51 protein-coding genes, 1 tRNA gene and 6 pseudogenes (2 of these 58 cut by a window edge) are annotated in these 55,812 nt (G+C 69.6%); 25 read left to right on the forward strand and 33 right to left on the reverse strand.

What is annotated here, in order from left to right; genetic code table 11:
- A protein-coding gene (locus ABZS77_RS10925; protein ID WP_354820664.1) for an aldo/keto reductase crosses the window boundary here: on the reverse strand, positions 1 to 524 show its 5' portion. The gene continues 472 nt to the left of window position 1, outside the view; 524 of the gene's 996 nt are visible here — the first part of the coding sequence; the start codon lies at positions 522 to 524; the stop codon falls past the left edge of the window.
- Positions 525 to 626: 102 nt separating this feature from the next.
- Here ABZS77_RS10925 and ABZS77_RS10930 point away from each other — a divergent pair, with 102 nt between their 5' ends.
- Positions 627 to 1,466, forward strand: a complete 840-nt coding sequence (locus tag ABZS77_RS10930) for a helix-turn-helix transcriptional regulator (protein ID WP_354820667.1) — start codon at positions 627 to 629, stop codon at positions 1,464 to 1,466.
- 357 nt (positions 1,467 to 1,823) lie between these two features.
- Here ABZS77_RS10930 and ABZS77_RS10935 read toward each other — a convergent pair whose 3' ends face one another.
- Positions 1,824 to 2,417: a dihydrofolate reductase family protein gene (locus ABZS77_RS10935; RefSeq protein ID WP_354820670.1), complete on the reverse strand. Its 594-nt coding sequence runs from the start codon at positions 2,415 to 2,417 to the stop codon at positions 1,824 to 1,826.
- Between the two features lie 30 nt (positions 2,418 to 2,447).
- Entirely contained in the window at positions 2,448 to 3,428 is a 981-nt protein-coding gene (locus ABZS77_RS10940) for an RNA polymerase subunit sigma-70 (RefSeq protein WP_354820674.1), read from the reverse strand.
- Between the two features lie 98 nt (positions 3,429 to 3,526).
- Here ABZS77_RS10940 and ABZS77_RS10945 point away from each other — a divergent pair, with 98 nt between their 5' ends.
- Positions 3,527 to 4,534, forward strand: coding sequence for an RNA polymerase subunit sigma-70 (locus ABZS77_RS10945; RefSeq protein ID WP_354820677.1), 1,008 nt, complete (start codon positions 3,527 to 3,529; stop codon positions 4,532 to 4,534).
- Between the two features lie 229 nt (positions 4,535 to 4,763).
- On the opposite strand, the gene ABZS77_RS10950 is transcribed toward ABZS77_RS10945, so the two are convergent.
- The gene (locus ABZS77_RS10950; protein WP_354820680.1) at positions 4,764 to 5,351 is read right to left on the reverse strand and encodes a dihydrofolate reductase family protein; all 588 of its coding nucleotides are present in this window, start codon (positions 5,349 to 5,351) and stop codon (positions 4,764 to 4,766) included.
- Positions 5,352 to 5,620: 269 nt separating this feature from the next.
- Between ABZS77_RS10950 and ABZS77_RS10955 the strand changes: the two genes are divergently transcribed.
- Positions 5,621 to 6,910: an MFS transporter gene (locus ABZS77_RS10955; RefSeq protein ID WP_354820683.1), complete on the forward strand. Its 1,290-nt coding sequence runs from the start codon at positions 5,621 to 5,623 to the stop codon at positions 6,908 to 6,910.
- A 406-nt stretch (positions 6,911 to 7,316) separates the two neighbouring features.
- Here ABZS77_RS10955 and ABZS77_RS10960 read toward each other — a convergent pair whose 3' ends face one another.
- The 3 genes and pseudogenes from ABZS77_RS10960 to ABZS77_RS10970 form a co-directional block, all read right to left on the reverse strand.
- Positions 7,317 to 7,625, reverse strand: a complete 309-nt coding sequence (locus tag ABZS77_RS10960; protein ID WP_354820686.1) for a hypothetical protein — start codon at positions 7,623 to 7,625, stop codon at positions 7,317 to 7,319.
- Positions 7,622 to 7,960: pseudogene (locus ABZS77_RS10965) on the reverse strand (hypothetical protein). Before ABZS77_RS10965 ends, ABZS77_RS10960 begins: the two are co-directional and overlap by 4 nt.
- 181 nt (positions 7,961 to 8,141) lie before the next feature.
- A complete protein-coding gene (locus ABZS77_RS10970) occupies positions 8,142 to 9,353 on the reverse strand; it encodes a helix-turn-helix transcriptional regulator (protein ID WP_354820689.1) in 1,212 nt (403 codons plus the stop codon).
- A 1,225-nt stretch (positions 9,354 to 10,578) separates the two neighbouring features.
- Here ABZS77_RS10970 and ABZS77_RS10975 point away from each other — a divergent pair.
- The 5 genes from ABZS77_RS10975 to ABZS77_RS10995 are packed head-to-tail and all read left to right on the forward strand — an operon-like array spanning position 10,579 to position 12,944.
- Positions 10,579 to 10,971: a YbaB/EbfC family nucleoid-associated protein gene (locus ABZS77_RS10975; RefSeq protein ID WP_354820692.1), complete on the forward strand. Its 393-nt coding sequence runs from the start codon at positions 10,579 to 10,581 to the stop codon at positions 10,969 to 10,971.
- Positions 10,971 to 11,285, forward strand: coding sequence for a type VII secretion target (locus ABZS77_RS10980; RefSeq protein ID WP_354820695.1), 315 nt, complete (start codon positions 10,971 to 10,973; stop codon positions 11,283 to 11,285). Before ABZS77_RS10975 ends, ABZS77_RS10980 begins: the two co-directional genes overlap by 1 nt.
- Before the next feature lie 19 nt (positions 11,286 to 11,304).
- Positions 11,305 to 12,030, forward strand: coding sequence for a hypothetical protein (locus ABZS77_RS10985; RefSeq protein ID WP_354820698.1), 726 nt, complete (start codon positions 11,305 to 11,307; stop codon positions 12,028 to 12,030).
- 10 nt (positions 12,031 to 12,040) lie between these two features.
- A complete protein-coding gene (locus ABZS77_RS10990; RefSeq protein WP_354820701.1) occupies positions 12,041 to 12,664 on the forward strand; it encodes a hypothetical protein in 624 nt (207 codons plus the stop codon).
- A gap of 22 nt (positions 12,665 to 12,686) precedes the next feature.
- A complete protein-coding gene (locus tag ABZS77_RS10995) occupies positions 12,687 to 12,944 on the forward strand; it encodes a hypothetical protein (RefSeq protein ID WP_354820704.1) in 258 nt (85 codons plus the stop codon).
- A gap of 803 nt (positions 12,945 to 13,747) precedes the next feature.
- Here the strand turns inward: ABZS77_RS10995 and ABZS77_RS11000 are convergent.
- Complete coding sequence (locus ABZS77_RS11000; RefSeq protein WP_354820706.1) at positions 13,748 to 14,677, reverse strand: LysR substrate-binding domain-containing protein; 930 nt, start codon at positions 14,675 to 14,677, stop codon at positions 13,748 to 13,750.
- Positions 14,678 to 14,749: 72 nt separating this feature from the next.
- Here ABZS77_RS11000 and ABZS77_RS11005 point away from each other — a divergent pair, with 72 nt between their 5' ends.
- Both ABZS77_RS11005 and ABZS77_RS11010 read left to right on the forward strand, forming a co-directional pair.
- Positions 14,750 to 15,724: an EamA family transporter gene (locus tag ABZS77_RS11005; protein WP_354820708.1), complete on the forward strand. Its 975-nt coding sequence runs from the start codon at positions 14,750 to 14,752 to the stop codon at positions 15,722 to 15,724.
- A gap of 191 nt (positions 15,725 to 15,915) precedes the next feature.
- Positions 15,916 to 16,368 (forward strand): annotated as a pseudogene (locus ABZS77_RS11010) (XRE family transcriptional regulator); the annotation flags it as partial.
- Positions 16,369 to 16,371: 3 nt separating this feature from the next.
- Here the strand turns inward: ABZS77_RS11010 and ABZS77_RS11015 are convergent.
- The 4 genes and pseudogenes from ABZS77_RS11015 to ABZS77_RS11030 all read right to left on the reverse strand — a co-directional run bounded on the left by ABZS77_RS11015 (position 16,372) and on the right by ABZS77_RS11030 (position 20,332).
- Positions 16,372 to 16,987, reverse strand: a pseudogene (locus ABZS77_RS11015) (NUDIX hydrolase).
- Positions 16,988 to 17,070: 83 nt separating this feature from the next.
- Positions 17,071 to 17,469, reverse strand: a complete 399-nt coding sequence (locus tag ABZS77_RS11020) for a hypothetical protein (RefSeq protein ID WP_354820711.1) — start codon at positions 17,467 to 17,469, stop codon at positions 17,071 to 17,073.
- Positions 17,470 to 17,781: 312 nt separating this feature from the next.
- The gene (locus ABZS77_RS11025; RefSeq protein ID WP_354820714.1) at positions 17,782 to 18,732 is read right to left on the reverse strand and encodes an NADPH:quinone oxidoreductase family protein; all 951 of its coding nucleotides are present in this window, start codon (positions 18,730 to 18,732) and stop codon (positions 17,782 to 17,784) included.
- 1,099 nt (positions 18,733 to 19,831) lie between these two features.
- Positions 19,832 to 20,332 carry a helix-turn-helix domain-containing protein gene (locus ABZS77_RS11030; RefSeq protein WP_354820717.1) on the reverse strand — a complete coding sequence of 167 codons (501 nt, stop codon included), beginning with the start codon at positions 20,330 to 20,332 and terminating at the stop codon, positions 19,832 to 19,834.
- A gap of 144 nt (positions 20,333 to 20,476) precedes the next feature.
- On the opposite strand from ABZS77_RS11030, the gene ABZS77_RS11035 reads away from it, so the two are divergent.
- Positions 20,477 to 21,055, forward strand: coding sequence for an SRPBCC domain-containing protein (locus ABZS77_RS11035; protein ID WP_354820720.1), 579 nt, complete (start codon positions 20,477 to 20,479; stop codon positions 21,053 to 21,055).
- Complete coding sequence (locus ABZS77_RS11040; protein WP_354820723.1) at positions 21,052 to 21,615, forward strand: NAD(P)H-dependent oxidoreductase; 564 nt, start codon at positions 21,052 to 21,054, stop codon at positions 21,613 to 21,615. Before ABZS77_RS11035 ends, ABZS77_RS11040 begins: the two co-directional genes overlap by 4 nt.
- A gap of 289 nt (positions 21,616 to 21,904) precedes the next feature.
- Here ABZS77_RS11040 and ABZS77_RS11045 read toward each other — a convergent pair whose 3' ends face one another.
- Complete coding sequence (locus ABZS77_RS11045) at positions 21,905 to 22,099, reverse strand: flavodoxin domain-containing protein (protein ID WP_354820726.1); 195 nt, start codon at positions 22,097 to 22,099, stop codon at positions 21,905 to 21,907.
- 92 nt (positions 22,100 to 22,191) lie between these two features.
- On the opposite strand from ABZS77_RS11045, the gene ABZS77_RS11050 reads away from it, so the two are divergent.
- The gene (locus ABZS77_RS11050; protein ID WP_354820729.1) at positions 22,192 to 22,632 is read left to right on the forward strand and encodes a MarR family transcriptional regulator; all 441 of its coding nucleotides are present in this window, start codon (positions 22,192 to 22,194) and stop codon (positions 22,630 to 22,632) included.
- 128 nt (positions 22,633 to 22,760) lie between these two features.
- Here the strand turns inward: ABZS77_RS11050 and ABZS77_RS11055 are convergent, their stop codons facing one another.
- The 5 genes and pseudogenes from ABZS77_RS11055 to ABZS77_RS11075 form a co-directional block, all read right to left on the reverse strand.
- Entirely contained in the window at positions 22,761 to 22,955 is a 195-nt protein-coding gene (locus ABZS77_RS11055) for a hypothetical protein (protein ID WP_354820732.1), read from the reverse strand.
- Positions 22,956 to 23,049: 94 nt separating this feature from the next.
- Positions 23,050 to 23,232, reverse strand: a pseudogene (locus ABZS77_RS11060) (hemerythrin domain-containing protein); the annotation flags it as partial.
- Positions 23,225 to 23,611 (reverse strand): VOC family protein, encoded by a 387-nt coding sequence (locus tag ABZS77_RS11065; protein WP_354820735.1) that lies wholly within the window; start codon positions 23,609 to 23,611, stop codon positions 23,225 to 23,227. The gene ABZS77_RS11065 and the pseudogene ABZS77_RS11060, both read right to left, overlap by 8 nt.
- A gap of 645 nt (positions 23,612 to 24,256) precedes the next feature.
- Entirely contained in the window at positions 24,257 to 24,745 is a 489-nt protein-coding gene (locus ABZS77_RS11070; protein ID WP_354820738.1) for a leucine zipper domain-containing protein, read from the reverse strand.
- Positions 24,742 to 25,992 carry an MFS transporter gene (locus ABZS77_RS11075; RefSeq protein WP_354820741.1) on the reverse strand — a complete coding sequence of 417 codons (1,251 nt, stop codon included), beginning with the start codon at positions 25,990 to 25,992 and terminating at the stop codon, positions 24,742 to 24,744. The genes ABZS77_RS11070 and ABZS77_RS11075 overlap by 4 nt, the downstream gene beginning before the upstream one ends.
- A 70-nt stretch (positions 25,993 to 26,062) precedes the next feature.
- Between ABZS77_RS11075 and ABZS77_RS11080 the strand changes: the two genes are divergently transcribed.
- From ABZS77_RS11080 to ABZS77_RS11095, 4 genes and pseudogenes are all read left to right on the forward strand, one after another.
- Positions 26,063 to 26,488 (forward strand): MerR family transcriptional regulator, encoded by a 426-nt coding sequence (locus ABZS77_RS11080; protein ID WP_354820743.1) that lies wholly within the window; start codon positions 26,063 to 26,065, stop codon positions 26,486 to 26,488.
- A 75-nt stretch (positions 26,489 to 26,563) separates the two neighbouring features.
- Positions 26,564 to 27,616: pseudogene (locus ABZS77_RS11085) on the forward strand (replication initiator); the annotation flags it as partial.
- Positions 27,613 to 27,810, forward strand: a complete 198-nt coding sequence (locus ABZS77_RS11090) for a DNA-binding protein (RefSeq protein ID WP_354820746.1) — start codon at positions 27,613 to 27,615, stop codon at positions 27,808 to 27,810. The pseudogene ABZS77_RS11085 and the gene ABZS77_RS11090, both read left to right, overlap by 4 nt.
- Positions 27,810 to 29,020 (forward strand): annotated as a pseudogene (locus ABZS77_RS11095) (site-specific integrase). The gene ABZS77_RS11090 and the pseudogene ABZS77_RS11095 overlap by 1 nt, the downstream one beginning before the upstream one ends.
- Positions 29,021 to 29,097: 77 nt before the next feature.
- Here the strand turns inward: ABZS77_RS11095 and ABZS77_RS11100 are convergent.
- Both ABZS77_RS11100 and ABZS77_RS11105 read right to left on the reverse strand, forming a co-directional pair.
- Positions 29,098 to 29,169: transfer RNA gene (locus tag ABZS77_RS11100), tRNA-Val, on the reverse strand.
- A gap of 50 nt (positions 29,170 to 29,219) precedes the next feature.
- A complete protein-coding gene (locus tag ABZS77_RS11105) occupies positions 29,220 to 29,798 on the reverse strand; it encodes a TIGR02611 family protein (RefSeq protein ID WP_354820749.1) in 579 nt (192 codons plus the stop codon).
- Positions 29,799 to 30,071: 273 nt separating this feature from the next.
- Between ABZS77_RS11105 and ABZS77_RS11110 the strand changes: the two genes are divergently transcribed.
- Positions 30,072 to 30,503 (forward strand): SsgA family sporulation/cell division regulator, encoded by a 432-nt coding sequence (locus ABZS77_RS11110; RefSeq protein WP_007457244.1) that lies wholly within the window; start codon positions 30,072 to 30,074, stop codon positions 30,501 to 30,503.
- Between the two features lie 114 nt (positions 30,504 to 30,617).
- On the opposite strand, the gene ABZS77_RS11115 is transcribed toward ABZS77_RS11110, so the two are convergent.
- On the reverse strand, positions 30,618 to 31,394 hold the full coding sequence (locus ABZS77_RS11115) for a glucose 1-dehydrogenase (RefSeq protein ID WP_354820752.1): 777 nt from the start codon (positions 31,392 to 31,394) through the stop codon (positions 30,618 to 30,620).
- 200 nt (positions 31,395 to 31,594) lie between these two features.
- On the opposite strand from ABZS77_RS11115, the gene ABZS77_RS11120 reads away from it, so the two are divergent.
- Positions 31,595 to 32,587, forward strand: a complete 993-nt coding sequence (locus ABZS77_RS11120; protein ID WP_354820755.1) for an AraC family transcriptional regulator — start codon at positions 31,595 to 31,597, stop codon at positions 32,585 to 32,587.
- 7 nt (positions 32,588 to 32,594) lie between these two features.
- The gene (locus ABZS77_RS11125) at positions 32,595 to 33,050 is read left to right on the forward strand and encodes an Rrf2 family transcriptional regulator (protein ID WP_030333674.1); all 456 of its coding nucleotides are present in this window, start codon (positions 32,595 to 32,597) and stop codon (positions 33,048 to 33,050) included.
- A 15-nt stretch (positions 33,051 to 33,065) separates the two neighbouring features.
- On the opposite strand, the gene ABZS77_RS11130 is transcribed toward ABZS77_RS11125, so the two are convergent.
- From ABZS77_RS11130 to ABZS77_RS11165, 8 genes are all read right to left on the reverse strand, one after another.
- Complete coding sequence (locus ABZS77_RS11130) at positions 33,066 to 34,031, reverse strand: acetylxylan esterase (RefSeq protein ID WP_354820758.1); 966 nt, start codon at positions 34,029 to 34,031, stop codon at positions 33,066 to 33,068.
- 46 nt (positions 34,032 to 34,077) lie between these two features.
- Positions 34,078 to 34,758 (reverse strand): N-acetylmannosamine-6-phosphate 2-epimerase, encoded by a 681-nt coding sequence (locus ABZS77_RS11135; RefSeq protein WP_354820761.1) that lies wholly within the window; start codon positions 34,756 to 34,758, stop codon positions 34,078 to 34,080.
- Entirely contained in the window at positions 34,755 to 35,690 is a 936-nt protein-coding gene (locus ABZS77_RS11140) for an ROK family protein (protein WP_354820764.1), read from the reverse strand. The genes ABZS77_RS11135 and ABZS77_RS11140 overlap by 4 nt, the downstream gene beginning before the upstream one ends.
- Before the next feature lie 2 nt (positions 35,691 to 35,692).
- On the reverse strand, positions 35,693 to 36,631 hold the full coding sequence (locus ABZS77_RS11145; RefSeq protein WP_354820767.1) for a dihydrodipicolinate synthase family protein: 939 nt from the start codon (positions 36,629 to 36,631) through the stop codon (positions 35,693 to 35,695).
- On the reverse strand, positions 36,628 to 37,686 hold the full coding sequence (locus ABZS77_RS11150; protein ID WP_354820770.1) for an ABC transporter ATP-binding protein: 1,059 nt from the start codon (positions 37,684 to 37,686) through the stop codon (positions 36,628 to 36,630). Before ABZS77_RS11150 ends, ABZS77_RS11145 begins: the two co-directional genes overlap by 4 nt.
- Complete coding sequence (locus ABZS77_RS11155; RefSeq protein WP_354820773.1) at positions 37,683 to 39,641, reverse strand: dipeptide/oligopeptide/nickel ABC transporter permease/ATP-binding protein; 1,959 nt, start codon at positions 39,639 to 39,641, stop codon at positions 37,683 to 37,685. The genes ABZS77_RS11150 and ABZS77_RS11155 overlap by 4 nt, the downstream gene beginning before the upstream one ends.
- Positions 39,641 to 40,597 carry an ABC transporter permease gene (locus ABZS77_RS11160; RefSeq protein ID WP_354820776.1) on the reverse strand — a complete coding sequence of 319 codons (957 nt, stop codon included), beginning with the start codon at positions 40,595 to 40,597 and terminating at the stop codon, positions 39,641 to 39,643. The genes ABZS77_RS11155 and ABZS77_RS11160 overlap by 1 nt, the downstream gene beginning before the upstream one ends.
- A gap of 104 nt (positions 40,598 to 40,701) precedes the next feature.
- On the reverse strand, positions 40,702 to 42,330 hold the full coding sequence (locus ABZS77_RS11165) for an ABC transporter substrate-binding protein (protein ID WP_354820779.1): 1,629 nt from the start codon (positions 42,328 to 42,330) through the stop codon (positions 40,702 to 40,704).
- Positions 42,331 to 42,468: 138 nt separating this feature from the next.
- On the opposite strand from ABZS77_RS11165, the gene ABZS77_RS11170 reads away from it, so the two are divergent.
- Complete coding sequence (locus tag ABZS77_RS11170; protein ID WP_354820782.1) at positions 42,469 to 43,200, forward strand: FadR/GntR family transcriptional regulator; 732 nt, start codon at positions 42,469 to 42,471, stop codon at positions 43,198 to 43,200.
- 138 nt (positions 43,201 to 43,338) lie between these two features.
- Here ABZS77_RS11170 and ABZS77_RS11175 read toward each other — a convergent pair whose 3' ends face one another.
- Positions 43,339 to 44,010 carry a FadR/GntR family transcriptional regulator gene (locus ABZS77_RS11175; RefSeq protein WP_354820785.1) on the reverse strand — a complete coding sequence of 224 codons (672 nt, stop codon included), beginning with the start codon at positions 44,008 to 44,010 and terminating at the stop codon, positions 43,339 to 43,341.
- A gap of 314 nt (positions 44,011 to 44,324) precedes the next feature.
- Between ABZS77_RS11175 and ABZS77_RS11180 the strand changes: the two genes are divergently transcribed.
- The 4 genes from ABZS77_RS11180 to ABZS77_RS11195 all read left to right on the forward strand — a co-directional run bounded on the left by ABZS77_RS11180 (position 44,325) and on the right by ABZS77_RS11195 (position 54,990).
- Positions 44,325 to 47,117: a glycoside hydrolase N-terminal domain-containing protein gene (locus ABZS77_RS11180; protein ID WP_354820788.1), complete on the forward strand. Its 2,793-nt coding sequence runs from the start codon at positions 44,325 to 44,327 to the stop codon at positions 47,115 to 47,117.
- Between the two features lie 77 nt (positions 47,118 to 47,194).
- Complete coding sequence (locus ABZS77_RS11185; protein WP_354820791.1) at positions 47,195 to 49,981, forward strand: alpha-L-fucosidase; 2,787 nt, start codon at positions 47,195 to 47,197, stop codon at positions 49,979 to 49,981.
- Between the two features lie 29 nt (positions 49,982 to 50,010).
- Positions 50,011 to 52,281 carry a family 20 glycosylhydrolase gene (locus tag ABZS77_RS11190; protein ID WP_354820794.1) on the forward strand — a complete coding sequence of 757 codons (2,271 nt, stop codon included), beginning with the start codon at positions 50,011 to 50,013 and terminating at the stop codon, positions 52,279 to 52,281.
- 75 nt (positions 52,282 to 52,356) lie between these two features.
- The gene (locus tag ABZS77_RS11195) at positions 52,357 to 54,990 is read left to right on the forward strand and encodes a discoidin domain-containing protein (protein ID WP_354820797.1); all 2,634 of its coding nucleotides are present in this window, start codon (positions 52,357 to 52,359) and stop codon (positions 54,988 to 54,990) included.
- 62 nt (positions 54,991 to 55,052) lie between these two features.
- Here the strand turns inward: ABZS77_RS11195 and ABZS77_RS11200 are convergent, their stop codons facing one another.
- The 3 genes in view from ABZS77_RS11200 to ABZS77_RS11210 are tightly spaced (at most 15 nt apart) and all read right to left on the reverse strand, a layout consistent with a single transcriptional unit that may run on beyond the window.
- A complete protein-coding gene (locus tag ABZS77_RS11200; protein ID WP_354820800.1) occupies positions 55,053 to 55,376 on the reverse strand; it encodes a DUF202 domain-containing protein in 324 nt (107 codons plus the stop codon).
- A gap of 15 nt (positions 55,377 to 55,391) precedes the next feature.
- Positions 55,392 to 55,805 carry a DUF202 domain-containing protein gene (locus ABZS77_RS11205; protein WP_354820803.1) on the reverse strand — a complete coding sequence of 138 codons (414 nt, stop codon included), beginning with the start codon at positions 55,803 to 55,805 and terminating at the stop codon, positions 55,392 to 55,394.
- Positions 55,775 to 55,812 carry the final stretch of a sulfatase gene (locus tag ABZS77_RS11210; protein ID WP_354820806.1) on the reverse strand. 1,375 nt of this gene lie beyond the right edge of the window, so only the last 38 of its 1,413 coding nucleotides appear in the window; its start codon lies beyond the right edge, outside the window; the stop codon is at positions 55,775 to 55,777. The genes ABZS77_RS11205 and ABZS77_RS11210 overlap by 31 nt, the downstream gene beginning before the upstream one ends.

Consider the following 55,812-nt stretch of genomic DNA (forward strand, 5'->3'; position numbering starts at 1 on the left):
AGGTCGGCGACCGGGTGTACGGCGTACGCCCGGCGGATCGTCTCGGCGCCCACCTCGGAAAGACCCACGTGCCGCACGTACCCGCCCTCGATCATCTCCTTGATCGCGCCCACCGTGTCCTCGATCGGCACCTGCGGGTCGAGGCGCGCCGGCCGCAGGATGTCGACGTAGTCCACGCCCAGCCGGGTCATCGAGTGGATCAGGAAATTCTTCACCGCCTCGGGCCGGCTGTCCTGCCCGAGGAAGCCGCCGCCCGGCGCGAGCAGCACCCCGAACTTGACGCTCAGCACGTAGCTCTCCCGCGGTCGACCGCGTAGCGCCTCGGCCAGCAGCATCTCGTTGTGACCCGCGCCGTAGTGGTCACCGGTGTCGATCAGCGTGAGCCCCGCGTCCAACGCCGCGTGCACGGTCGCGATGCTCTCGGAGCGGTCAGCGACGCCGTAAACGCCGCTGGTCATCCCCATCGCGCCCAGACCCAGCGCGCCGACGACCGGACCGGTCTTTCCCAAGGTTCGTTTCTGCATGTCCCCACCTTGCGCCCGGTTGCGGACGGCCGGGAGCGGACCGTTCATCGTAGGAGCGTGACTCCCTGTTCCGTGCCCCGCGCGCGAGGGACCATGGAGAACATGCAGCGTGAGAACCTGGCCGACTTCCTGCGCCGCCGCCGCGAGGGCATCCGCCCCGCCGAGGTGGGCATCGCCGACGGCCCTCGCCGTCGCACCGCAGGCCTGCGGCGCGAGGAGGTCGCGATGCTGGCCGGCATGTCGGTGGACTATGTCGTACGCCTCGAGCAGGGCCGCAGCAGCCAACCCTCCACCCAGTTGCTCGGCGCCCTGGCCCGCGCCCTGCGCCTCTCCGACGACGAGCGCGACCACCTGTTCCACCTGGCCGGCCACCAGCCCCCACCCGCGGCCGGTGTGGCCCGGCTCGCCCGCGCCGGCCTGGTCCGCATGCTCGACCTGCTGGGCAACACGGCCGCGCTGGTCATCTCCGATCTGGGAGAGGTGTTGGCTCAGACCCGCACCTCCACGCTGCTGATCGGTGATCACACCGTGTTCACCGGCGATCGGCGGTATCTGGCATACCGCTGGTTCACCGAACCCGACTCCCGCCCCCTCCATCCGTCCTCGGAACAGGAACGCCATTCCCGCCAACTGGTGGCGGACCTGCGTGCCGTCGCGGGCCGCCGCTCCGGCGACCCGACGGTGACCGGGCTCATCGCCCGGCTGGAGGCGGCGAGTCCCGAGTTCCGGCGTCTGTGGGCCGAGCACGAGGTCGGCGTACGGCGGGCGGACCGCAAGACGCTCGTGCACCCCCGCGTCGGGCCGATCGTGATGGACTGCGAGACGCTGGTGACACCGGACCTGGGCCAGGAGCTTGTGGTTCTGACGCCCGCCGACGCCGAGTCCCGCGAGCGACTCAACCTGCTGCACGTGCTGGGCACCGAGGAGTTCGCCGCCGGCTGAGCGGCGGCCCTGCCGCCGGAGCTCGTGCGGCCTCGCAGCCTGTCCACGCCCGGTTCAACGCCTCGGCCTGGCCTGGTCGCCCTGGTGGACGTCCGTCCCCTCGACGACGAGCCGGCCGCCCCGGTACCCGCGGAGGCGACCGTCCACACCGACCACCGAGCCATGCTCGCCGCCGTACGCCCCGAGGTGGTGGATAGAGCCGGTCGCCGCCGGCCAAGCTCGACGTCGAGTCCCGCACCGCCGCCGTCGCAACCGCCACCCAGTTCGGGCTCATCCGACGCTGATCTGGCTGGCCGCAACGCGCGCAACACGTTCGGACACGCGGCGACGTCCGCCGTGTGGCCCTCGGCGGGGCAATCAGTCGGTGCGACCAGGGGTCTGCTCCCCTGCGGCGGGCCGGTACCGGACGTTCACGACCACCGTGGGTGGGCGGTCGCCGACGTGCCGGAGGGTGATCGGTTCGCCGCCCGGGTTGTCGAAAAGCCTGATGCCGTCACCGAGCAGGACGGGTGCGATATGGAGGTCGATCTCGTCGATCAGGCCGAGGGCGAGCAGCTGGCGGCCGATTGTCGGCGAGTGCACCTCGAGGTTCTTGCCGTCGGCCGCCCTCAGCCCGATGCGTACGGCCTCGGCCGGGTCGCAGTTCAGGAACGTCACGCCTTCGGTCGGCGTGGCGTCCTGCGGGTGGTGGGTGAGGATGAAGAACGGTCCGCTCCAGGCCCCGCCGTACGGGCGGGCGTTCGCGGCGTCCCATCCGGCGCGGCCGCCGAGTACGGCGCCGGTGGTCGTGACGTACTCCTCGATGAGGCCCGGGCGGGACAGCGTGCCGGTCATCCAGCCCATCGCGTGGTCCGGTCCGGCGACGAAGCCGTCAAGTGACGTGGTGAAGTGCCACAGCACCTTTCCGTTCGCCGTCTGCGGCTCGGTGTCGTTCACTACTGAGTTGGTCATGGTTCTTGAGACTGGCGACGGCGCGAAAGTTCATCGGTCCAGGTAGGGCGGCAGCACGAAGGCGGGAAAGAGCGCCGGCTCGTGGAAGGAGGTGAGTTCGGCGATGCGGCCGTTGCCGATCCGCAGCACCCCGATGGCGAACGGCAGGTAGGGCTGCCCGGCTGCCGACCGAACGTAGCCTGCCGCACCGAGCTGGCCGTTGGCCGATACTTCGAGCAGTCGCATGGGCCCGCCGTACTCGGCTGAGCTGGGGTTCCAGCGTCGCGCCAGAGCGTCGAGCAGCGACCGTCGGTCCGAGAACCATTCGGGGTACGGCGGCATCGTCGCCCGCACGTCCTCTGCCAGGAGTTCGGCGAGCTGGGCGAGATCGCCACGCTCGACGGCCGACATGTACCGGCGCAGCAACAGTCGGTCGTCGTCGCTTGGCGGTGCGGTCGGCGCCCAATCCGTACGGCCCGGCGGCAGGTGGTCGCGCAGGGTCGCGCGGGCGCGTTGCAGCGCGCTGTTGACCGAGGCGGCGGTGCCGTCCAGCGCTTCGGCCGTCTGCCGGGCCGGCCAGCCCAGCACGTCGTGCAGGATCACCGCGGCGCGCTGCCGGGGCGGCAGTTGCTGGATCGCGGCGAGGAAGGCCAGCTCCATGGTCTCCCTCGCGACGGCCGCCGCCTCCGGCTCGTCGGACTGCGAGGCGACCGGCTCCCGCACATGGTCGGGGAACGGCTGCAGCCACGACGTAGCTCCGGCGTCGCCTCCAGCGGGCGAACCAACCTGGTACGGCAGCAGTCGAGGTGCCCGGCTGGCGAGGACGTCGAGGCACGCGTTGGTCGCGATGCGGTACAGCCAGGCGCGTGCCGAGGAACGTCCCTCGAAACCGCTACGGCCGCGCCACGCCCGTAGGAACGCCTCCTGGACCAGGTCCTCCGCCTCCTGGAACGAGCCCAGCATGCGGTAGCAGTGGACCCGCAACTCGGCCCGGTACCGCTCCACCAGAGCGACGAAATCCCCGTCGTCCATCCGGCGACAGTACTCAACGGCGGTGGAACCGATCAGAAATCGTCCGCCACGTCGTCAGTTCTGGTGGCCCTCCCGCACCACTGGAAGGATGGATGACCATGACCGACGCTAGACCGCTGGGCGCCAACGAGGCCACGTTCATCGCGGCGGTCCGCTCGGGCGACACGGCGCGGTTCGCACGATTCACGGAGCGGCACCGGCGTGAGTTGCAGGTGCACTGCTACCGGATGCTCGCGAACTACGAGGACGCCCAGGACATGACGCAGGAGACGTTCCTGCGGGCGTGGAACAAGCGAGAGTCGTTCAAGGGTCACGCGGCCCTGCGGACCTGGCTGTACCGGATCGCGACGAACGCCTGCCTCGACTTCCTGGCGAAGCGCAAGGACCGCACACCCGTGACCGCCGAGCTGCCGGGCGCGGGCTCGGAAGTGCGATACCTGCAGCCCTACCCGGACCGGATGCTCCCGGAGGACCCGCAGGAATCGGCGGTGGCGCGCGAGACGGTCGAGCTGGCGTTCATCGTCGCCGTCCAGCACCTGCCGCCCCGGCAGCGGGCGGTGTTCATCCTGCGCGACGTCGAGGGCTGGCCGGCGTCGAAGGCCGCCGAAGCCCTCGATCTGACCGTCGCATCGGTGACCAGCGCCCTGCAGCGGGCGCGCGTGACGATGCGCGAGCAGCTGCCCGACCGCCGCCTCGACTGGCGGAGCCCCGCCGCGCACGAGCTGTCGAACGACGAGCGCGTCGTGGTGAAGTCGTATATCGAGGCCCATGAGCGCAACGACCTCGGCGGACTGATGTCCCTGCTCCGCGACGACCTGCGCTTCGCGATGCTTCCCGAGGCGGGCACCTCGGTCAGCACGGCCAAGGAGGCGGTGGACGGCTGGGTCGCCAATGGGCTTTTCCAGCCCGGCTACGACGACTGGCGCGGTATCACGACGACGGTCAACCGAACGCCTGCCGCCGTGCTGTACCTCCGCAGCCCCGACGACCCGGAGCACCGGCTGTTCGCGATCGCGGTCCTGCACATCGTCGACGGGAAGATCGCCGAACTCACCGGATTCGACGCCAGCGACAAACCTTGGCTGGACCTCCCCCCGACACTGTGATCACACAGGTCCGCTCATCGGCGAGTCCAGCGCACGGGCCGGCGTGACCGAAGGCGCCGCGGAATGAGCACCGCGACCAGCAACACGACAGGACGAACGCACCGCCCCGCCGGCGTCTGCCGGCGGGGCGCGCCGTCACGTCCGAAGGTCATCGTCACCATCAACGACGCCGTCGTCCCTCGTCAGGAAGATTCGATCCGGCCTCACGAATCGAGCGGCTGACGCGTGCTCACCGCCTCGTCTCGTATCGGGTCAGCACGACACCGCCGGGAAATGCCCGCCTCTCCAGGAGGTTCAGGTGCACCCAGCTGTCCAGCGCGGTGAAGAACGGCGTACCGCCGCCCACCAGGACCGGGTAGGTGACCAGCATGTACTCGTCGATCAACCCGGCCCGCATGGCCGCCCCGGCAAGCGTCGCGCCGACGATGTCCATCGGCCCGCCGTCCTCGGCCTTGAGCCGGGTGATCTCGGCGACCGCGTCGCCGGTGACCAGGCGGGTGTTCCAGTCGACCGTGCTGGTAGTCGAGGAGAACACGACCTTCGGCATGTCCCGCCAGCGGCGGGCGAACTCGATCTCCGCCGGCGTGGCCCCGGGCCGCTCGTCGGCGGTCGGCCAGTGGGAACTCATCGCCTCCCACAGCTTGCGCCCGTACAGCGCCAGGTCCGTCGCCCCCACCCGGTCGGACCACCACTGGAACAGCTCGTCGCTCGACGACGAGTCCGGCCCCTCACCCTCACTCCAGTCAAGGTGGCCGCCGGGCGCGGCGATGTAGCCGTCCAGGGTCACATTCATGCCAAAGGTCAGTTTCCGCGTCATGCCAGCCTCCCGTAGGTTCGATCTCACAGGTACAGACGGGCGCGGCGCGGGAACCTAATCGGAGTACCCGCATTCAAGGCCGGACGCGGGCGATGGTGGCTCACACTGCTACTCCCCCAATCCCGGGCGCGGCCGTGGCATCGTCCCGCCGACTTGGCTGCACCATCCCGAAGCGCACCCGAACGGGTACCCTTCGGACGCTCAAGCACGAAGCCGAGGTGTGCCTCACATGGCCATCCCGGTTCCCGTCGGTGGTGGGAGGGCAGGCCATGCCTGATCTCTCCGTCATCCCGGAGGCTGCTGCGCCCGGAGGGCGGCGCTGGCTGCCGAGGCTTCTGCGTCAGACCGCGTTTCGTCGTTACTGGTCGGCTCAGACGGTGTCGCTGTTCGGCGACCAGGTGACCACCCTGGCCATCCCGCTGATGGCCGTGTCGGCCACCGGTGCCGGGCCGGCGCAGATGGGTCTTCTGACTGCCGCCGGTCTCGCGCCGAATCTGCTGCTCTCCGTGATTGTCGGTGCGTGGGTGGATCGCTACCCGAACAAGCGCCGCCTCATGATCGCTGCGGACGTCGGCAGGGCGCTCCTGCTCGCCGTCGTCCCGGTGCTGTGGTTCACCGACGTCCTGACCCTGCCGCAGTTGTATGTGATCGCGTTCGCCCTCGGCACCCTGTCGGTGATTTTCGAGGTGGCGTACAGCAGCCTGTTCGTCGCTCTGGTGGATCGCCGCGACTACATCGAGGCGAATACTCTGATCAACGGATCTCACGCCATGTCGTCGGTGGCCGGCCCAAGCGTCGGTGGCATTCTCGTGCAGGTGTTGAGCGCGCCGATCGCGGTTGTCGTGGATGCATCGTCGTACGTCGTGTCGGCGATGTTTCTCGCCCGGACCAAGGCGATCGAGTTCCTGCCGTCCACGGAGAGGGGTGGACTGAGCAACGCTGCCGCTGGCCTGCGGTATCTTGCACGTTCGGCGCCCCTGCGGTCCATTCTGTTGGCGAGCACGACGCTCAACTTCTTCAACTACATGTTCGAAGCGTTGTTCATTCTTTACGTCACCACCGAGCTGGATGTCAGCGCCGGAATACTCGGGCTCGTCATCGGCGTAGGTGCTACCGGCGGGTTGCTCGGCGCCGTCATCACCGGACCTCTCACCCGCCGGTTCGGGATCGGCCCGACTCTCCTGGCCTCTTATGTCATTTTTCCCGCCCCGCTGATCCTGGTGCCGTTCGCGACCGGCCCCTACCCCGTTGTGCTGGTGATGTTGTTCGTCGCCGAGTTCGTGTCCGGGGTGGGTCTCGTGATGCTCGACATCAACGCGGGGTCGGTTCAGACTGCCGCGACACCGACGTCGATGCTGGCCCGCATGCAGGGCTTGAAGCGCACCGTCAACTACGGCATCCGCCCGATCGGAGCGCTGCTCGGCGGTGCTCTTGGAGTCGCGTTGGGTCTGCGGCCTACGATGTGGGTCGCGGCGATCGGGGCGCTCCTGGGTGTGCTGTGGATCGCCCTTTCCCCGCTCCCGAAGATGCGTGTCTTACCGCAGCCCGATCTGGAGTAGTGGCCGCGCCCGGGTCGCGTTGCGCTTGCCCGGGTCGATCGGTAAAGGGCTGCAACGCCCGCGGGTACGGTCCATGGTCGCCTACGCAATCGGCGACTCGGCAGTCACGAAGTTCCAGAGATTAACGACGGCGACAACGCCCCGACGCCGCGGGCCCACACGCTGGCCGCTTCGGCTTAGTCGGCCGACTGCTCCAAGGAGCGACCCAACGAATCCCTCTGCTAACTCGCGTTCCTGGCCATAGAACCCGCAGCCAGACGCTCCGGACGCGGCACGGCCTTGCTCAATGAATCCGGTAACGGGCTTCTGACCCTCACGAACTGAGAGTGGGCGATGCTGGTATCGAACCCGCGACCTCTTCGGTGTGAACTCTCGATGAGACGTTCGGGTCAGGCTCGATGCGAGGTCAGACGGCCTGCCGACGCGTGTCTCGGCTCGGTTCGGCTGGCACGGTTGCTGTACTTCGCTGCTGCACTGCTGGCGTAGACGGGTCGGCCTCCCTGGTCCAGCCGAGGAAGCGGCGGTGCAGCACGCCGGCCGACGTCCAGGGCAGGTCCTCAGTGGCCTGGACGAGGTAGGAGCCGAGGTAGAGGGCCAACGACACCGGTGCATCCGAATACTCCGCGCGCAGTTCCCGCCTACGTGTCGGGCATGGCCAGGGAAGGTCGCAGCCGCCACAGCTCCAGACCGGCACGACCGGGCCGTGGGTGGTCACCGCGCACCCTCCAGGAACCGTGCAGTGATCGCCCGCGCCTGCCAGCTGGTCGCCCATTCCACCTGCCAGCACGGGTACGGCGTGAGCGGCGCCCACCACGCTCGGCAGCCGACACACATGCCGTCGGGCCCTCGGACGTGCACCGCGAGGATCGCCTGTTGCTGTCCGCTGGTCACTGCTCGTCCTCCTGTGGCCAGTGGCCACGATTGATCGGAATCCGGTGTCGGGCGCGGCACGGCAGGTCAGCTCCGCAGCGGCAGACGCGCCGCCACAGCAGCCACGACCACACCGGCCGGTGCCTTCGGGCAAGAGTCAGCGCGGTGGCAGAAAGGTATTCGTCATACGAGACGCGCCGCACGGACCCTCCCTCCCTCCCTCGCGAATGAGGGCGGCCTCCTGCCCTCGAATCTGAGAGGGACGCGGCGACCAGGCGATACCCGCACCGCCCGCCGCATCCCGTGAGCAAGAAGCTACGGTCGGTCGCGCAGCGGAATGGGTAAGGTTCCTACCCCTCGATCACGAGAGCAGCCCGACCTTGACGGCGAGGTCACGGGCATCGTCACGGGTGGAGCGTGGGCCATCGAGCAGGTCCAACGTGATCTGGCGCGCGTACCCGTTGAAGCGGATCGTCTCCGGCGCCGACTCGTACGCCTGCCGCAGGGTCTTCACGGCCACTTCCTTGTCGTCCTTGCCGTAGTGCGCCCGAGCGACCTCGATGAGGTGGCGTGCCCGGCGCGGTCTCGACGGGATCACCGCCGAGTCGTGGCGGCGTGCCTGCCGCACCGCCTCACCGGCCTTCTGCAACTCCACCGCCACAGTCACCGCGTGGGCACCCATGATGACCCGAGAGAACGACGTCTGCGGCTGATAGAAGCCCTCCGGCAAACGCTGCGCCACCATGTCCGCGCGATCCCAGTATCGCCAGGCCCGACCTTCCTCCCCGGCACGAGCGGCGGTGTACGCGGCCTCGAAGTTGAGCGCCCCCCACAACGCCAGCAGGTTCGTGCCCCCGTCGGCCGCTCGTGGCTCCAGAGCCGACAGGACGTTGTGCGTTACCGCCATGGCGGTGCCCCAGTCCCCGGCGTCCCGATGCACCTGGCACAGGAACCACGCCGCGCAGGCCACCGCCTCCGGGTCACCGGAATCCTGCGCCGCCACCATCGCCCGGTCCGCGACCCGCCACAGCAGTTCGGCGGCCGGTTGGTACGCAAGAAACATTTGCGTCAGCCCGAACGTCTCGGCCAACAGCGACTGCGCCTGCCGACGCTCAACGCCCTCATACACCAGCGCGGCGCGCTGCACGTCGTGCAGAAGCGTCGGCAGCAACCCACCCAGCACCGTCCGGTGATCGGACGCCTGATGACGCGCCCGCCACGCCGCCGCAAGCCGCTCCCTCAAGCCGGCCAACGACTCCGGCTCAGCGTCGTCGGGGAGCATGACGCGGTTCACCGCGTCCCGCACCGACGCCAGCGCCGGATGCTCCGGCCCATTGACCACGGCCGACCGGTGGCTCAGCTCCCCAGCCAGGGCAGACACATCGACCTTGAGCGCACGCGCGATGCGATCCAGCATGTGAATGCGCGGCGGCAGGATCCGATCGGTCTCCACCGCCTTGACCCACTCGGCGCTACGACCCACGAGCCCACCCAGCACCGCACGGGTCTTCCCGGACCGCTCCCGATAGACCTTCAACCGCTGCCCGAAGGTCAGCTCCGGCAAGGAATCCATCCCGAACCTCCTTGTAGCGCGGGACGCCGTCACCGGCCTCAAGGCCGCCGTGGCACCAACGCTACCGACCTACCTGCGGCCGCATAACCCCGAAGACGCTGGCACGCTGTCCGGTGCCGCCGCCAGCTCGTCGACACGGTTGCCGCCCGCTCCCTACGCCGCGCGGGCTCGTATCCGCGCGGCCCTGGCGGCGGAGCGTGCGGCCCGGTTGCGGGCCGCCTTGATAGACGTACAGAAAGTCCTCCCACCGCCGGCAGCCGGGCTCGTCCGTCAGGGCATGCTGGTCGCATGCACACCCCGTGGCGGGCCAGCGGTGAGGTGTTCGCGCAGATTCTGCGGCGGCACGGCGTCGAGCCGGATTCTGTGACCGATGTCGAGGCGGCATGGGGTGCGTTCGCTGAGTTCCTACAATCGGACATCGCCGGCATCGACCCAACTCCGGACTCCGACGCAGACGGCTTCATCCGGCCAGTGGGGCCGACGGTCCTGGAGCGACAACCGCCTGATTCTGACCTTCACCCGGCAACTGGCGATTGCAGATGTCGGTGACCACGACGATCCCTACTGGCAGCCCGAACTATGGCAGCTCGACTTGGAGATGGCCTTCGACGACGAGGCCGACTTGATCGGCCTCGACAGCCTCCACGTCCAGGACACGGGGTTCGAATTCGCGCCCACCGGACCGCAGCGCGCCGCAGCGCTGGCGGAAACCTGGGCGATGGCGCAGCGGCACGCCCCTGTCCGGGCGGCCTGGACCGACGTTCTGAGCGCGCCGTCCGGGCGCGTCCGCACCCGTCTCCGACGTCGGACGCTGAGACGTAGTCCTCCGTCGCCGGCCCCTGACGTCCGGCCCGGTTGCTGTCGCCATAGCTGTCGACGGCAACCCGCTCGGTCCTGTCCTTGATTTGCAGGCGAGGGCGTGCCACGTACGGGGCTGAATGGTGTCTGGATGCTGACAGAAGGCGACTCAATTCCTCGCCAGCCGCCGGCGCCAACGTGCCAGGGACGACCCGGGCTCATCACACCTGGCCGCCCAGGTGGTGGGCGCTCTCTAGGCCGAACACCGCCCCCAGGTCGAGCAGACCCGAAGAAGGCGATCATCAGCACCCACGTCGCCGAGATCATTGACCAGATCACGCCGCATTCGCTGGGCAATCTTGGTGTGGCGGACGCGGCTACACTGACGCCTCTAAATCTCCGGCTCGGCGACGGAAACGGAGGCGCGATGGCTAATCCGCTGTTGGACGCCGAGGATGCGCGGGAACGCCTGGAGGCATGGCAGGCCAATGCCGTGCGCCGGGCCGCCGACACGCAGGCCGCCGCTGCCGGCTTGCGCGCGCTGCGGGTCGCGGCCACCGACGCCCACGGGATCGTCGAGGTCACCGTCGACTCCACGGGGGCGATGGCCGACGTCCGGCTCTCCGCGCGGGTGCAGCGCGTGAGCCTGGAGCAGACGCAGCAGGCGATCATGGGCGCCTATCGCAACGCGCGGGTCAAGCTCGCCGAGGCCGCCGACGAGGTCGTGCGGGAGACGGTCGGCGCCGACTCGGCGACCGGCCGGGCCCTGCTGGCCGGATTCCGGACCGTCGACACCGAGGACGAAGAGGGGCGTTACTGATGTACGGGGGATTCGAGGTCGACGTCGAGGCCCTGCGCGCGCACGCCGCGGCCATGTTGGCCATCCACGACCGCTTCGCCGCCGTCAAGGCCGCGAGCGGCACCATCTTCCAGGCCGACGATGCCTACGGGCAGCTCTGCCAGTTCTTGCCGCCCATCCTGGAGGGACGCCACCGGGACCAGGACAAGGGCGTGGACATGCTCGCCGAGAACATCGCGCTGCTCGCCGCGGGAATCAAGAAAACCGCCGACGCCTACGAGCGGACCGAGGAGTCGACCACCGACGGCTTCAACTCCTTCCACTCCGCGACCTGAGCCGGCCCGGCGTCCCCTCATGAGCAACCCACTGGTCGCCACGACCTCCGACATCCCTTCGACCAGCGCCGCGCACCGCGACGGCTGGACCGGCCTGCCGCTCGCCGACGACTACATGGGCATCAAGGACGCCATCGACTCCGGCAGCTGGATCGACGGCTCGATCGCGGGCTTGGGCGCCGCTCTCGACGGGGCGGCCATCGCCATCGACCCGTTCAGCACGCTCCTGTCGATGGGCATCGAGTGGGCCATCGAGCAGGTCGAGCCACTGAAGCAGGCACTCGACTGGCTCGCCGGTAATCCCGAGACCATCGAGACGCACGCCATGACCTGGGACAACATGGCCAATGAGTTGTTCTCCATCGCCGAGGACCTCAAGGCGCGGCTGGTTGGCGACCTCGACGGATGGCAGGGCGCCGCCGCCGACGCCTACCGCGACATCCTCACCATCAACATCGACGTCGCCGGGATCTTCGCGGGCACGGCCGCCGGCATGGGTGCCGCGACCCGTGGCGCCGGAACCGTGGTGCAGATAGTGCGGGAGGTCGTGCGCGCCTTCATCGCCGACTGCATCGCCAAGGTCGTGGTGTGGCTGGCCGAGGTGGTCTTCTCTCTCGGCGTCGCCACACCGCTGGTCGCCTCCCAGCTCGCGATCGCCGTCGTCCGCTGGACCGGCCGCATCTTCGGCTGGCTGATGGGCCTGATCACCAGCATCTCCGCCCTCCGCGCACTCCTCGACGTCTAGGCGGCCCTCGATGCGACAACTCATGGCGGCTCTGCGGACCACCGCCGTCCTGGTGGTCCTGTTCGCTGTGGCGGGCCTCCACAACAAGCACCCGTCAGGCCCCACCCCACCGCACGGTGGTGACGACCCCAAGCGTGCCAAGTTCAACCCCGGAATGATGCCCAAGCGCGTGGGAGCAGCCCAGCAGCACGGCCTCAAGCGCGCCGGGGAGGGCCACCCGAAGGACGCCGACACATCCGAGCCCGAGACACCTAAGAGGACCAACCCCTGGGACGACCCCGACTTCGCCGACGCCAGGTACGACATGCGCCGCTTCGGTGAGATGGGCGAGGGGGCGATGGACAAGATCTGGGACGGCGACGGCCTGGGCAATGGCAACCACAGGCCCTCCTCCACCGAGCCCGGCAAGACGCTCTTCCCGCCCGGCACCACCAAGGAGCAGGTCGAGGGCTGGTTCAAGAGCATCGCCACCAACCCAGACAGCCCCCCTCAGGCACGTGCCAACGGCGACGGCTGGCGCGTCACCGGCACCCGCGACGGCATCACCTGCATCGTTACCCTGGACAAGGACGGCAGCATCTCCGGCGGCTTCCCCGTCAGCGGCCAGGGCGTCACCACCAACCCAAAGGCCTAGCCACCGAACCTACGGGAGACCCATGGAAGTCAACGATTACTATCGGCGCAGCCGCCGGGTCACCGACCAGCTCGCACCCAGGATCAGCCCGAATCACCGGCCGTTCGTCCTGACCGCCGCCGGCGCCGGGGCCTGGGACCTGGCGATCACGGAGCTCGTCGGCGCCCTGTCGGAGGAGGACGTCGTGATCACCACGGCGGAGAAGGACGCGCTGCGGGAGCTCATGGAGTACCTCCGGGAGCCTCTGACCTACCTGGAGCAGATCCGAACCTCGGACTGACGGCCGAAGCGTAGATCGGAAGGAAGGCGACCACACCCCCGCCTCATCGACGCCTGCTGGCATTTCGGCCGCCGCGGCGCGAGCAATGCGACGAGGCGAGAGCAGCCGCCGGCAGGGCGTGGCGAAACCGACCTCGTCGTCATCACCCGCTACGGCACACCGATCGAGCCGCGCAACTTCCAACGCTCCTGGCAACCAGATGCGACAAGACGAACGTCAATGAAACAGGACGCCGCACCCACTCTGCGCTGCCGAAACGTGGAGCCGCAGGTTGTGGTGGGTGCAGCTACGGCCCGTTGGGTGCGCAGCTTGTCCTCGTCGTCAGTTTCCACGGCAGCGAGTCTCGCAGAGCTCAGCTCCAGTCTGTACAGGCTCGCGCGGTCCCGCATCGCAACCCACGACACCGGCTGACAGCTCAACCGGCAGCCCAACCGTCATCACGGTGCCAAGCGCCCTGATTGCGGCCGATCCGTGCACGTGATCATGAGCTGGGGCCGACTCGACGGCTCAACCGTCGGTGACCAGAGGCGTGAGATGAAGTCACGCCAGAGACCGCCCGTGCCTGATGGCTGCCCGTATTGTCGAGGACCTGCACAAGTCGATGACCAGGATGTTTCCTCGCTACGATCAGCCTGGGCACTGCAGCCGACGACATTGACGATGTGAAGAGTTCGCTTCCCGTGTTGCTTGAACTTCATGGTCATCGCCACCGACCTCGGGCTTGACGTGCGCGCGGACTGACGGCAACGTCCGTTGCCCCCATCATGGCCGAATGCTCGTCGCTTGGGGTCAAAGCACATACATCAGGCGATGATCGGCGGATGCTGTCCACGGGGGACGCCGGCCGAGCCGCCTAGCTCCGCCAGGAGGGCGTCCACCGCGGGCCGCTGCGGCGTGCCGCCGAGGGCGCGAGTGACTGCGAAGATGCGTCGCTCGGTGACCGGCTCAACCAGTGGCTCCACGTGCACCCCGAGTGGCACGTGGCGCAGCGCCAGCTCCGGCACCAGCGCGGCGCCCAGCCCGGCCGCGACGAGGTCCAGCGTGAGCGCGAAGTCGACGGCACGATGCCGGATGTCCGGCTCGAAGCCGGCGAGCCGGCAAGCGTGCAATGTGGACCGCAGGCACGGCGTGTGCTCGGCGCTGGCGATCCATGGCGCGTCGCTCAGCTCGGTCAGCCGGCCGGTGTGACGGCGCCACCGGGCCGGGGTGATCAGGTGCATCGGGTCGGTGGTGACCGGATGCCGGTCCAGGTCGTCGACCAGCGGCGCGGGCACGTGGTCGTATTCCTGCAGCACCGCCACATCGAGGGTGCCGGAGCGCAGGTCGAGGCGGCTCTGCTGGTCTTCGGCCTCGATCACCCGCACGTCCAGCTCCGGGTGCTTCGCCCGCAGGCGGGCGGCGGCGGGAGCCACCAGCGCGCCGGCTGCGGACGCGAACGCGCCGACCCGCACCGTACCGCTGACGCCGTGGCGGAGCGCGGCGAGTCCGGCCACCGCCTGCTCCACCGCGCCCAGCACGTCCTTCGCGTGGCTGGCCAGAACCTGGCCGGCCGGGGTCAGGACGATCCCGCGCCCGGCCCGCTCGACAAGCTCGTGCCCGGCCTCTCGGGACAGCTGGACGAGCTGCTGCGAGACCGCCGACGGAGTGACGTGCAGCGCCGCGGCGGCGGCGGTGACGCTGCCGCGCAGCGCGACCTCGTGCAGCACGCGGAGCCGGCGTACGTCAAGATTCATGTAGCCACGCTACAGCAGCAATGAAGAACGTTGAACTGGTCCTTAAGCGTTGCCTCGGGCAGGGTAGCCGGCATGAAGGCATCACACCGACTTCTCGCCCTGCTCGTCGCGGCTATCTGGGGCGTCAACTTCGTCGCCATCGAGCTGGGCCTGCGCGACCTGCCGCCGCTCGTGCTGACCGCACTGCGCTTCGTCGCGGCGGCAGTGCCGCTGGTCTTCCTGGTGCCGCGCCCCAGCGCCCGGCTCCGCTACGTGGTCGCCTACGGGCTGGTGCTCGGCGTCCTGAAGTTCGGTGCGCTGTTCACGGCGCTCGCGGCTGGCATGTCGGCCGGTCTGGCCTCGCTGGTGCTGCAGGCGCAGGCCCTGATGTCGGTGCTGCTGGCGGCGGCGGTGCTGGGCGAGCGACCGGCGCGGGCGCAGGTGGCCGGCGTGCTGGTCGGATCGGTCGGGATCGGCTTGCTGGCGATCCACAGCGGCGGCCACGCCTCCATGATCGGCTTCGTGCTGACGCTGTTCGCGGCGGCCAGTTGGGCCCTGGCAAACCTAGTCATGCGGGCCAGCGACGAGACGCGACCGCTCTCGCTGCTGGTCTGGTCGAGCCTGGTGCCGCCGTTGCCGCTGCTCGGCCTGGCCGGCGTTATCGACGGCGGAGAGGCGGTGCTGGATGCGATCACTGGTTTGTCGTGGCGCGGGCTGCTAGCCGTGGCGTACGTCGCGTACGTGTCGACCCTCGTCGGCTTCGGTATCTGGAACCGGCTGATCGCCCAGTACTCGATCGCGAGAGTGGCGCCGTTCAGCCTGCTGGTGCCGGTCTTCGGGCTCAGCGCGGCGTGGCTGCTGCTCGACGAGCCCGTCGGCCCGATAGAGCTGGCCGCAGCCGCGACCGTCCTCGCCGGGCTGGCGCTGGTGGTGCGGGGTTCCACAGCGGACCACAACAACGCCGCGGATGCGAGCGAGGGTCGCGAGCCCGCGCGCGTCACGCAGGGTTCGATCACGGCCGATCTCACGTTCGCGACCGGGCTCCCTCGTGACGATCTTCGACTTTGACTACGGCGAGCCGTGGGGTCAGGGCGTGACGACGGGGCCAGGCACCTATCGCGTGGCGGACAACTCGCCCGTGGCGTTCGTGGATGCGCTCGCAGCGTGGGTACCGCTCGCCCATGAGGAGTTGGTCACGACGGCACGCCGATACAACGCCGTCATCAAGTACAAGGATCTCGGCGAGCACGTGCAGGACCCTGGCCAAAGCCAACGACGAACGGGCCTGCGCCGCCGCCCTGCACCAGGCGGAACAAGCCCTCGACCGGGCCGACCGCAGCACCGAGCCGCAATGGCTCAGCTACTTCGACGAGGCGTACCTGTCGGCCAAGTTCGGCCACTGCTTCCACGCCCTTGGCCGCAACACCCACGCCGAACGCTTCGCCGCCCGATCCCTACGCATGGACAACCGCTACGTACGCGGCAAAGCCTTCAACCTCGCCCTGCTCGCCAGCGTCCACGCCCAGCAGGGCGATCCCGACCGAGCCTGCGCCATCGGCGCGGAAGCCCTGACCCTGACCGCCCAGCTCCGCTCCGCGAGAGCCGTGGGCTGCCTCCGCGACCTGCGAACCCAACTCGCCCCGCACCGGCGACTACCCGCCGTCCGGCACTTCACCGGCCGCGTCGACGCCACCCTCGGTCCCCGACGCTGAGCGTCACAGCTCTCCCCGGGCTTTACGCGCGACCAGCTCCAGCACCGCGATCACCGTGCCGGCGCCGACGATCTCACCCCGGGACACCAGCCCGTACGCCTCGTCGAGCGGAATCCACGCGACCTGCTCCGCCTCGTTCACGTCCAAAGGTGGGCCGATTCGCTCAGCCTTACGAGCCAGGAACAGGAGGTTCTCGGCGTCGGCAGTGGCGACCCACGGTTGGAAGGACAGCAAGGGCTCCACCCCTTGAGGCCGCCAGCCGGTCTCCTCCTCGACCTCCCGCACCGCGCACTGCGCACTGCGCCGGATGCTCCTCGTCGTCGACGTAGCCACCGGGCAACTCCCACACCCACCGGTCGAACACGAACCGGTGCCGCCGCATCAACAACAGCCGCTGCTGATCGTCGACCACGGCGACCATCGCCGACCGGGGAGCCCGGATCACGTACTGCTCGAAACGAACTCCGTCCGGCAACTCCACCTCGGCAATGCTCAGCCGCGCCCGGCGGGAGTCGTCAACCACCCGCTCACCGTGAATGGTCCAGCGGGTCAACTCCGTCGTCTGCTCCTGCTCCTTCACTCCGCCAGTATCCGCGCCGGACCTCACCACGCACCGCATGCCCGGTTAGACAAAGAGCCGTACGCCGCCCACCGCATCGTGTCGAGCGATGCCTGTTCTGCACCCTTTCGCGAGGTAGCTGGTCACGCCTTGCCAGCAAACTGTCCAGCAACGCTGATCGCTGTGGCCGCGACCGCCGAAAGCATCCCCACGATCGCGCCCAGGGTCGTCAGTCCTTCCCTGGGTGACGCCCAAAGCCCGCGGTTCATTTGACGCCAGGCGTTCGGGACGATGGTCATCCTGAGCTTCTGCCACTTGTGCTGCCGCTTGCTGCATCCGAGCAGGAGGCCAGTCGAGTTGTTCCGGCAGAGGGTCCCGTCCCGGTTGACGGCGCAGCACCACACAGGCGCTTGGAACAGGAAGAAGCCTGTCACCAGCATGGACATTACGAGCAGCGCCAGCGGCCCCACAGAGCGAGTCCACCAGGCCGTAACGAGGATGATGAACGCCAGATAGCCCCAGTACCGCCCCAGATCCTTCATGGTGATCGAAAGTAGCGGACCATTGACGCACGGTAACCGCCATCTGTCCGGCACCCGACTCGCAGCCTGCCGGCCATCCCCTGGCGCTGGGCCCTTCGCCGGGTGTGGGCGAACCGGGTTAAGGCCGCCTTCCCTTTACCTCAGCTGCGCAAACGTCAGGTATCGACCGCTGCCACTAAGCGTTCGCCCGTTCCGATGCCTGGTTCCGGTCCAGCCAGCGCTGACCCTCGCTTGCTTCGACCAGCGCCACGGGATGGACAGGGCGGGTGTCATGGTTGCGGGGTACCGGACGCGGGACTACCGGATCAAAGTTCAGGGACGCAGGGTGACCTTGCCGGTGGTTCTACGGGCGAGGACGTCCTCGAAGGCACGGCGGGCGTCCTCAAGGGGATATGCGGCATCGGCCAACGGTCTCAGCACTCCGGCAGCGATGAGCGCGAACATCTCGGTTAACGGCTCCACATAGGTGCCGGGAACCGTGAGGGCCGGTCGCAGCCAGAAGCCCGTCACGGCGGTGTTGCGATCCGCGAGGGCACCCGGGTCGACGGGCGGACGGCCTTCGCGGGAGGCATTGCCGAAGGTGACCAGGCGTCCGAAATTCGCCAGGATATCGAGACCGGCGCTGAAAACTCGTCCGCCGATCGACTCGAGGACGATGTCCACTGGCCTGCCGTCGTTGGCGTCGAGGACCCGCTCGGCGTAACCGTCCGCCTCGCTGGACACGGCGACGTCCGCGCCGAGCGAGAGCGCCAGGTCACGTCTGACTTCCGTGGAGGCCGTACCGATGACGCGCCCGGCACCGAAGTGCTTGGCGAGCTGCACAGCGAGCGAGCCGACACCGCCGGCCGCGGCGTTGACGACGACCGTCTCGCCGCGGTGTATCCGCGCGCAACTCTTCAGTACGTGCCAGGCGGTCAGCCCCTGGACGAGAAGCGCGAGCGCCTCGGCATCGCTCACCCCGTCGGGCACCGCCACGGCGTCCGCGTCTTCGACGACCGCCCGCTCAGCGAAGCCACCACCGCCGAAGATCGGCGCGAGCACGCGGCGACCGTCAGCGGTCCGCCCGACCACCTCTGCGCCGGGGATGAACGGCAGTTCCGGTGCTGGACGATAGGACCCGGCGATGCGGCTGGTATCGGCGAAGTTGACTCCTGCCGCGCTCACGTCGACAAGTAGTTGACCATCGCCTGCTACCGGCTCAGGCACGTGGACAAGATTCAGTACTTCCGGGCCGCCGAAACGGGCGCACTGCATGGCTCGCATGGTCCGCACCGTATCCCGCGCACGGTGCCAACCGGCCAAGCACATAGGCAACGACGCCGCGAGCGCCGAGCTGCTAGGCAATGACCGAAGCCCCACCCCTGCCGCGCCGGCGAGCTTCGATCGCGGCCACGGTGCGGACCCAACCCAGGCAACACCCCACGCCGAGCCCTCATCTGCCGCCGACCGCGCGCCCACCAGCCGCTACCGCCCGACTCTGCCGAGCAGAGTGCACTCGATCTCGGCAGCGCAACGCGCTCCGGCCGCGAACACATTGGACGGCAGATCCCAACCGTGGCTGCCCTGTTACCGCTGGCACGTCCGCCGCCGAAAAAGCTCACGCCGACGCGTGCGGGGCGGAGCGGAGACGATCATGCCCGACGGATTCATGGTCCTACCAGCGCCGATCATCGTGGGTGCAGACACACTCGGGGCCCAGTTCACAGCCTCGATCTCCGGCTTGGACATCGTGCTTACGTTCCCGCGCATCAACCCGACCCGCGACCGCAAGCCGGCTGTACAAAGAATCTACCGGCGCGTCCAAGCGGCGCGGCCAACGCGCTCATCGCTCCGACAGCCGATCTCCCCAACGATGTGGGAGAGGCTGCCGCAGAGGCTGGGGAGTCTCCGCCGGAGGGCGCCACAAGATAACGGCCGTGGCGTTTACCGGGCGGATCAAGGCTGCGATAGACGCTGAGACCGCAATCAAGCATGCGAAGTGGATAGTCAGGCAGATCGGCCGCTCCCGGCCGTGTGAGGGGTGCCCGGGGTCCAGGGATGCGACGCTGGTCGTCAAGTAGCTGATTGTAGTTCTTCTGGGTGAGCAGGGCGTAGATCTCGCGGACGGCAAGGTCGTCCTCGTCCCGCTACCACCCGCGGTCGCTCGGGCTATCGACCAGGCCGTCAACGACCGCACCGCCGGGCCGATCCTGCGCAACACCCATGGTCGGAGGATGGACCGGCACGCCGCCACCCGCCGACTCAAGCACCTCGCCCACACAGCACGGACTACCACGCGCTATGACCGGGCCCGCAAGAACCCCGACCGGCATCCCGACTACATCCTCGCCGCGTACATGGCCTCCGGAACATGTTCAGCCGCTCACGGCTTTGCCGATGACAGCACGTCTGAATCCTGTTGAGGTCGCGACGCGGCAGCTGCGGTTCGTAGCTCAGGCAATGCGCGTGGCGGGATGGCTGTGTTCGCGGTGGGTGCCGGGTCGAACTCGTCGCGGTTTTGGGCGATTTCGGCCTGGTGGTCGCGGACCCAGCGCACAAGGCCGTCCACGGCGTCGCTCAGTGAGCGGCCGAGTGGCGTAAGGGCATATTCCACCCTCGGGGGTACTTCCGGGTATGCGGATCTGGTCACCAACCCATCGCGGGTGAGTGCGCGCAGCGTCTGGCTGAGCATCCGCTGGGAGATGCCGGCGATCTGCCCGTGTAGCGCCGTGAAGCGCAGCGGACCGGACGCCAGGACCGTGATGGTCAGCAACGTCCACTTGTCGCCGACCCGCGCCAGTACATCACGGACGAGCTCGATCGTCTGTACACAGTCCGGGGCGACCCCGCGCTGTGCGAGTTCGGTGCCAAGGAGGCTTGTCATGGCCTTTGGGTTCCTCATCCGTCAGTAGCTGACTTCAAAGTGCGTATTGGGAAGCCGGACTAAATCCGGTGGACCCACGTTTCTTACTGATCGTAACTGGCCTGCGGCCACCCACTCTGTGGCCGTGACAGCGGAAGGAAGGGCATGGTCCGGCATGACACGTTCACGATCTCGCGGCACCTCGATGTGCCGCCGGACGAAGTCTTCACGGCATTCGCCGACACCGAAGTCAGGCGGCGGTGGTTCCGGCTTCCGGGCAGCGGAGCCTCATCCGAGCATGACTTCCGGGTGGGCGGTGGGGAGACGGCGCGTAGCACCTTCACCGGGCTGGACACCGCGCCCGAGCTGCTGGAGTACCGGTCGCGGTACATCGACATCGCGAACGCCCACCGGATCATCTACGGCTACGAGGCCGTCGTCGATGGCGTACTGCGATGGACCTCGCTGGTCACCGTCGGGCTCGCCGCCGAAGCGGACGGCACCCGCCTGGACTGGACCGAGCAGGTGACCTTTGTCAGATACACGGGGGACGGCGGTGTGGACCTGGCACACCTGCGCGGCGCGAGCGTGCTGCGGTTGAACGGCCTTGACGCGGCCCTGCAACCCGAACATCCACGTCAGCAACTGCGGCGAACCCGCGTATCGGACGGCGCCATCGATTCGCTCGGCACAACATTCCCAGCCGTCAGCAACCGGCGGAACGACAAGAAGGACCATGCGTGACGAACATCGGAGTCATCCTCGGCAGCACCCGTCCCGGCCGGGTTGGCCATCAGGTGGCCGAGTGGGTCGCCAAGCAGGGCAGCCAGCACGACGGCATCAACGTTGAGGTGGTGGACATCAAGGACTACGACCTGCCGGTTTTCGACGAGCCGCAGTCACCGCTATTCGGCTCTTACGCCCACGCCCATACACGGCAATGGAGCACCAAGGTCGCCGAGTTCGACGGCTATGTCTTCGTCACCCCGGAGTACAACCGGTCGATCCCCTCAGCGTTGAAGAACGCCATCGACTACCTCTATGCCGAGTGGAACAACAAGGCGGCAGGCTTCGTCTCGTACGGCAGTAACGTCGGCGGCGCCCGCGCGGTGGAACACCTGCGCCTCATCACCGCGGGTCTCCAGCTAGCTGGCGTACGCACTCAGGTCAGCCTGTCACTCGCGACCGACTTCGCAGCGTTCGCAGCGTTCACCCCCGGCGATCGCCACAACGCCATGCTGCACCAACTCTTCACCGAGGTGACCGCCTGGACCGACGCGCTCGCACCACTGCGCCGAGCCTGACCACACTCGACCTCTCACCACGACAGGGGCAGGCCACCGCACCGGCGCTGGCCTGCCCCCCGCGACGGCGCCCGGAAACGGACTCAAGTGCTCGATCGGACCACACTTCAGCCGCACGATTTGCCGCGATTCGGCGACGGCCCACGTCCACCGATTACTCATCGTGAGCAACGGACGTACGTCGCCGGGGGGCGACCGGCGCCGCAAGGTCCCCCAGCGCCACTCGCCCGAGCCCATGCACATTTGGCGTGCCTGGCTCTGCACCGGACCCGTACGCCGGCCAGCAGGGCTACGTGGTGTCGGTTCCGGCTTCATGCCGACGCCACTGCGGGTTCTGGTCGATGGCCTCGGCGGGGGCCAGCTCGGCGGCCCGGCGCAGTCGCACCTCGGCCCCGGCCGAGGTGGCGCCCTCAGCGACGGCTTCAGCGAGGGCGTGAACCGTGCCCGTCGAGCTGTAGTAGAAGACTGCGACCTGCACCGTCATGTCGGCTCCAGTCTGTGTAGCATTGATTATGCGCATAACGGTTATGCGGATAATCTTATGCGCATAACGAACGCTGTTGTCAAGGAGGGTCCATGGATCCCGAGTACGCCGACGCCCTCAACCAGGGAATCCGTCTGCTCAGCCTGCGTCACCGGGCCCGAGCGGCGCAGTTGCTGGCCCCGCTCGGCCTGCACCCCGGTCAAGAGGCCGTGCTGCTCGAGCTCGACCGGACCGGCCCCCTTATTCAGGCTCAGCTCGGCGAGGCGCTGGGCTGCGAGCCCCCCAGCGTCACGCTGATGACTCGAAAGCTGGAGGCCTCGGGCCACATCCGGCGCACCCCCGATCCGGCCGACAAGCGCGCCACCGTCGTATCGCTGACCGACAGCGGCAAAGCCCTTGCCGACCAGATCCGGGAGCTGTGGGTCACCCTCGCAGAGGAGACGGTTCGCGACCTGCCCGCCGCCGCGCTGAAGCAACTGCCCGGCATCCTGCACACCATGTCCACCAACGTCGACGGCAGATCGTCTGCCTAGTCGATACCTGCCGCGCGGCCAACTGATGGGCCTTCACAACGACCGTTTCCGATAGATCTCACCCGGATCCGCACCGAGTTCGGCAGTTGAGGATGGAGCGGCCGGGCCCGTTCGCGGGCCCGGGTTGCTCACAGCGGGCCTAGGACCTCCTCGGGTGGCGCATCAAGCGAGAGCGTCTCGAGGACATTGAGCAGCTGACGTTCCTCGTACCGGAAATGGCTCTCCATAATGGCTGCGATGCCCGCGATGTGACGATCCAACTCGGCGACCGGTGCGGCCCGATTGACTGCGGCCTCTAGGCCGGCGAGCAGGTCCGCGATCATCGAGTGGTCCTGGGTGAGGTCGCGGAGCACTGGCTCCAGTTCCCGGGTGGACCGCCCTGATCGCCGGGAACAGGGTGTGGCCCTCGCCCCGATGGTGCCCGTCAAGGGCAACGCAGAACCCGTGGCAGTACAGCAGCATGTCACGCGTGGCCGTCCCGTCGGGCCGGCCTTCGGCAGCCGCACTGCGGGTGAGGTCGAGCGCCTCGCGCAGGCGCGCGTGCACCTGGCGAAGCTCACGGCTCCAGGCGATGAGCCTGGTCGTCTCGCGCTCAGTCACGCGAAGACAGGTACGGGCGTGTGATCAGTTCGATCGCGTGACCTGCGGGGTCCTTGAAGTAGACCCCGCGGCCGCCATGCTCGGTGTTGGTCTCCCCCGGCCGCTTCATCTGCGGGTCGGCCCAGTACGTGATGCCTCGCTCCTCGATATACGCCAGGCATCGCGCGAACAGCTCATCGTCGACGAGGAACGCGTAATGCTGCATCTGGATGTCCACCGGCGGCTCAGCGAACTGGAGCAGCACACCCTCGTCCAGCAGAACATTGACGAACAGCCCCCACGAGGGTGCCTCCGGAAGCTCAAACAGCTCCCGGTAGAACGCGGCCGACGCGTTCTTGTCCCTGGCGGCAATGATGGTGTGGTTGAACGTGACTGTCATTCGTACCGTCTTTTCGGTCGATCCGAAGACCCGACCGGAAGCCCACAGCGTCCACCAGCCGCAACGATGACAAACCCTCGAAGGCGCCGTCGCCCCGGATCCCGCACGAGAAACGCGTACCTCGCGTCGATCTCGGCGTGGCGGCTGAAGTAGCCAAAACCTCCGGGGGGTAGGCCCATCTGGGGCGCATGCGAAGGCTAACACAGCGCGAGAGCAAGATCGAGTGACGTCCGTCCACGCCGACGGCCGGAACTGTAACCCCCATCCCGGGAAGCCGTCGACTCAACTGTTCGACCTGCCGGGGTCCGGTTCCGCCGCACAGAGTTGACCCGCGGCAACGTAGAGCCGCAGGCAAAGGTGCGTGCAGTAGAGCGCCGGTCAATGCGATGCGATAGCCCCGTGACTCCAATCCGCACTAATCTGCCGCCGTCGTACGCGCCCTGACCATCGCCGTCCGTTACACGGGTGGCGGGCGCTCCGGGCGGCCGGGCCTGCCGAGAAATGCAAGTGTCGCCGTGATTGCTCTCAACCGGCTATTACGTAGCAGCGGTCACCCCCATGCAGGGCTTGGAGGTCGACCAGCAGGTACGACAGCAGCCCCATCCTCGGGTCGGAGGATCGGGTCCCCTGGCGATCCCGATCCTGTTAATCCTTCTCGCGTACCTGCTGGTCACGCGGGTCGAGACGAACGGCAGGGCCTTCGAGGTGGACTGGAAAGCCGTCGCGTTCCGAATGAGGCATTAGTCCGCACCTGATGGCTTCAACGAGCGTCGTGCTCAGGACCAACTCGCGCCACCCGAGGCGACCGCTGCGGCCGTACCGCAGCCCGCCGACGGGACCGCCCAACCTCCGCGAGGAGGTTGGGCGGCCCGTGACACAGACGCGCGGCGGTGCGGTGTCGAGTGGGCACCGCACCGCCGCGCTACCTTCTGCACCTGACGGACCATGCCGCCGCCGAGCATCCCTGATGCAGGCCGTCCGCGTCCGGCTCGCCAACGCGCGGGCCACCCACTTCGATGCGGTCGCCCTGAAGATGCCCATCTTTGCAGCGACGTGCGCGATGGGCCGAGCGCGGCAACGTTCGACCAGACGCCGGCGTCCTTCAACACGTAGAGGTGCGTTGGCGTGTGTCATGGCGTGGCCTGAGCTTTGCGGAACGCGTGGTGTCGGGCCCCGACGACGATGAGCAGGCTGGCAGCCCCGAGGGCGGCGGCTGACACGGCGACCACGGTGACGCCTGAGTTTTGCAGCAGGAGGCCACCGATGATGCCACCAAGGGCCATCGCGGCGTTCCAGAGGGTGACGAGGACCGCTTGCGCGGTGTCAGCAGCAGCGCTCCTGCGCCGCATTCCGGCTTGTCCGGCTGCAGTTTGCAGCAAGGTCGGGGCACCGCCCCACCCCAGGCCCCAAAGAACAGCGGCGATCCAAACGATCGAGTGTGTTGTGGTGACGGCAAGAGCTGCGGTGGCGAGAGTGAACAGCACCGCGCCGGCGACCATCAGAGCCCGTAGCCGGCGGTCGACATGGCGTCCGACGTACCAAATGCTCGCCAGGCATGCGACATCGAAAGCAAGGAGGACCGCGTCGGTCGCTGACCCGAGCCCGGCGTGCTGTAGGTAGGGAGCGATGTAGGCATAGATGATCGTGTGCCCGAGAACGAACGTCGTGACCGTGACCATGATCGCCGCGACACCGGGCACCGCCAGGGTCTGCCGCAGGGGCGACTTCGCTGATTCTGGTGCGGGGCCCGAACGGAGGGGGTCAGCCTGTGCAATGGCGGGTTGCCCCACGCCGGGGACGGACACGCTGATCCAGCCGATGACGGCAAGAGTAACCAGGGAGACAGCGCCAAACGCCGCCCGCCATCCCGCCTGTTCACCGATCAGCGTGCCGACCGGAACCCCCAAGGACAACGCCACAGGGATCCCGGTCATCGCCACGGCGATGGCGCGGCCTTCCAAGCCGGTAGGTGCGATACGACGGGCGTAGCCAGCGAGGATCGCCCACGCCAGGCCCGCCGCCACACCGGCGAGGAACCGGCCCGCAAGGAGGACGATGTATCCCGGTGCAGCCGCAGTCAGCGTGTTGGCCACCAGGAAGACGGCCATGGCGCCGAGCAGCAGTGGTTTCCGCGGAACAGATGCTGTCACCCTGGCGAGCGGGATCGCGGTCAACGCCGTACCGGCCGCATAGACGGTGACGGCCTGGCCGGTAGCACCTGAACTGGTGCCCAGTGAGGCCGACATCTCGGGCAGCACACCGGCAGGCAGAGTCTCCGTCAAGCTCGTGATGAAGACGGCAGTCCCCAGTGCCAACAGCGCCGACCATGGCAGGCTGACCTGTCGCGTACGAGACTGCGTGTCAGAAGACGTGGTGGTCATGGACCGAATCTTGGAACCTTCACATAGATGTGATGGTCAAGTCTAGGTGCACCGAGTAGCTTCGGCGGGTGTGAGGATCGGTGAATTGTCGCGACTGACGGGGGCGTCCCGTCGGCTACTTCGCTACTACGAGGAGCAAGGGCTGATTGTCCCGGACCGGGGCGAGAACGGGTATCGGGAGTATGACGACCGCTACGTGGACCGGGTCAACCAAATCCGTGGCCTGCTGGATGCGGGGCTCCCCACTCGCATCATCAAGCAGATCCTTCCGTGCCTGGACAAACCTCGATCGATCTACTTCCCCGATGCAACACCGGAGATGCTGGCCTTGCTGGCCGCCGAGCGGGACCGGCTCACCGAGCGGATCGACGTACTCATCCGCAACCGTGATGCGATGACCGAATACCTGACTGAAGTCGGACAATGCCGAGCGCTGGCGCCCGGCAGCTCTCACGGAACACCGAACTCCCCGTCGGTGGTGTCAGCAACGTCATGACCCACAACAACTTGTTGTACGAGGCTGGACGTTAGTGACGCCTGCCCGGAGACGGGACGCTGGGGACTGACCACCGCCGCGTGCTTCGCTCGCCACGACGTCGACGATCCGCGGCTCGGCCAGCCGTTGTGCCTCGACTGCTACGACCACGCCCACCAAGTCGTCTGGAACTACTTCTCCGGCGAGCTGTGGCGGCGCACCAAGCAAGCCGCCGATCGGCACCTCGCCGCAACGTGCCGTCAACGTGGCATCCCCAAGGTCGGCATCGTCACCGCCTCCGGCAAGGCCCGCTGGGTGCCGCCCGTGCGCGTGTCGCACGGCAAGGTCGCCGAGGTGCAACGCCGCGCCGCCGTGCACTTCCACGTCCTGCTGCGCCTCGACGGCGTCGCCCCCGAGGATCCGAACGCCCTCGTGCCGCCACCGGCCGGCATCACTGTTGACGACCTGGAGGCCGCCCTCCACGCCGCCGCCCGGCAGATCGCCGTCACCACGCCACCGCACCCCGACCAGCCCGAAGGATGGCCGATCGCCTGGGGCGAGCAGGTCGACGTCCGCCGGATCAAAGCCACAAGCGGCGAGCTGACCGAGAGCAAGGTCGAGGCCTACCTTGCCAAGTACGCCACCAAGGCCACCGAAGCCACCGGGCACTCCTCCAACCGCCTCACTCCGGCCACCATCGACGACTACGCCGATCCCGATGGCGACCACACCGCCCGCCTCATCGACGCCTGCTGGCACCTCGGCAGGCCTACCCATGCCGGTATGGTCAGCGGGGCCACAACCGACGACGACCGTCAAGGCAGCCTTGACGCCGAACGCAACATCTACGGCGGCTTGCGCCGCTGGGCGCACATGCTCGGCTTCGGTGGCCACTTCCTCACCAAAGGTCGCCGCTACTCCGTCACCTTCGGCCTGCTCCGCGACACCCGCGCCACCTACCGCCGCAAAGAGGACGACGACCCGCCACACACGATCACCGTCGGCACCCTCACCTACAGCGGGTTCGGCTGGCTCACCGAAGGTGACGCACTCCTGGCCAACACGGCCGCCGCCCAGCGGCGCCAGGCCAGACGCATCGGCCGGGAAGAACTCGCCCACGAAGCCTGGCTCACCGGGGCCGCTGCATGAACCAGAACCTCCGCCCCCGCTGGTACTCCCCTGCAGAGGTCGCCGTCCTTCTCGGCTTCGGCATCTCCAAGGCCAAAATGAAGATCGCTACCGGCGAGCTGCGCTCCATCAAGGACGGCAAGTACCGCCGCATCCTCCCGGAGTGGATCGACGACTACATCCGCGAGCAGGTCGAACGCCAGGAGGCCGCCTGATGCCGGGCCGCGCCCGAGCCAACGGCGAAGGCTCCATCTTCCCGTACCGGAACGGCTTCGCCGCGTACGTCTGGGTCACCAAGCCGGACGGCAGGCGCACCCGGAAGTACGTCTACGGCAAGACCCGCGAAGCGGTGCACGACAAGTGGATCAAGTTGCACCAACAGGCCAAGGCCGGACCGGTGGCGACCAGCGTTCGACAGCTTCCTCACCTACTGGCTCAACGAGATCATCGAGCCCAACCGCGCGCCCCTCACCTACGCCACCTACGAGACGTTCGTCCGCCGCTACATCTCCCCTGGCCTCGGGTCCAAGCGGGTCGACCGGCTCCAGTCCCGCGACGTGCAGACCTGGATCAACCAGGTGGCCCGGACCTGTCAGTGCTGCGCCCAGGGCAAGGACGCCGCCCGCCCGAAGCAGAAGCGGCGCTGCTGCGCGGTCGGCCGCTGCTGCCAGGCCGTCCCGTCGAAGCGGACGGTCAGCGACATCCGGGCCGCACTGCGAGCTGCCCTCACTCACGCCCAGGCCGAAGACCTCATCACCAAAAACCCGGCCGTGGCGGTCACCCTGGCCCCGGTTCGCCGTCGACGAGGCAAGTCGTGGTCGAGCGATGAGGCTCGGAAGTTCCTGGAGTCCGCCCGCCACGACGAGGACCCGCTGTACGCCGCCTACGCCTTGGTCCTCGTGACCGGCCTGCAAGGGCGAGGCCCTGGGACTGACGTGGAAGGACGTCGACCTCGACGCTGGGGAGCTGACCATCGGTCGCCAACTGCAACGGGTGCACGGGCAGCTCCTGCACCGCGACACCAAGACTCAGGCATCCGACGCCACACTCCCCCTGCCCGACATCTGCCTGACCGCTCTCAAGCTCAGACAGCAGCAACGCGATGAGGCTGAAGCTGCCGCAGGCAAGGCCTGGCACGAGACCGGACTTGTCTTCACCACCCGCTACGGCACACCCATCGAGCCGCGCAACTTCCAACGGTCGTGGCAGGCGAGGTGCGGAAAGACCAACGTCACGCCGATCACCGTCCACGACGCCCGCCGCACCTGCGCCACGCTGCTTGCCGACCTCGACGTCCACCCCAGAGTCGCCATGCAGGTGCTGAGGCACGCCCGCTTCTCCGTGACGATGGAGATCTACACGCAGGTATCAAACAAGGCGACCAGTGACGCCCTCAAACGCCTTGGCGATTCACTCGGCCACTGACGCCGTTGCTGTACTTGGCTGCTGTACGACAGCAGAAAGGCCACCTCCCGAAGCCGGGAAGTGGCCTTTGACCTGCGTGGGCGATGCTGGTATCGAACCAGCGACCTCTTCGGTGTGAACGAAGCGCTCTCCCACTGAGCTAATCGCCCTCAGCGCCGTTGACTCTACCCGATCGTGGAACCGGACCGGAAATCCGGGGTCAGTGCGTCGTGAGGTAGTCCATGGCTTCGGCCACCACGTCGATGCCGAGGCTGTACTTGAGGGACAGCCAGACGACGGTGCCCACGAAGATCAGCCCGACGGCACCGAGGACGGCTCGCACCGGCAGTGACTGTCGAGTCACCCATCGTGTCCACCCCTGGACGTGTCGGCGGGTGAAGCCGAGCAGTCGGCGGGCCCAGTGGAACTCGACGGCCCAGATGCCGAGCCCGCCGATGACCAGCAGCCAGCCTGGCCCGGGTAGCGGGATGAGGGCGATGCCGATGGTGACGACGAGCGCCCCGGCGATCGCGATGAAGATCTTGAGGGCGATCCGGCCGGTGGGGTTGGCTCGGATGAGGTCCAGGGTCGTCGAGATCCGCTGTCGCCAGTGGGGGCGTTGCGGCGGCTTCCCGGCGACGAGGACGTCGCCGGAGCGATCGTCGTCGGGCGTCGTCCGTCCGGGTCGCTCGGACTGCTCCTTCGGCACTGCGTACCCCCGCTTTTCGGCTGCTCGGACCGCGACGTTCGGCGGGCCGGACGCCGCTGGCCCATCCACTGAGGATCGGTTCGTGACCATTTCACCCCCCAGTGTCGCTCGGGCCCGTCACTGCAACGGCCGACTGGACGTTACCGGAGTAAGTCGACGACTGAACCACCCGATGCCGGGCGGGATCACGCACTGGGCAGAACCGGAAATCCTACGTGAATCACCACATTCACGCGGCCTTTCCGTCCCCCTTCCCACCACTGGGTGAAGTCAGCGTATGGCGGAGCGTAGCCAGGAGTAGCACCTGAGTATGGGAAAAGCGGGACACGCGCGTTCCGCAGCGGTGCCGGGGGGAGAACGTCCATGAGTGTCATTCGACCGACGACCGTAGAGGTCGAGACGTCGCTAAGGCTCGTCGCACCTGACGCCACCGCCTTGCCGGTGCGTGCCAGTCTGCGCTACGACCCTGCTGACCCGTATGCGGTCCATGTCCTGTTCCATGCCGAATCGGCAGGGGGCGAGGCGGTGAGTTGGTCGTTCGCTCGCGAACTCCTGGTCACCGGTCTGGACGAGCCGGCCGGCATCGGGGACGTGCGGGTCTGGCCCTGGGCCACCCCGCGCGGCGACTTCGTCGCGCTGGCCCTGTCGTCACCGGACGGCAACGCCCTCTTCGAGGTGCCGCGCAGCGTCCTGGTGCGGTTCCTTCGACGGACGTACGTCGTCGTCCCGCGCGGCCGCGAGGCCGAGCACCTGGACGTCGACACGGCGGTGAACCGGCTGCTCGCCGGTCGCTGATCACCGCCGGGAAGAGCAACACCGGCCACACCGGGGCCGCGCGGACCTGCCGAGTCCGCGCGGCGCCGGCACACCAGGGGGTACGCGGACAGCCCGCCCCGGGTCGGCCGGTGCTCAGCCGCGCGTGGTGATGCCGCCGTCGACGGGGATGACCGCGCCGGTGAGGTAGGCGCCGGCCCGCGACGAGAGGTAGATGGCCGTTCCGGCCATGTCCTCGGGCCGGCCGATGCGGCCCAGCGGCACCTGCTGTTCGATGCTGGCGCGGCTCGCCGGGTCGTTCAGGGCGAACGCCATCATCTTGCTCTCGAACGGGCCGGGCGCGATGGCGTTGACGGTGATCTGCTCGCCGGCGAGCTGGTGGGCGAGACCGCGGGTGAGCATGTGCACCGCCGCCTTGGTGGCCGAGTACGCGTACACCTCCATCCACGGCACGCGGATGCCGTCGATCGACCCGATGTTGATCACGCGGGCGGGGTCGTCGGCGCTGGCGGCGGCGCGCAGCGCCGGCAGCAGCGCAGTGGTGAGGCGGAACACGGCCTTGACGTTCACCGCCCAGAGCTTGTCGAACGCGGACTCCGGGTACTCCTCCAGCGGCGCACCCCAGGTGGCGCCGGCGTTGTTGACCAGGACGTCGAGGCGTTCGACACGGTCCCGCACGGCTGCGGCCAGCGCCTCGGCGCCGGCGTCGTCGCTCAGGTCGGCGGGGATGGCCTCGCAGCGCCCCTCGGCGGAGAGGTCCTTGGCGACCGCCTCGCAGACGTCCGCCTTGCGGGACGAGATGATCACGTGGGCGCCGGCCCGGACGAAGCCCTGGGCGATCATCAGACCGATCCCCCGCGAGCCGCCGGTGACCAGAACCGTCTTGCCTTCGACCGAGAACAGCTGCGTCATGCCCATCCCATCGCGAGTTGGCGGGGCCCCCGGCGGTGTCGGGCGGCCGGCGGGGCGCCGGGCGGACCGCGGACCGGACGGCGCTACCGCCGGGTAACGTAGCCCGGTCGCCCGGATCGGGACAAGCCCGTCGTCCCGAGACGGCCATCTCGCCCGGGACGGGATGCGGTGACCTGCGGTTCGGGCTACCGTCGCAGGCGATGGTCCCCACCGATCCCTCCCCCGCGCCATCGATCGGAACGGCGTCACTCGTCCCCGACGAGATCGCCACGTTCGCGTTGGCCGACCTGACCCGCGACCGGGTCTGGCGTCGGCCGGTGCTCGTCGAACGGGAGTTGTTGATCCTCACCACCCGTGGGCACGGCGACGCCGAGCTGGATTTCCACCTACTGCCGTGCCGGCCGGGCACGCTGCTGCGGGTCCGCGCCGGTCAGGTGCTGCGCTGTCCCGGCCCGCAGTTCGACGGCACGGTGGTCGGGTGGGACTCCGAGGCGTTGCGCGGGTTCGACGTCGACCCGGACGCCCCGGCGGCGTGGCGGCAGCTCGCCGGTGAGGACGAGGACGCGGTGATCAGCGAGGTCAGCCAGTTGGCGGTGGACTGTCAACGCCACGGCGACCGCCCGGCCGGCCGTGCGCTGCTGCGCCACCAGCTCGCCGTGCTGCTGCTGCGGCTGACCCTGCCCGACGCGGACCACGCCCCGCCCCGCCCCGAGGTGGAGACGTTCCACCGTTTCCGGCGCGAGGTGGAGCACGGCTACCAGCTCACCCGGCGGGTGGAGGACTATTCGGCGGCGCTCGGTTGCTCGGTACGCACCCTCACCCGGGCCTGCCTGGCCGTCACCGGCAACAGCGCCAAGCAGGTCATCGACGAGCGGGTCGCGTTGCAGGCCGCCCGCCTGCTCGCCGCGACGGACGAGCCGATCGCCCAGATCGGCCGGCAACTCGGGTTCTCCGAGCCCACCAACTTCGGCCGCTTCTTCACCCGCGAGGTCGGGATCAGCCCCGGGGCGTTCCGAGCCGCGCGGGAGCAGCCGCCCGCCGGTCGGGTGGTCCGCCCCCGCCCACCGGCCGACGGCGCCGGCGTCAACGCGGGACGTTTCCGCTTCGGTGGCACCGGCGAACCGGTCAACGGCGGCCACGGCACCCGAACCGGGTCGCCCGCCGGCCCTGGTGCCGGCACCGGCCGGGCATGATGGCAGGGTGCAGATCTCCGCGCGCGGCGACTACGCGGTACGGGCGGCGCTGAGCCTCGCCACCGCGTACCCCTCACTGCTGTCCACCCAGGCCATCGCCGCCGAGCAGGACATGCCCCGCAAGTTCCTGGAGGCCGTCCTGGCGGACCTGCGCCGGGCCGGCATCGTGCGCGCCCAGCGCGGCGCCGAGGGTGGCTACACCCTGGCGCGCCCGCCGCGCGAGGTGACCGTCGGCGCGGTGCTGCGCGCCGTGGAGGGCCCCCTCGCGGGGGTACGCGGCCTGCGGCCGGAGGAGACCCGGTACGAGGGGTCGGCGGAGAACCTGCCCGGCCTGTGGGTGGCGGTGCGCGCCGCCGTGCGACGGGTCGTCGACGAGGTGAGCCTCGCCGAGATCGTCAGCGGTCGGCTGCCCGCCCACGTGCGCAAGCTCACCGCCCTGCCCGACGCCTGGGAACCGCGCTGACGCGAGGCACCGTCCTCAGCGGCCGAAGAGCTCGCGCAGCCAGGAGAGCTGTTCGGCCTGCTGGTGCGCCGTGCCACCCTCGTGGTCGTTGAACTCGTACACGCGCACCTCCTTGTCGCCGCCGTACCGGTGGTAGGCGGCGAAGCAGGTCGACGGCGGGCAGGTCTGGTCCATCATGGCGATGGAGAACAGCGCCGGCGCGGTGGCACGGGCCGCGAGCACGGCGGCGTCGACGTACGACAACGTCCGGAACACCTGGTCGGCGCGGTCGCGGTACAGGGCGAGGTACTCGGCGACCTCGCCGTACGGCCCCCGGGGGGCGACCCGGACGGCGCGCGGGAAGTCACAGAGGAAGGGCACATCGGGCATGGCCGCCGCCACGTCCGGGACCAGCGCGGCAACCGCCAGTGAGAGGCCGCCGCCCTGGCTGATGCCGGTGACGGCGATCCGGGCCGGGTCGACGGCGGGATGCTCCTGGGCGGCCCGCGCGAACCGGACCGCGTCGGTGATCAGCCTGCGGTAGTAGAAGTCGTCCGGGTCGGTGACGCCCCGGGTGAGGAAGCCCGGAACGGTCCCCGCCGGATACCGGTCCGCGTCGGCGGTGGCCCCGGGTGCGGCGCTCCAGCCCTGACCCCGGGTGTCCATGATGAGGTGGGCGAAGCCGGCGGCGGCCCAGAACAGTTTCTCGTGGGGCAGGCCACGGCCACGGCCGTACCCGAGGTACTCCACGACGCAGGGTAACGGCCCGGTGGCGTCCGCCGGCAGGTGCAGCCAGCCGTGCACGGGCTCGCCACCGTGGCCGGCGACGGTGACCGACCAGGTACGGATCTGGGTCAGACCCGTCTCGACGGGCTCGTACGTCGCCGCCGACGGTTCGTCGACGCGCAGCGTCCGCTCCCAGAAGGCGTCCAGGTCCTCCGGAACAGTCAGTTCCGGTCGGTACGCCCAGCATTCGGCGAGGGTGAGATCGCTCAGAGCCACAGCGCGGCCTCCGTCACAGCAGGATTGTCGATGGGGGTGGGGTGCACTACCGGGCGCCGGCCATCGCCGACGCGAACCAGCCGGTGATGGTGGTGGGGTGGGTGATCGCCGTACCCACGACGACCGACCACGCCCCGGCCCGCAGCGCCTGTGCCGCCTGGACCGGGGTGTGGATCCGGCCCTCCGCGACCACCGGCACGTCGACGGCGGCGGCGAGGCGGGCGACCAGGTCCAGGTCGGGTCCGGGCTGCTTGGTGGTGTACGCGGTGTAGCCGGCCAGGGTGGTGCCGACCAGGTCGGCGCCCGCCGCGGCGGCGGCGATCCCCTCGGCGAGGGTGGAGCAGTCCGCCATCACCAGAGCCCCGGTCAACTGGTGGACGGCGGCGATTGTCTCGCCGAGGCTTCGCCCGTCCGGCCGGGGCCGTGCGGTGCCGTCGAGCGCGACGACGTGCGCGCCGGCCCGGGCCACCGACAGCGCGTGTTCGAGCGTCGGGGTGATGAAGACGTCGTCGTTCCCGTCCTTCCACAGCCCGATCAGCGGCAGGTCGACCGCGTCCCGGATGGCCGCGATGTCCGCCAGACCCTGGGCGCGGATCCCGGCCGCTCCGCCCTGGGCGGCGGCGAGGGCCACCCTGCGCATCGTGTCCGGGTTGCGCATCGGCTCACCGGGGTACGCCTGGCAGGAGACGACCAGGCGGTGGCGGATTCCTTCGATCAACGCGTTCATGACATGTCCGTCCAGGCGAGTGTGGCGGCGCCGAGAAGTGGGGCGTCCGCGCCGAGGGTCGAGGCCAGCACGGGCACGTCGCCCAGGGTGGGCAGGGTCTCGCGCCGCACGGCGTCCCGAAGTGCCTGCCACCATGGGTCGCCGAGGCCGGTGACCCCGCCGCCGATCACGACGGCACCGGGGTCGAGCATGTTGACCAGCCCGCCGACCGCCGAGCCGACGGCGGCACCGCCGAGCAGGACGACCTCCCGGGCCGTCGCGTCGCCGTCCGCGGCCCGCGCGGCCACCGCCCGCAGGTCGTCGACCCGCTGACCGGTACGCCGCACGTACTCCTCGGTGAGGGCGGGGCCGGACGCGATCGCCTCCAGGTGGCCCTGCCCGCCGCAGGTGCAGGGCATCTGCCCCGCGTACGGCGAGGGCTGGTGGCCGGCGTGACCGGCCGTCGAGTGGGCTCCGGTGAGCACGGCGCCGTCGACGACGAACGAGGCGCCGACACCGGTGCCGACCGCGATGAAGAGAACCGTCTCGTGGCCGGCGGCCACGCCGTGCCGGGCCTCGCCGAGGGCGTGCGCGTGCACGTCGTTGATGACGTGCACGGGTACGCCCAGCCGCTCCCGCAGTCGTCCCCTCAGGTCGGTGCCGGCCCAACCGGCCAGGGCGTCGGTGGCCGAGAGCACCAGGCCGGTACGGTGGTCGATCACGCCGGCGCTGCCGACGCCGAGGGCACCCACGCGGACCCCGGTGGCCCTCGACCGCAGGCGCTCGACGAGATCGGCGGCGGTGTCGAGGATGGCCGTCGCCCCGGCTCGACCGGGGGTCGCGGCGGTGAGCCGGTCGGTGACCTCACCGTCGCGCGTCACGATGGCGGCAGCCGTCTTGGTGCCCCCGATGTCGAGCGCGGCGACGACCGGGGGCGTGCGTACCGTCGACATGGCTAGATGAGCCCCGCCAGCTCCAGGTGTCCCCGCACCCGCGCCGTCTCGTCGGCGTCGAGCGGCCGCAGGGGCAGTGACACCGCGTTGCTGTCGATGACACCGAGCAGCGCCAGGGCGGTCTTGAACGCGCCCACCCCCCGGGTGGCCCCGGCCGCCGTCGCCGGGTCGGCCGCGTCGACGATCCGGAACAGCCGGGTCAGGCGGTCCTGCTCCGCGCGGGCGGCATCCCAGTCACCGTTCACGCAGGCCCGGTGCAGGCGCACGTAACCGGCCGGGTCCACGTTGCCCAGTCCGGGGACGGAACCGGAGGCGCCGGCGAGCATCATGCCGTCGACCACCACCTCGTGGCCGGTCAGCAGGCTGAAGCCGGAGTCCGGCGCGCTGTCGACGATCGCCAGCACCAACTGGCGGAAGGAGACGTCGTCGCCGCTGGAGTCCTTGACGCCGGCGAGGACGCCGTCCGCCGCGAGCCGGCTCAGCAGGCCCGGCGAGAGCTTGGTGTGCACGCACACCGGGATGTCGTACGCGAGCAGGGGCAGCTCGACCGACGCGGCGAGGGACCGGAAGTGCCGCTCGACCTCGTACGGGCCGACGATGGCGTAGAAGGGCGCGGTGGCCACCAGGCCGTCCGCGCCCAGACGCGTCGACGCGTCGGCCCGGTCGAGGACCCGCCGGGTGGTCGGCTCGATGCAGCCGGCGATGACGGGTACGGCGCCACCGACGGTCTTCACCACGGTCTCGAGAGCCTGGTCCCGCTGGCTGTCGGTGAGGAACACCGTCTCGCCGGAGCTGCCGAGGGCGAAGATGCCGTCGACGCCGGCGCCGAGCATCCGCTCGACGAGCCGCTCCAGGGAGGCGACGTCGACCGCACCCTCCTCGGTCAGGGGGGTGACGACCGGCGGCACGACTCCGGCGAACCGCGGGGCAGGGGTGGTCACGCTGTCTCCTCGACATGTAGGGGGGTGGTACGGCCGGTCGCTGCTCTGGCGAGCTCGACCAGCTCCGCGTTGCTGGATCCCGCGGACACGGGGTGGTAGCACCGGAACTCGTGGGAGCCGTCGCCGCCCGTCTCGACCGGCGGCATCTCCGTGGCGCAGACGTCGGTGGCCTTCCAGCAGCGGGTGCGGAACGGACATCCGCTGGGCGGCCGGGTGGCGAGCGGGACGGGCCCGACGAGCGGGATCGGATCGAGTGGTGAGAGCAGGCCCGGCGTGGCGGAGAAGAGCGCCCGGGTGTACGGGTGCTGCGCGACCTCGGGAAGACCCGCGGCGGGTGTCTGCTCCACGATCCGGCCGAGGTACATGGTGACCACCCGGTCGCTGATCCGCTTCACGGTCTGGATGTCGTGCGACACGAAGACCATCGCCAGGTTCAGCCGCTCCTTGAGGTCCAGGAGCAGGTTGAGGATCTGCGCCCGTACCGACACGTCCAGGGCGCTGGTGGGCTCGTCGGCGATGACCAGTCCCGGCTCCAGGGCCAGCGCGCGTGCGATGGACACCCGCTGGCGTTGGCCGCCGGAGAGCTGGCTCGGCAGGACGTCGGCGACCGAGCGGGGCAGGCCCACCAGGTTCATGAGTTCGGAGACCCGCTCCTCGCGCTGCTGGCGGGTGCCCCGACGGTGCACGTCGAGCGGGTCGCGCAGGATGTCGCGGACCGGCATGCGCCGGTTCAACGACGTGGCGGGATCCTGGAAGATCATGCCGACGCCGGCTCCGATGTGCTGACGGCGTTCCGCCGCGTTCATCGACCAGACGTCCTTGCCGGCGAAGGCGACAGTGCCGCTCGTCGGCCGCTGGAGACCCACCAGCACCTTGGCCATCGTGGACTTGCCGCAGCCGGACTCGCCGACGACGCCGATGGTCTCGCCGGCACGGACGGTCAGGTCCGCGCCGGTGAGGGCGTACACCCGCTCGCGGCTGAACATGCCGCCCCCGCCGGTGCGGTGGACCACGTGCACGTCGCGCAGCTCGACGATCGACTCGCGCGTACTCATCGGGTCAGCTCCTCTTCCCTGACGGCGACCGCCGGGTGGTGGCAGGCGTAGCGGTGCCCGGCGACGCCCTCCAGGCGGGGCGTCTCCTCGCGGCAGACCTCGGTCGCCATGGGGCAGCGGTCCGCGAACCGGCAGCCCGGCGGGAAGTCGGCGGGCGACGGCACCACACCGCGGATCTGGGTGAGCCGCTCCGCGCCGGCCTCCAGGGAGAGCACGGAGCCGAGGAGGCCACGGGCGTAGTGGTGCGCGGGCGCCCCGACCACGTCGGCGGTGACACCGCTCTCGACGATCTGCCCGCCGTACATGACCACGACGCGGTCGGCGACGTCGCTGACCAGCGCCAGGTCGTGGCTGACCAGGATCAGCGCGAAGCCCAGCTGGCCACGCAGCCGCAGCAGCAGCTCCATGACCTGCGCCTGGACGGTGACGTCGAGGGCGGTGGTCGGCTCGTCGGCGATGATCAGGCGCGGGTCGCGGGACAGCGCCATCGCGATCACCACACGCTGCCGCTGCCCGCCGGAGAGTTCGTGCGGGTACGCGGACAGGGTGCGCTGCGCGTCCAGACCCACGAGTTCCATCAGTTCCTCTGCGGACCGGGTGCCGCCACGACTGATCATCTGGGCGAGCTGGGGGCCGATGCGCAGGGACGGGTTCAGGGCCGAGAGGGCGTCCTGGTAGACCATCGCGATCTCGCGGCCCATCAGGGCGCGGCGTCGTTTCGCGCTCAACGTCAGCAGGTCGGTGCCGGCGAAGCGGACCTCGCCGCGGACCCGGGCGCCCTGCGGCAGCAGGCCCATCACGGCGAGCGACGTGAGGGACTTGCCGGAGCCGGACTCCCCCACCAGGCCCAGCACCTCGCCGGGGCGCACGTCGAAGGTCAGGTTGTCGACGATGTCGACGCCCCGATGGCGCCCCTCGAACCCGATGGACAGATTCCGGACCTCCAGGACCGGCTCACCCTGCGGGAGCGGACGGGCCCGCTCGCGCAGCCGCTGCGCCGCCTCGGGCAGGCCGGGCAGCTGCACCATCTCACCGGAACCGGGCTGCGCCTCCTCCTGCGCGTCACCGGTCTTCGTCGCGGTGGCACGTCGCGCCGCCGGGGCGGCCCACGCGTCGGACATGCCCTCGGAGAGCACGTTCAGGGCGAGCACGGTCAGCAGGATCAGCAGGCCGGGGAAGAACGTGGCCCACCAGCCACCGATCTGGACCATCTCCTTGCCGAAGGCGATGACCGAACCCCACGAGGACGCCGCCTCCTGGGGCGCGAGCCCGCCGCCGATGAAGGACAGGGAGGCCTCGAACACGATCGCGTCGGCCACCATGACGGTGACGAACACGAGGATCGGCGCGGCGCAGTTACGCAGGATGTGCCGCCACAGGATGTGCGGCCGGCGGGCGCCGATGATGCGTTCGGCGGCGACGTAGTCCTCCCGGTACTGCGAGAGCACGTTGGCGCGCACGATACGGGCGACCTGGGGGACGAAGACGAAGCCGATCGCGACCACGAGGACCAGGAGGCTGTTCTTGCCGAAGGAGATGATCAGCAGGGCGCTGAGGACGATCGCGGGGAACGCCATGACGACGTCGAGGCACCGCATCACGACCTCGTCGACCGCCGGCCGGCTGGTACCCGCGAGCGCGCCCAGGATCGCGCCGACCACCAGGGCGATCCCGGCGCTGCCGAAGCCCACGATCAACGACCGTCGGGTGCCCGCGACGAGCCGCGAGAACACGTCGCGGCCGAGCTTGTCCAGACCGAACCAGTAGTCGCCGTTCGGGCCGGTCAGCGCGGGACCGAGCCCGGCCTGCGCGGGGTCGTGCCGCAGGATCAGCGGCGCGAAGACGCCCACCACGACGATGAGCAGGACGAAGCTCAGGGCGATGCGGGACGTGACGCTGAGCCGTTTGAAGGCGATGCCGGGGACCGACAGCCGGGCGGTGAGTGTTCGACGCATCAGTGGGCTCCGCGCAGTCGAGGGTTGGCGAAGAGGTAGAGGATGTCGACCACCAGGTTCACGACGACGAAGCAGATGGCGATCGTCAGCACGGTCCCCTGCGCGAGCGCCGTGTCGTTCTGCTGCACCGCGCTCATGATCTGGGTGCCCATGCCGGGCAGCGAGAAGATGGCCTCGATGACGACCGTGCCGCCCAGCAGGTAGCCGATCCGCAGGCCCAGCACGGTGAGCGGGTTGATGAGCGCGTTGCGCAGCACGTTGCGTCCGACCACCACGCGCGGCGGAAGCCCGGCGCCGATGGCGGTACGGACGTAGTCCTTGTCGAGTTCCTCGACCATCGACGTCCGCACGATCCTGGCCAGGGAGCAGCCGACCGGCACGGCGAGCGCCAGCGCGGGCATGGCGAGGGACTGGAGCCACATCGAGAACGAGTCGCCGGGGTTGACGTACCCGCCGGTGGGGAAGATCGGGCGGCGGACCGACAGTTCCTGGATGAGCAGGAGGGCCAGCCAGAAGGACGGCATGGCGATACCGGCCATCGAGACGAACCGGATGACCTGGTCGGGCCAGCGGTCGCGGTACAGCGCCGCGGTGATGCCGAGGGCCAACGAGATGACGAGCGCGCCGACGATGCCCAGGGCCGTGAGCTGGATCGTCAGCGGCAGCGCCGTGGCGATCTTGTCGGCGACCGGGACGGACGGCGGGAAGGTCACGCCCAGATCGCCCCGGAGCAGGTCGCCCAGGAAGTGCAGGTACCGCAGGGGCAGCGGGTCGTCCAGGCCGTTGGCGGCCTTGAACGCGGCCACCTGCGCGGGCGTCGCCTGGTCGCCGAGGACGGACAGCGCGGGATCGATCGGGGAGAACTGCATGATCACGAAGACGAAGATCGTGATGCCCAGCACCAGGGGTATCAGTGTCAGGAGTCGTCGCGCGACCAGACTCAGAACGCTCAGCATGGTGTCTTTCTCTCGTCGAGGGCCGCCGGGGCGTCCCGCCCAGCCCGAGGGACAGAGGGCTGGGCGGGACGCGCAGGGGCCAGGGTGGGGCCCCCGAGGCGGGCTCAGCCCTTTCGGCTGGTGCCCAGGAAGTACAGGCCGGTGGTCGACGCGCCCGAGAAGCCGTCGAGCTTCGACGGGTCGTACGCGGTGACGACCTTGGTGTGCAGGATCGGGTACAGGGGGACCTCGTCGGCCACCTTGTCCAGAGCCTGCTTCCACAGGGCCTTGCGGGCCGCCTCGTCAGGGGTCTGCGCGGCCTTGTCGAGCAGGTCCGCCATGGCCTTGCGGTCGGCGGCGTTCCACCGGTACCGCTGACCCGGCCAGGTCTCGCCGTAGTAGAACCAGCGCAGCAGCAGGTCGGTGTCGACGCCGAAGACGCTCGGGTCGCCGGTGGCCATCAGCACCCGGAAGGTGTCCTTCGGGACGATGTCGCCGTAGATGGCAGACGAGGGCACCGTGTTGAGGCTGGCGTTGACGCCGATCTTCTTCCACTGCTCGATGACCAGCGGGGCGACATCCTTGACGACGGAGTTGTCGGTGGTGTCGAGCTGGAACGACAGGTTGGTGACGCCGGCCTCCTGGAGCAGGGCCTTGGCCTTGTCCAGGTTGTGGTCGTAGACGGTGGCGGCCTTCTGGTAGTCCTTGTTGCCCTCGTCCAGGTAGCTCGTCGCCGGGGTGCCGTAGCCGTTGAGCGCGGTCTTGATGACCGCGTCCTTGTCGATGGCGTAGTGCAGAGCCTGGCGTACGCGCTTGTCGTTGAACGGCGCCGCGGACGAGTTGAACATGAGGAAGACCTGGTTGAAGGCCTGCTTCGCCTCGACGGTGTACTTGCCCTTGAGCGAGTCGACATTCAGGTACGGCACCGACTCGATGGCCTGGACACGGCCGCCCTGGAGGTCCGACACCCGGGCCGAGGCCTCGGAGGTGGTGTTCCAGGTCATCGTCTCGACCTTGGCCGCGCGCGGGCCGTTGTAGTTCGGGTTCTTGCTGAGCTTGACGCCCGACTCCTTGGACGCGCTGTCCAACTTGAACGGACCGGAGCCGATCGGCGCCGTGTCGAAGGTCTTCGACGCGGCCACGTCCGCGGTCTTGGCCTTCGGCAGGATCTTGATCACGGAGATCCGCTCGGAGAACAGGGCGAACGGGTACTTCAGCTTGAACTCGACGGTCGTCGCGTCCTTCGCGGTCACCGAGTCGATGAACGACACGAAGCCCCGCATCAGCGGCGGGGCCTTGGGGTCCGCCGGCTTCAGCACGCGCTCGAAGGACCAGGCGGCGTCCTCGGCGGTGACGGGGGTGCCGTCGGAGAACTTGGCGCCGTCCCGCAGGGCCACGGTGTAGGTGAGCCCGTCGGCGCTGGCCACCGGGTCTTCCTTGGCCAGGGAACGGTAAGGTTCCCGGGTGACCGGGTCCAGATCGACGAGGCCTTCGAAGATGTGCTGGTTGACCGCCGTGGCGACCGCCGACGAGGCGTTCGCGGGATCGAAACCGCTGGAGAGGGTGAACGCCAGAGTGGTCTCGATCGAGGTCGCACCCCCGTTGCCGCCTTCGACGGCGTTGGTCGAGGCGGGGCCGCCACTGCACGCGACAAGCCCGAGTGCGAGGGTTGCCGCGGTGGATGCGACGGCCAACGAGCGGAACCGGCGCGGGGGGAAGCGCCGACTCTCCTTTGGCTCAACGGTGGTGCTCACGTAGCTGCCTCCATAGGCTCTTCATGCGCTCGCGTTATCGCTCGCGCTGAGGGATTCGAAGGTAATGGGGTCTGACGTCAGACATCTGATGCCGATAGGGTGAGCGTGTCAGATCCGTGAACGAAGGGCAAGTGGCAGATGACGACCATTGACGCGTCCCCGCTACGCGGTGCGGAGCGCCCAGGTCCCCGTCGGCAGGAGGTGGCGACCAAGATCAAGGATTACATCCTGCGCAATCGCCTCAAGCCGGGAGACATCCTGCCCACCGAGGCGGAGCTGTGCGACGCGGTGGGCGCGAGCCGCTCCAGCGTCCGCGAGGCCGTCAAGATCCTCTCCGCTCTCGACATCGTCGAGGTACGACACGGCCACGGCACCTTCGTGGGCCGCATGTCCCTCGCCGCGCTCGTGGAGGGCCTGACCTTCCGCGGCCTGTTGAGCGGCGAGGAGGACCACCACGTCCTGGGCCAGGTCGTGGACGTCCGGCAGACCCTCGAACAGGGGCTGGCAGCGCAGGTCATCACCGTCCTCGACGACGCGCACCGGGCGGAACTCTCCACGCTCGTCGACGAGATGGAGAACCTCGCCGCCCAGGGCATGGACTTCCTCGACGTCGACCGCGCCTTCCACGTGAAGCTGCTGGAGCCCCTCGGCAACGACCTGATCCTGCAACTGACCGAGGCGTTCTGGCAGGTGCAGGCCATCGTCGCCCCCACGCTGCGAACCGAACCGGAGGACCGGGTGATCACCGCCCACCGGCATCGGGCGATCGTGAACGCCGTCGCGGCCGGCGACGTGGCGGACCTCCAGGCCGCCATCGCCGAGCACTACGCGCCCATCCGGGCGAGCATCGCCCGCATCGCGCAGACCTGAACCGACGCCGCAAACGTCGCCGATTCGTGACCGTACCGATGCCGCCGGGCCGAGGTCGCGACGAGCCGGACGGCACCGCCGGCGCCCTGCCGGACGCGGATCGGCGCTGACCAGCGCCCCGGATCACAGCGCCCCGGATCACAGCGCCCGGCGGAGCCACTCCTCGACACCGGCGACGTGCACGGTGGCCCACGAGCGCGCCAGCTCGGCCTGCCCGGCCGTGATCGCGTCGACGATCGCCTGGTGTTGCTCGCGGGTCCGGGTGACGGCGCCCTCCTGCGTGACACCGCGCCAGATGCGGGCCCGGGTGGTGGGGCCGGACAGCCCGTCGAGCAGCGAGCACAGCACCGCGTTTCCGGCACCGACGGCGATCCTGCGGTGGAATTCCAGGTCGTTGGCGACCAGCACCTCGACGTCGCTGGTGTCGCCGACGTTGTCCAGGACGGCCTGGAGGTCGGCGATGTCCTGGGCACCCATCCGCTGCGCGGCCAACGCGGTGGCTGCGGGCTCGAGGATGCGCCGCACCTCGAGGAACTCCAGCACGGTGTCGTCGCGGTGGAAGTCCACGACGAAGCCGAGCGTGTCGAGCAGCAACTGCGGGGCAAGGCTCGTGACGTAGGTGCCGTCGCCCTGGCGGACGTCCAGGACGCCCATGATGGACAGCGCCTTCACCGCCTCCCGCAGGGAGTTGCGGGACAGGCCGAGCCGCCGGGCGAGGTCCGCCTCCTTGGGCAGTCGATCGCCGGGGCCGAGTTCGCCCGAGGTGATCATGCTCTTGATCTTGCCGATCGCCTCGTCGGTGAGCGCCATCGCTGCCTCCGCGTAGGGGTGAGCCGTTGCCGTGACCGCGAGGATTACACCCCGAGTTGGTGGACGCGCGCGGCGGCGCCCCCGGGAGCCGCGTCGGTGAACCGCGACGACACCTCATGCGGCGCGGCCAGGACCCGCCCGCAACTGCCGGCGCGCAGGCTGCGCGAAACATCGGGTGTTTCCGACGTCCGAACTCTGACATCTGATGTCTAGCAGGTGTCACTCTCTCCGGCAACACGTCGAAGACTTACGGATCCGGGCCATTGACAAAAATAAACATCCCACGTTAACTCCCCTCACATAGAGGAGGCCCTATGTTCGAGACCGGCAGTTCCCGGACGATCCTGCGGGCCGCAGCCACCTCCCTTCTCGTGGCCGCGTGCCTGACCCCCGTGTCCGTCAGCGCGGCTCCCACCGGGGCCGCCGCCACCGACCCCGCCCTGGCGCTCTGGTACGACGAGCCCGCCGCCAACTGGGAGAGCAACGCGCTGCCGCTGGGCAACGGCGCGCTCGGCGCCATGGTCTTCGGAGGCATCCAGACCGAACGCCTCCAGCTCAACGAGAAGAGCCTCTGGACGGGTGGACCCGGCACCGCCGGATACAACTACGGCAACTGGACCTCACCACGACCCGGAGCCCTGTCGGGCGTACAGGCCCAGATCGACAGGGACACCCGGATGGCACCCGGCGCGGTCGCCACCGCGCTCGGGCAGCCGACGACGGCATTCGGTTCGTACCAGAACCTCGCCGACGTGTACCTCGACATGACCGGCACCCCGACGACGGTGAGCGACTACCGGCGCGAGCTGGACCTCGCCGAGGCCACCGCCCGCGTCGAATACACCCACGGTGGAGTCACCTACCAGCGCGAGTACGTCGCCAGCCACCCCGGCAACGTGATCGCCGCCCGGCTGTCGGCCAGTCAGGCCGGGAAGGTCTCCTTCGTCCTACGCACCGTTCCGGCCCAGCCGGGCAGCACCGTCACGGTGGCGAACGGCCGGATCACCGTACGGGGCGCCCTGCCCGGCAACGGGTTGGTCCACGAAACCCAGTACCGGGTGGTGACCACCGGCGGCACCCGGACCGACGCTGGCGACCGGGTCACCGTCACGGGCGCCGACTCGGCGGTCGTCGTGCTGTCCGCCGGCACGTCGTACGCCGACACGTACCCCACCTATCGGGGCGCGGACCCGCACGCCCGGGTCACCCAGGCCGTCGACGCCGCGGCGACCTCGACGTGGACGGCGCTGCGCGCGGCCCACCTGGCCGACTACAAGCGGCTCTTCGACCGCGTCCGGCTCGACGCCGGCGGGCGGATGCCGACCATTCCCACCGACGAGCTGCGGTCGGCCTACACGGGTGCCGCTGGGCGGGCACAGGACCGCGCGCTGGAGTCGCTGTACTTCTCCTTCGGCCGGTACCTGCTCATCGCGTCGTCGCGCGGCGGATCGCTGCCGGCCAACCTCCAGGGCATCTGGAACAACTCCAACAGCCCGCCCTGGCAGGCCGACTACCACACGAACATCAACGTCCAGATGAACTACTGGCCGGCGGAGACCACGAACCTCACCGAGACCGCCGCGCCGCTGTTCGACTTCATCGACGCGCTGCGGGTGCCCGGCCGGGCAACCGCGCAGAACATCTACGGCACGACAGGCTGGGTCACCCACCTCAGCACCAACCCGTACGGCTTCACCGGTGTCCAGGACTGGGCCACCGCCTTCTGGTTCCCGGAGGCGGCCGCGTGGTTGTGCCAGCACCTCTACGAGCACTACCGCTTCACCCGCGACACGGCGTTCCTGCGCGACCAGGCGTACCCGGCGATGAGGGAGGCCGCCGAGTTCTGGCGGGCCAACCTGCGCGTCGACCCGCGCGACGGCAGGCTGGTCGTCTCCCCCAGCTACTCACCCGAGCAGGGTGACTTCTCGGCCGGTGCGTCGATGAGCGAGCAGATCGTGTGGGACCTGCTCACCAACACCATCGAGGCGAGCACCACGCTCGGCGTCGACGCCACCCTGCGCGGCCAGTGGCAGACCACGCTGAGCAAGCTCGACAGCGGCCTGCGGGTCGGCTCCTGGGGCCAGTTGCAGGAGTGGAAGGCGGACTGGGACAGCCCGACAAATGACCACCGGCACGTCTCGCACCTGTACGCCCTGCACCCGGGCCGGCAGATCTCGCCGTTGACCACCCCTGCCCTCGCCAACGCCGCCAAGGTGTCCCTCACGGCACGCGGCGACGGTGGCACCGGCTGGAGCAAGGCCTGGAAGATCAACTTCTGGGCCCGGCTGCTGGACGGCGGCCACGCCCACAAGATGCTCAGCGAGCAGCTCAGGAGCAGCACCCTCGCCAACCTGTTCGACACCCACCCGCCGTTCCAGATCGACGGCAACTTCGGGGCCACCGCCGGCATCGCGGAGATGCTGCTGCAGAGCCAGAACGGCGTGGTCGACGTCCTGCCCGCCCTGCCGGCGACCTGGCCCAGCGGCTCGGTCAACGGCCTCAGGGCACGCGGCAACGTGACTGTGGACGCCGAGTGGCGCAACCGCCTGGCCAGCCGGATCACCCTCACCGCCGGCAGCGGCGGCACGCTCACCGTCCGGAACCCGATGCTGGCGACCGTGCCGCTGGTGGACCTCACCACCGGGCAGGCCGTGCCGGTGACCCGCGCAGGTGACCGGGTGACGTTCGCGGCAGAGGCCGGGCACCGCTACCAGGCCGTCTCCACGGCCGCGACCGGCACGATCGCCGGAGGGGCGAGTGGACGCTGCGTCGACGTACCCGGCGCGGCCACCGCCGATGGCACCGCCCTCATCCTCTGGGACTGCTCCGGAGCGGCCAACCAGATCTGGACCCGCGAGGCCGACAACACCATCCGCAACCGCGGCAGGTGCCTCGCCCCCGCCGGCACCACGAACGGCGCCGCCGCCACCATCACCACCTGCGGCACCGCCACCAACCACCGCTGGACGTACGACACCACAGCGAGAACCCTGCGCAACCAGGCCACCGGCACCTGCCTCGACGCCAACGGCGGCGGCACCGCCAACAACACCGCCGTCATCCTCTGGCCCTGCACGACAGCCACCAACCAGCAGTGGCTGATGTAGCTCCGATCGGGCCGCCGGCCTACCGCACGCCACCCACCGCGCCGCCCCTCCCTGCCCGTTCTCGGAGAGGACATCCCATGACCCGTACCCTGCGCCGCCACCGTCCACGTGCGAGCGGGGCCGCCCTGACCACCCTGGCCCTGCTCACCACCTGCCTGGTCCAGCTCACCCCACCGGCGGCACCGGCCGTCGCGGCTCCGGGGGACGGCACGATCACGGGGGTGGCCAGCGGGCGCTGCGTCGACGTACCCGGCGGTGCCACCACCGACGGCACCGCACTCATCCTCTGGGACTGCACCGGCGCCACCAACCAGATCTGGGCCCGGCAGGCCGACACCACCATCCGCAACCGCGGCAAGTGCCTCGCCGCCGCGAGCACCACAAACGGTGCCGCCGCGACCATCACCACCTGCGGCACCGCCACCAACCAACGCTGGACCTACGACACCACAGCGAGAACGCTGCGCAACCAGGCCACCGGCACCTGCCTCGACGCCAACGCAGGCGGCACCGCCAACAACACCGCCCTCATCCTCTGGCCCTGCACCACAGCCACCAACCAGCAGTGGCGGGTCGCCGCCGCCGACTACCAGCCGCTGCTCGACGTCGGCTTCAGCGGCACGTTCACCTCCGCCACCGGCTACACGCCGTCGACCGGTGAGCTGGTCGACGGGCAGCTCACCCGACTGGCCGGCACCGAGACGACAAGCGGGACGTCGGTCACGCTCACCGGCGGCGGCACCGGCATCGGGTTCGCCCCACGGATCCCGGTGACCAGCACGAAGTACGTCAACAGGAGCCTGCTGGCCGAGGCGGTGGTACGCCGTCAGAGCGGCGCCACCCTGACCTTCGACACGGTGCTCAGCCTCGCCGGCGGTGGCTACTACCGCTACGCCAACGGCTCGCAGACCACCACCGAGTTCGGCATGTACGGGCCGGACGCGCCGTACCACGACACCCGGCAGAGCGGGCCGAACCTGGCCGACACGCAGGACACCCACGTGGCACTGGCCTACGAGTACGTGAGCGACGCAGCGGCCCGGCTCGTCGCGTACGTCAACGGCTGTCAGGTGGGCACCACGGTCACCACGCCTGTCGCCGCGGCCAACGCGTCGCAGGGTCTGCTGACCTTCGGCAACGACGCCGGCACCCGTAACCGGGGCTGGCACGGCACGGTGGACGCCATCGCCCTCGCGACGATGACCGGCGCCGCCGGTCCGGCCGACTTCCAGCTCGACGCGCCGGTCTGCGGGGGCACCCCGCCGCCGCCCGGCTGCGCGGGCAATCCCGGCACCAGCGGCCCGGTCGCCCCGGCCACGGTCATCACCGTCGACAGGTGCGACACAGTCGACCGGATCCGGCAGAAGGCAGCCCAGGTCGTCCCGTCGGCCGCCCAACTGGCCTGGCAGCAGCGGGAGCTGACGGCGTTCCTGCACTACGGCATGAACACCTTCACCGACGTCGAGTGGGGCAGCGGGAACGAGGACCCGGCCCTGTTCAACCCGACCGCGGTCAATCCCGCGCAGTGGATGGACGTGCTCAAGCGCAACGGGTTCAAGCAGGTCATCCTCACCGTCAAACACCACGACGGGTTCCTGCTCTACCCGTCGCGGTACAGCACCCACTCGGTACGCAGCAGCCCCTGGTGGGGTCGTACCAGCCAGAGTGACGTCCTGCGCGCCACAGTCGATGCCGCCCGCGCCGCCGGGCTGGCCGTGGGCTTCTACCTCTCCCCCGCCGACGGCGCGGAGATCCCCGGCCGACGGGGTGGCGACCGGTTCGGCAACGGCAGCGCCAAGCGGGCGGTGACCATCCCGACCCTCGTCGCCGGTGACACCCGCACCCCGACGCAGACGTACGCGTACCAGGCCGACGACTACAACTCCTACTTCCTCAACCAGCTCTACGAGCTGCTCACCGAGTACGGGCCGACGGCCGAGGTGTGGTTCGACGGCGCCAACCCGTACACCGCGTACCCGCAGCCGTACCAGGTCACCGACTGGTACCGGCTGATCCGGGCACTGCAACCGAACGCCACGATCGCGATCAACGGCCCGGACGTGCGCTGGGTCGGCTCTGAGTCCGGGGCGTTCCGGGCCGACGAGTGGAGCGCGCTGCCGTTCCGGGGCACCGATCCCGGTGCGCTGAACCGTGACGACGACATGCTCGCCGGTGCCGCGTCGAGCGACCTGGGTTCCAGTGCGCTGATCGGCCGCAACCTGGGCTCGATCACCTACCTGTCGTGGTACCCGGCCGAGGCGGACGTGTCGATCCGGCCCGGCTGGTTCTGGCACTCCGGCCAGAACGGCTCGGTCAAACAGCCGGACGCTCTCATGCGGCTCTACGAGAACGCGGTGGGCCGCAACGCCAACCTGCTGCTCAACGTCCCGCCCAACCGGGCCGGTGTGATCGACGCGCCGGACGTCACAGCCCTCGACGGGTTCGGCACCGCGCAACGCGCCAGGTACGGCCGGGAGTTGTTCGCCAAGGCAGGAGCGACAGGCACCCACGCCGCCCTCACCGACGCGGCCCTGGGCACCTACTGGTCGCCCGCGAACGGGGCCACCACCGGCGCGGTCGAGCTGACCGCCTGCCGGGTCCGCACGTTCGACCGGGTCCTGGTGCAGGAGTCGGTCGGCAACGGCCAGCGCGTCGAGGCGTTCGCCGTGGACGCCTGGATCAACGGTGGCTGGCAACAGGTCGCCTCCGCCGGAACGGTCGGCTACAAGCGGATCGTTCCGTTGTCCACCCCCGTGACCAGCGACCGGCTGCGGCTGCGGGTCACCGCCGCGCGCGGCGTACCACAGGTCGCGGCGCTCACCGCGTACGCGACCGACAGCACCGCCAACCCGGCGTCCTGCTGATCTCCAGCCCCTTTCGAGAGGAACGGTTCATGCGTCTTCGAGGTATCAGCGTCACCGGAGCGGTGGGAGCACTTGCCGCCGCACTGCTGACCGTGCCCGCCACGCCGGCCTCTGCCGTGCCGGGTGACCTACAGGTGATCCCGGCGCTCAGGCAGTGGACGGCGGGCACCGGCAGCTACACGTTCGGTACCGCGACCCGCATCGTGGTCGACCCCGCGTACACCGCCCAGCTCAACGACGACGCGGCGACCTTCGCGGCCGACCTGCGGGACCTGACCGGACGCACGGTGCCGGTCGCCACCGGGAGCGCGGCTGCCGGCGACATCCGGTTGACCCTGGGCGGCAGCCAGCCCGCCGAGGGGTACACGATGACTGTCGGGTCGAGCATCTCCATCCAGGGCTCGACCGACGCGGGCGCCTTCTACGGCACCAGGACGGTGCTGCAACTGCTCAAGCAGTCCACCACCGTGCCCGCCGGCACCACCACCGACGCTCCGACCAAGTCCGAACGCGGTCTGATGGTCGACGTGGGCCGCAAGTACTTCTCCGTCGACTGGCTCCGTCGGCACGTCAAGGAACTCGCCTACCTGAAGATGAACCGGTTGCACCTGCACCTGTCCGACACGTTCGGATTCCGGCTGGAGAGCACCACCCACCCGGAGGTCGTGTCCGCGCAGCACTACACGAAGCAGGAGATCCGCGACCTCATCGCCCTGGCCGCCAAGTACCACATCGAGGTCATTCCCGAGATCGACATGCCGGGCCACATGAACGTCATCCTGGCCAACCACCCGGACCTGCAGCTCACCGACACCAACGGCAACCGCGACCCCTACTACCTGGACCTGTCCAAGCCGGGCGCCTACACCCTGACCCGGGACCTCATCACCGAGTTCCTGCCGCTCTTCCCCGGCCGGTACTGGCACATCGGCGCGGACGAGTACGTCGGCAACTACGCCGCCCACCCGCAACTGCTGACGTACGCCCGCGCCACGTACGGGCCGAACGCCATCGCGAAGGACGTCTACTACGGCTTCATCAACTGGGCCAACGACATCGTCCGCGCCGGTGGCAAGACGACGCGCATGTGGAACGACGGGATCGGCACCGACGGCACCATCCGGCCGGCGTCGAACATCCACGTCGAGGTCTGGTACAACTACGGCATCACCCCGCAGGCCCTGGTGGACCGGGGGCACACCATCTCCAACCAGGCGTGGGATCCCACCTACTACGTCCCCGCCGTCAGCAAGCCGAGCGTGACGTGGGCCTACGAGACCTGGACGCCGGAACGGTTCCAAGGCAACAACACGGTGAACGATCCGTCGCGCAACCTGGGCACCGTGGTGCACGTCTGGTGCGACTACCCGGACGCGGAGACCGAGGACCAGATTGCCGCCGGCATCCGGACGATCCTGCGCGTCGTCGCCCAACAGACCTGGGGATCGCCAAAGCCGGCGGCCACGTACACCGCCTTCAGCACCATCATCGACCGCATCGGGCGGGCTCCCGGCGGCCCGGCCGTGGCGACAGGCAACCTGGCGCTCAACCGTCCGGCGACCGCGTCGTCCACCGAGACGGCAGCCTTCCCGGCGTCGGCGGCCGTGGACGGTGACCTGAGCACCCGCTGGTCGTCGGCCTACACCGATCCGAGCTGGATCCAGGTCGACCTCGGCAGCAGCCAGGAGTTGTCCCGCGTGGCGCTGCGCTGGGAGGCCGCCTACGCCAGGGCGTACCAGATCCAGACCTCCTCCAACGGCACCACCTGGACCACCGCGGCGACCGTCACCGCCGGTGACGGCGGCACCGACGAGCACGTCCTCAACACCACCGCGCGGTACGTGCGCATGCAGGGCACCCAGCGGGCCACCACCTACGGCTACTCGCTCCTGGAGTTCGAGGTGTACGGGCCGAAGCGGGGCGCCATCACCGGCCTTACCAGCGGGCGCTGCGTCGACATCCCCGGCAGCAACACCACCGACGGCACGGCGGTGAATCTCTGGGACTGCAACGGCGGCGGCAACCAGACGTGGACCCACCGCAACGACGGCACCCTCACCGCCCTCGGCAAGTGCCTGGAGCCGGCGAACGGGAACCTCACCGACGGCACCGCGATCGTGATCCGCGCCTGTTCCGGCGCCGCGTACCAGCGCTGGACCTACGACGCCGCGTCGAGCAGCTACCGCACCGGTGGCAAGTGCCTCGACGCCAACGGCGGCGCGACCGCCAACGGCACCCGCCTCATCCTCTGGCCCTGCACCAACGGCGCCAACCAGCGCTGGAGCACCCCCACCGTCTGAACCACCGATGGAGGCACGATGCAGCACGCCACGCCCCTGCCATCCTCGTCGACAGCACGGCTACGGCGGCTCGTCGTGCGCACCACCGTTCTGGGTCTGGTCGCCGGGGCCGTCGCCACGGTCGGGGGCCAGCCGGCCCCGGCCGGCGCGGCGGTCCCGGCCGATCCGACCTACACCGAGGCCGCCGGGCTGGTCTTTCCCGGCGTCCAACCGGGTGCGGCGACGGCGTCGCTGTCCGGCGGCAGCTTCACAGTGGCCAACGCCGTGCTGTCGAGCACGTGGAGCGTGCTCGGCAGCACGGTGTCGCTGACCCGGTTCGACAACCGGGCGGCGAACACCACGGTGCCGATGAGCCTCCGTGGCCTGTTCACCCTCACCCTCGCCGACGGCAGCACCATCACGACGGCGAACACGAGCGTCTCCGCCGGTCCCGTGGTCAGCGACCTGCCGGCGAACGCCGCGTCGGCACGGCTCGCGGAACGCTTCGCCGGCAAGGCGGTCACCACCACCTTCCGGTACGGCGGCGGCAGCCGGACGCTCGACGTGCAGTGGCAGGTTCGGCTGCGCGGCGGGGCCAACTCGGTGCAGCACAGCTTCACTGTGCGTTCGGTGGCCGGGACGTTCGACGTGAACTCCCTGCGCCTGGTGGAACTCGGCCTGACCAACGCACGGGTCCTCGGCAGCGACGACGGCAGTCCGGTGGTGCACGGCGCGGCCGGCGGCGAGACGGTGTTCGTCGGCATCGAGAACCCGATGGCGAAAGCCACGGTGAACGGGTCCGCCGTCGACATCACGGTGCCCCGCGCCGGTGACCTCACCGCCGGCGCGTCGTGGGTCTACACCGCCTCGACCGGCGTCTCCCCGGCCGGGCAGCTACGCCGCTCGTTCCAGTACTACCTGCAACGCGAACGGGCCCACGACCGGCGGACGTTCCTGCACTACCAGAGCTGGCTGGACCTCAAGCCACCCGGCGAGGTCATCAACGGCGCCGAGCTGACCCGGGCCATCAACCTGTTCGGCACCCAACTGCGCGACCGTGGTGCCACCATCGACAGCTTCTGGGTCGACGACGGCTGGGACTATCTGCGTTCACCCCGGGTCGACGAGACGAATCTGCACGTGTGGTCGTTCGACCCGACCCAGTTCCCCACCGGCTTCGCACCGCAGAAGGCCGCCGCCGCGCGGTACGGCGCGTCGATGTCGGTGTGGATGTCACCGTTCGGCGGGTACGGCACCAGCGCCGCCACCCGCCAGGCCGTCAACGCGAGCAAACCCGCCGACCAGCGGTTGGAGACCCACAGCGGCGGCCAGTTCGCACTCGGCGGCGCCCGCTACCACGACCGGTTCCGGTCGGTCGCCTTCGACATGATGGACAACCAGGGGGTACGCGGCTTCAAGCTCGACGGCATCGGTGGCGGGCTCTACCAGTCCGGCCCGAACGCCACCTACATCGCCGACTACGAGGCCCTGCTCGGGCTGACGGCCGAGCTGCGGGCGCACCAGAGGGACGTGTTCGTCAACGCGACGGTCGGCACCTGGGGGTCGCCGTACTGGCTCTGGTACACCGACTCGATCTGGCGCGACGGGCACGACGCGGCACTGACCGGTGCGGGCAGCGCGCAGCAGCGCTACGTCAACTACCGCGACTCGGAGACGTTCCGCAACGTGGCCGCGCAGAACCCGCTGTTTCCGATCCCGAGCCTGATGAACCACGGGGTCATCTTCTCCGACCGCACACCGCAGTTCACCGCCGACTACGACCTGACCAAGCCGAGCGTCCAGGCCGAGGTCTCGCAGGACATCCGCGCCTACTTCGCGCTCGGGCTGAGCCTTCAGGAGCTGTACGTCCGCAACACGCTCGTCGACGCGAGCCGGCCGGGCGCGGCCTGGTTCTGGGACACCGTGGCGGCCAACGCCAGGTGGGCGCGCGCCAACCAGGGACTGCTCACCGACGTGCACTGGGTCGGCGGTGACCCGGCGGCCGGCGCGGTCTACGGCACGGCCGCCTGGAACTCCTCGGCCGGCGCGTCACGGGGGATGCTGATGCTGCGGAACCCGTCGGCGTCCGCGCAGAGCTTCAGGGTCAACCCGCAGACGGTCTTCGAGCTGCCCGGTGGAACCCACCAGCGGTACCGGTTCGCCGAGCGCGACGGGCGACGCTCCGGCTTCGTGTCGGGTCCGGCCGCACCGGTGAGCGTCACGCTCGCGCCGTTCGAGGTCGCCGTCTTCCAGGCCACGCCGACCGACGAGCCGATCGGCGGCGGCAACAGCCCGCAGCTGCCCCGCACCGGTTGGACCGCGACGGCGGACAGCGTCGAGACCGTCGGCGAGAACGGCGCCGCCGCCAACGCCATCGACGGCAACCCGGCCACCATCTGGCACACCCGCTACGCCGGCGGTGTCGCCCCCATGCCGCACCAGCTCACCATCGACCTCGGCGGCAGCTTCCGCGTCGACAGACTCGACTACCTGCCCCGTCAGGACGGCGGCACCAACGGCACGATCGCCGACTACCAGATCCAGACCAGCACCGACGGCACCACCTGGACCCAGATCGCCGCCGGCACCTTCGACGCCGGCAGCACCCTGAAGACGGCAGGTTTCACGCCCACCACCGCCCGGTACGTCCGCCTGCGCACCACCCGCGCCGCGAACGGCGCCGGGTACGCCTCCGCCGCCGAGATCAACCTGTACGGGTCGGCGGACTGACCGGACGTCACCGTCCCGGGGCGTCCCCTATCGTCGCCCCGGGACGGCGGCACCTGTCGCCCTCAGCGGGCGAGGACGTGCACGACGATTGCCACACCGCCGACCATCACCAGCGCGCCGACGGCAGCCAGCGGTACGGCCCCGCCGGGGCGTCCGGCCCCGGTGGGCGGCCGGACGGCGCGGTACCGGCGTCGAGCCAACGCGGCCACCGCGACGGCGAGCGGTGCGCAGGCCAGCACGATCCCCGCCGCGAACGGACGGGTCGGCAGCAGTTCCCGGCCGACGGCGACCAGCACGGCGGCCGTCGCCAGCGCCGTGCGCAGCCACGCCAACAGGGTGCGTTCGGCCTGCGCCCCCCGGTCGGCGAGACCCGGCGGCTCCCTCACATCAGCACCACGACATCAGATCAGCACCACGACGGCGATGGTCACGCCGGCCACGACCACCGCCACCGCCGACACGGCAACGACGGGGGTGGACGGCAGCGGCAACTGGAGCCGCAGCGCCCGTTCGTTGCGGCTCCACCGTGGAAACGCCTCGGCGGCCACCCCGACGGCGAGCACCGCGAGCACGACAGCCGCCCACTGCGAGCCCTCCGTGCCGAAGGCCTTCACCGCCGCGGCGGCCACCATGAGACCCAGCGCGGTCCGCAGCCACGCGAGGAACGTGCGCTCGTTGGCGAGGGTGAACCTCGGGTCCGGCTCGGTGCCCACCCCGTAGACCCGACGTGGCCAGCGGCGGTCGGCCCGTCCCGTCGGCTCGCTCCGGGTGACCGACTGGTCCGTCACCCGGCGACCGGTGCCGGGGGCTGCCACGGGGTGT

The sequence above is a fragment of the Micromonospora sp. NPDC005298 genome, assembly GCF_040607375.1.
GTDB lineage: Bacteria > Actinomycetota > Actinomycetes > Mycobacteriales > Micromonosporaceae > Micromonospora.

Excerpts from the sequence above, each read along its gene's own strand:
- ABZS77_RS11115 (WP_354820752.1), bottom strand. The coding sequence starts at position 31,394 with ATGACGCAGCTGTTCTCGGTCGAAGGCAAGACGGTTCTGGTCACCGGC.
- ABZS77_RS11070 (WP_354820738.1), bottom strand. The coding sequence starts at position 24,745 with ATGACACACGCCAACGCACCTCTACGTGTTGAAGGACGCCGGCGTCTG.
- ABZS77_RS10955 (WP_354820683.1), top strand. The coding sequence starts at position 5,621 with ATGCCTGATCTCTCCGTCATCCCGGAGGCTGCTGCGCCCGGAGGGCGG.
- ABZS77_RS11030 (WP_354820717.1), bottom strand. The coding sequence starts at position 20,332 with ATGACAAGCCTCCTTGGCACCGAACTCGCACAGCGCGGGGTCGCCCCG.
- ABZS77_RS11120 (WP_354820755.1), top strand. The coding sequence starts at position 31,595 with ATGGTCCCCACCGATCCCTCCCCCGCGCCATCGATCGGAACGGCGTCA.
- ABZS77_RS11160 (WP_354820776.1), bottom strand. The coding sequence starts at position 40,597 with ATGCTGAGCGTTCTGAGTCTGGTCGCGCGACGACTCCTGACACTGATA.
- ABZS77_RS11175 (WP_354820785.1), bottom strand. The coding sequence starts at position 44,010 with ATGGCGCTCACCGACGAGGCGATCGGCAAGATCAAGAGCATGATCACC.
- ABZS77_RS11110 (WP_007457244.1), top strand. The coding sequence starts at position 30,072 with ATGAGTGTCATTCGACCGACGACCGTAGAGGTCGAGACGTCGCTAAGG.
- ABZS77_RS11155 (WP_354820773.1), bottom strand. The coding sequence starts at position 39,641 with ATGCGTCGAACACTCACCGCCCGGCTGTCGGTCCCCGGCATCGCCTTC.
- ABZS77_RS11000 (WP_354820706.1), bottom strand. The coding sequence starts at position 14,677 with ATGAATCTTGACGTACGCCGGCTCCGCGTGCTGCACGAGGTCGCGCTG.
- ABZS77_RS10940 (WP_354820674.1), bottom strand. The coding sequence starts at position 3,428 with ATGGACGACGGGGATTTCGTCGCTCTGGTGGAGCGGTACCGGGCCGAG.
- ABZS77_RS11075 (WP_354820741.1), bottom strand. The coding sequence starts at position 25,992 with ATGACCACCACGTCTTCTGACACGCAGTCTCGTACGCGACAGGTCAGC.
- ABZS77_RS11180 (WP_354820788.1), top strand. The coding sequence starts at position 44,325 with ATGTTCGAGACCGGCAGTTCCCGGACGATCCTGCGGGCCGCAGCCACC.
- ABZS77_RS11055 (WP_354820732.1), bottom strand. The coding sequence starts at position 22,955 with ATGATCGCGGACCTGCTCGCCGGCCTAGAGGCCGCAGTCAATCGGGCC.
- ABZS77_RS11105 (WP_354820749.1), bottom strand. The coding sequence starts at position 29,798 with ATGGTCACGAACCGATCCTCAGTGGATGGGCCAGCGGCGTCCGGCCCG.
- ABZS77_RS11020 (WP_354820711.1), bottom strand. The coding sequence starts at position 17,469 with ATGAAGGATCTGGGGCGGTACTGGGGCTATCTGGCGTTCATCATCCTC.
- ABZS77_RS10970 (WP_354820689.1), bottom strand. The coding sequence starts at position 9,353 with ATGGATTCCTTGCCGGAGCTGACCTTCGGGCAGCGGTTGAAGGTCTAT.
- ABZS77_RS11190 (WP_354820794.1), top strand. The coding sequence starts at position 50,011 with ATGCGTCTTCGAGGTATCAGCGTCACCGGAGCGGTGGGAGCACTTGCC.
- ABZS77_RS10975 (WP_354820692.1), top strand. The coding sequence starts at position 10,579 with ATGGCTAATCCGCTGTTGGACGCCGAGGATGCGCGGGAACGCCTGGAG.
- ABZS77_RS11185 (WP_354820791.1), top strand. The coding sequence starts at position 47,195 with ATGACCCGTACCCTGCGCCGCCACCGTCCACGTGCGAGCGGGGCCGCC.
- ABZS77_RS11025 (WP_354820714.1), bottom strand. The coding sequence starts at position 18,732 with ATGCGAGCCATGCAGTGCGCCCGTTTCGGCGGCCCGGAAGTACTGAAT.
- ABZS77_RS11050 (WP_354820729.1), top strand. The coding sequence starts at position 22,192 with ATGGATCCCGAGTACGCCGACGCCCTCAACCAGGGAATCCGTCTGCTC.
- ABZS77_RS11090 (WP_354820746.1), top strand. The coding sequence starts at position 27,613 with ATGAACCAGAACCTCCGCCCCCGCTGGTACTCCCCTGCAGAGGTCGCC.
- ABZS77_RS10985 (WP_354820698.1), top strand. The coding sequence starts at position 11,305 with ATGAGCAACCCACTGGTCGCCACGACCTCCGACATCCCTTCGACCAGC.
- ABZS77_RS11005 (WP_354820708.1), top strand. The coding sequence starts at position 14,750 with ATGAAGGCATCACACCGACTTCTCGCCCTGCTCGTCGCGGCTATCTGG.
- ABZS77_RS10980 (WP_354820695.1), top strand. The coding sequence starts at position 10,971 with ATGTACGGGGGATTCGAGGTCGACGTCGAGGCCCTGCGCGCGCACGCC.
- ABZS77_RS11140 (WP_354820764.1), bottom strand. The coding sequence starts at position 35,690 with ATGTCGACGGTACGCACGCCCCCGGTCGTCGCCGCGCTCGACATCGGG.
- ABZS77_RS10945 (WP_354820677.1), top strand. The coding sequence starts at position 3,527 with ATGACCGACGCTAGACCGCTGGGCGCCAACGAGGCCACGTTCATCGCG.
- ABZS77_RS11170 (WP_354820782.1), top strand. The coding sequence starts at position 42,469 with ATGACGACCATTGACGCGTCCCCGCTACGCGGTGCGGAGCGCCCAGGT.
- ABZS77_RS11035 (WP_354820720.1), top strand. The coding sequence starts at position 20,477 with ATGGTCCGGCATGACACGTTCACGATCTCGCGGCACCTCGATGTGCCG.
- ABZS77_RS10935 (WP_354820670.1), bottom strand. The coding sequence starts at position 2,417 with ATGACCAACTCAGTAGTGAACGACACCGAGCCGCAGACGGCGAACGGA.
- ABZS77_RS10995 (WP_354820704.1), top strand. The coding sequence starts at position 12,687 with ATGGAAGTCAACGATTACTATCGGCGCAGCCGCCGGGTCACCGACCAG.
- ABZS77_RS10930 (WP_354820667.1), top strand. The coding sequence starts at position 627 with ATGCAGCGTGAGAACCTGGCCGACTTCCTGCGCCGCCGCCGCGAGGGC.
- ABZS77_RS11065 (WP_354820735.1), bottom strand. The coding sequence starts at position 23,611 with ATGACAGTCACGTTCAACCACACCATCATTGCCGCCAGGGACAAGAAC.
- ABZS77_RS11150 (WP_354820770.1), bottom strand. The coding sequence starts at position 37,686 with ATGAGTACGCGCGAGTCGATCGTCGAGCTGCGCGACGTGCACGTGGTC.
- ABZS77_RS10990 (WP_354820701.1), top strand. The coding sequence starts at position 12,041 with ATGCGACAACTCATGGCGGCTCTGCGGACCACCGCCGTCCTGGTGGTC.
- ABZS77_RS11045 (WP_354820726.1), bottom strand. The coding sequence starts at position 22,099 with ATGACGGTGCAGGTCGCAGTCTTCTACTACAGCTCGACGGGCACGGTT.
- ABZS77_RS11135 (WP_354820761.1), bottom strand. The coding sequence starts at position 34,758 with ATGAACGCGTTGATCGAAGGAATCCGCCACCGCCTGGTCGTCTCCTGC.
- ABZS77_RS10950 (WP_354820680.1), bottom strand. The coding sequence starts at position 5,351 with ATGACGCGGAAACTGACCTTTGGCATGAATGTGACCCTGGACGGCTAC.